We start from the raw sequence: 57,671 nt of genomic DNA on the forward strand, positions 1-57,671 counted from the left end.
AAATTTTACAATAAAAACAGCTACAAAAAGAAAAACGCTTGTAATAGTATCTTAAAGATCCGTAACAAGCGTTTTTTCTAAAAGCAACTCTTTATTGTAATAAGGTATGTTTTTCAGAAGCCTTAAAAACTTACGAGGATTTTTAATACCCTGATTTCAATAAAAATTATTTTGTTGGTCCGTTATCAACCGTTGCTTCAATAGTTGACTGAATTGAAGTAGACAAATTACTCAATAAATCATATCCTGTTGCGGCTTCAATTGCATCTACACTTGTACGGTAGGTTCCCCATGCACCTGTAGTGTTTATATTAGGAGTATTAACTGCAATTACACGAGTGCTTGTAGTTACTCTGCCAACATCATTGGTACCCTGAGTAAGTACAACAAGTATCTTCCAAATATTGCTTGGAACAGTTATATTGCCATTATTAATTGTGTTTGCACTGCCGGCAGAACCTGTTCCACCAACACCATAACATCCCATAATTATATAGATTTCATTACCTTGGCTTACAAGTGTTCTGCCATACGCTTCGAGGTTAGCCCAGGTTTGTCGGTTATTAACAGGTGCCTGAGGAATCATGTTCGTCATTAGGAAGGTCTCAGAGTTATCAGCAACAGAAGAAGTTCTGTCAGCCGAAGGGCATTCATGACCTCTGTCGAAACCGCTACCAGAGTAGCTTGTAGAGCCTACCTGATACCAACTTGAAGGCAAGGTAGTGTCAGCTCTGAAATCATCCTGGCGTGGTGCAGCTCCTGTCCATGACGGATCTAAATGCCAGCTTACCCAGTTAGCAGTTGCTTTCGAACGATTGTATGAAAGTTTATACTGCACTTTCTCCATTAAATAATTATTTTCATTGGTTATATCAGTAGTTGCACCACTAGGGTTACCCATAGCTATGTGGTCTCCATCAACACCACCAGTACCACTTCCTCCTGTACCATTGTAAGCTGTAATCGAAAAATCGTCAATGTTAATACGAATAGCTGTTCCAGTAATTTTACGGATTTCAAAACGAATATTTCCCTGAACAATCATTGGAAAAGTTGCAGTTTGCAATGTAGTAGAAGAAGTAGTAATGCTACTTCCTGTCTGAGTCCAGCTACTGCCGCTATTGTTGGAATACCAAAGTTCCCATGTGCTGGAAGCATCAGTTCCGTATGTAGCATGTTTAATATCTACACTTGAAGCACCGGTTGTAACATCAAACTGCATCGTAATTTTACCGGTGTCGATTATCCTTGCTGATTGAGTACCACTTTTCGCATCGCTTGCAGATGTTCCTATTAATGCATTGTCAAAATACCAGCTCCCTGTAGAAAGCGTTACAGCAGCAGGAGTATAAGAGGTTTTACTTCCTGATTCGTATGTTTCCGGAAAAACACCGCTAATAAGAGCACCATTATCATCAATAGTCATATCATCAATATTGATACGATTTGTACCACCCGATATTTTTCTGATTTCAAAACGAACATTTCCCTTTATCGCCATTGGAAATGTGGCAGTTTGCAATGTGGTTGAAGAGGTCGTAATTGTACTTCCTGTTTTAGTCCAACTACTTCCGTTGTTAATGGAATACCAAAGTTCCCATGAACTTGAAGCATCAGTTCCATACTTTGCATGTAAAACAGAAACACTTGAAGCACCGTTAATACTATTAAACTTCATTGTAACAGTTCCTATATTTCGAATACGAATTGACTTAGCACCGTTTTTTCTGTCGCCAGAAAGGGTACCTATTAACGCATCGTTCAAATTCCAGATACCTGTTGGTAAAGTTACGTCTGCCGCAACATAAGAAGTTTTGCTTCCTGATTCAAATGTTTCAGGAAAGCCGGTGTAAATTTTTGAAAGTTGGTTTGAATTTTTAGTTTCTGGAACGGAATAAACGAGTTCCTCGGTTGCACAAGAATTAGCTATAAGCCCAAAAAGGACAATGCTAAATAATAATTTAATTTTTTTCATAATTTTTTAAGTGGTTTTTATCGGGCCAAAAATATATCAACAGTAACGCAACAGGATTATCTAAACGTTAACTAATCCTTAACGTTTTTAAATTTAACCAAGCTTCTAATTGAACAGGTAAATAAAAAAACATTCCGATAGTTACTATTTTATGCTTGCATTGATTTGAGTAAAACAAATACCATATCAGTAATCTATTTCTTGAACACCTTTTTTAATAAAAATTCGTACTTTTTTTCATTTACATATAAGTGCTTATAATAGTTTTATTAATTTGTCTATAATGTAAAATCAAATAGGACTTATAGTGTATTTAAATGCGTGACTAGTGTGGTCAGACTATTTGCAATAATTTCGCAACATAGCTTTTCTTATATCATTAATCAATTTGATGTTTTTGTAAAATTGTTCTTCATTAAATTCCAGTATTTTTAAAGCTTTAACAATTTTTTTGTGCAGCTCGTGTTCCTGCAGCATTTCATCTACTTTTGAGTTAAAATCTTTTTTAAAATCGTCGATTCGTAAAAAAGGAATTACGGACTCAACCAGAGATTGGTCCCAGAATCTTGCTTTCCATAAACTGTAAGCCAACCAGTATACTGTTTCGGTTGCTCCTTCATTTTGAAATAGTATTACAAAACTATTTGTACAAGGTTCTTTTTGAGGATTACCAATGCGTTAATATTTTTTTTTTAGTATTGGTGAATTCCGCTACGCTCCATTTGCCACTATTCATCCCTTTGTTGAGAATAAAGATTTGGTTAGCTTTATAAACTGCATTTTTTTGTGTGTTTTAATGATGAAATTCGCCGTGGCGTATTGGTTTTAAAGATTCGACCTTAATTTTTTGAAAAGAAAAAAGAGAAAAAAAGAAAGCTATTTAATCAGCAGAAATGACGAACGAAAATGGAGGGAGGAACGACCGACTGAAAGTGAGGAATGGATGCTATGTTTGCTGGATTTTTTTCTTTTTCTTTTCAAAAAATTGCAATATCGTTTTGTTGAGGTTTTTCTGTGGGCGTTATTGTGATTGCTTCGTTTCTCTCGCAAGGCAATCAAACACCCCCAAGCACCGCAGAAAATGATGATTGTAGCGATAGCGGAAATCATTATTTATCGAGGAGCGCAGTGGCGGGGTTGCGGCAATCGAACAGCCACCTGAAGCCGAGAATTGCAGCTGGTGAGGAACGAGACGCAAAATGAAGGAAGAAGAGCGTGAAACGGTGGGGAAAAAATAGAAGACAGCCGCAGGCGTTCCTTGATTTAGGGCGAAGTGACGTTTTTACGGAACGGTGCCAACCCCGATGGCTGTGCGAAGAGCGCCACCGCTGAAAAAATAAAGGGCGACAGACATGATACTGCTGGAATGCAGTGGAACGTAGCCTGCGGAGTGTAACGGAATGAAGCGGTATTGTGGATGTAATAGCCCTGCCGAACGCAGGGTAGAGAACGTGTGAAGATGAGGAACGAACAGCGGAAAAAATAAGGTTGCCTATTTTTTGGCTGCCTTATTTTTTTGTGCTGTGAAGTGTCTGCGGAATGGAGGGAAACCTAACTAATGAATTGAAATAATAATTGCTTATTTCAAAAAAATGTTCTTATAAAACTGTAAGGTTGACCGACTGGAGCTGCCGAACGGAACAAAGAGAACGACCGCAGAGAGACCGCTTGATTGCACGCGATGAAGAACCTATAGTAGAATTAAAAACCTGGCATGTTTTCCAGTAATGTTGTCAATGATGCCTTCATCATTTAACAGCGATTAAATTTGCCTAATAGAGAAATGCAAAGTACTCTATTAGCTCATAATTCAACTATCTGGATTCATTATTACGGTTTAAAACATTCTTTTTTTACGATTGTGTATTACAGACAAAAGTGTATTGACTTCGGTGGTTAGTATGGTGTATATGTTTTTTATTTCTCCGGTTTCTTTATTTACCCAATTGGAATATAATCCTGCAAAGACAAGAAGTACTTCGTTGGGCAAACTTAATTCATATTTTTTATGCTTTACCTTTAGTATTCAGCCATTACTATTTGTAATACCCATTAACACCCAAACATCTTATATCAACTGAATTTTAAAGGGAGGTTTTTCGTTGACCGTTTCTATTTTGGTGTTAAAGGTGAATTTTTAAATTTCTTCATTTTTGGACCGTGATGGTATTAATCCTCAATTGTAATGGGTTATGATCTGCGGCAAATGCTATATTTTTACGGACCAATTCATCTGACAGTTTGATGATATGCATTAAGTATGTTTTAGTATTTTAATTGTTTAACTATTAAAAGTAAAGGGATTCAACTTTAATTAAAAAGTTAAACCCCTTTATTTTAAATTTACACCCATTACTGAATAGTATCCTTTGAAACTATTGTTATTATTATCTCAATCCACCACCCAAATCGTATTCTGCATTCATTTATAATGTCATTTAATAATCAACTTTATAAACTACTTTATGTCATAATCCTCTTTTTGAATGATTTTAAAATTAATTTTTATTTAGAAAACTCTAAACCTTTCAATTTTTGCCAACCCCCACGAGTGAAATCAGGAATCTCAACTGGTGCAGAACTGTTATCCAAGGAAATTTCCGTTAGTGGTCCAAGACAAGACCATTCAGCCAAGTCATAAACGTCCATATCCAATGGAAGTCCATTTTGTAAACAATAAATCAAGCGGTAATCCATGATGAAATCCATTCCACCGTGACCGCCTACTTTTTTTGCTTGCTCTTCAATTTCTTTTACAATAGGATGCTTGTATTTTTCCATTAATGCTTTTTTCACGTCTTCAGGAACAAACTTGTGTGCACTCAAGTTTTCATGATTTGGTGCAATATCTGAACCTATCGCTTTTGAATCCAAAGCATATCCTTCAACAGGGTATTTATTAGCAAACCCTTTTGTTCCGCTAAGTTGGTACATACGGCTGTAAGGGCGTGGTGAAGTTACATCATGTTGAATTTGGATTGTTTTTCCTTTTTCGGTACGAATCATAGTCATTGTGTGATCCCCATTTCTAAAGTCCGTTACTTCTATTCCTGATTTTTCTTTAATATACGCAGGATTACCAACGGCTTTAGTATCCATAGAAACCAAATAGTTCATTTTATCTCCGCGGTGAATGTTCAATGCTTGACAAGCCGGTCCCATTCCATGCGTTGCATAAATATCGCCACGGTGTTTTCTATTATAATCCATACGCCAGTTGTTCCAATACTCACCCCAGAAAGGTTGAAGTCCGTGGATATAAGATCCCTCGGCATGCAGGATTTCTCCAAACAATCCTTGTTGCGCCATATTTAATGTCGTCAATTCGAAGAAATCGTACACACAATTTTCAAGCTGCATACAATGCTTGCGTGTTTTTTCGGAAGTATTAATCAGATCCCAAATTTCTTCCATGGTCATTGCTCCAGGAACTTCAATAGCTACGTTTTTACCATCTTTCATGGCTTGAACGCCAATTTTCGCATGGTTTTTCCAATCGGTTGCTACATATACAAGATCTACATTAGGAAGAGCAGTTACTTTTCTCCAAGCATTTTCATCTCCAAAAAATTCTTTCGCTTTTGGAAGCCCCGCTTTAGTAAGAATTTCATTTGCTTTAGAAGTGTTTTCTTGTGTCATATCACATAAAGCCACAATTTCAACGCCAGGAATATGTGTCATACGTTCTACTGCACCTGGACCACGCATGCCTAAACCTATGAACGCAATACGCACATTAGGAATGGGAGCTGTTGCAAGACGCAAGACATCGGTTTGTCCTTTATCTCGTTTTGGAGCCGGAGTTTTAATCATTTGAGCCGATACATTGGCCCATCCTAGAAAAAGAAAGGAAATAAGTAGCAATTTAAAAATACTAGTTTTCATAATTTAATTTATTTATTAAAAAAAAGGAAGATAATCAAACTGTAGATTACCCATTCTGCACTATTTTACTATTTGTTGTGTTAGCTTAAACCGTGAGTAATCTCTATGGTAATTTACTAAAATCAATAACAGGTTTCTTCTGATGTAACGGTCTTGTAAAAACACTTTGAGCTTTGGTAAAATTATTAAAAAAGCCTCCGTTTTTCAAATAGAATGATTCGTTATTTAGCAAACCACCTGAATAATCCATACGGTACCCTTTAGTACCCGTGTTGTCTGTTGTGAATTTTGCGGAGTTAATCTCTGTCCAATTTCCGGTAGCATCACAATACCATTGATTATTGAACAAGACTTCTCGAGATTTATTTCCTTGTTCCGGAGAAAAATTTTCTAAAAACGAATGAAATCGTTTTAGATAAGTATTGGTTTCGGGACGGTTAAAACTGGCGATTAATTGCCATTTATTTAATTCGGGGGCAAAAAAGTAAGCGGTATAGGTCGTTGAATTATCATTTTGAGGAATTCCACGAAGTAAAAACTTATAGGTGTTCCCTGCGATCCAATTGTATTTCAAATAACTTTGTCCGCCGGAACCCTCATTTCCAAATTCACCCGTCGTTACGTTTTCTCCCTTATTAAGAAGTTTAATTTTTTTGGAATCTGGAATGGTTGCTGGATCATCCGTTACAAATGGACTCCAAACGGAGAACAATACTCTACGCTCTTTATCCGAGTTAACCTGTATACCAAAATATCCTTCTGCAAACCCATTTGCCATATAATAAGACCCTATAATATCTTGTCCTTTTGGTACAGTAACTTCGTTGTAATACCATTCGGCATTTACTTTTTCAGGTACTTGATAATTTAGATGTACAGAAGGACCTCTTCTTCCCCAATGATAAAAACTAGCTTCGTCATTTTGAACAAATGCAATTTTATCTTTCGCAATCGAGCTGTTAATTGTTACTCTTGAAATAGAAGGGAAATGACTTTTATTCTTGCTGATCCCTTTTATTTTTAAAGCAACATAACCCGGTTCCGTAATTTCCCAACGTCCTATTGGGTAAGAATTTTTTTTGGTGTCGTTGAATTCAATACTTTTGGATTCGTCGTTAATGGTGAATTCTAAAGTTGCTTTTCCCAGAACTACCAATGAATCCTTATTTATTGAAAATTCGAACACTCCCGGCTCAGAAATTCGAAAGTAAGCAGTAAAATATTCTTCTGAATTGGTCCAATACTCGATTCCATTTTTTGTAATGGTTTCAACTTCCGCAAAGGGAGTTGAACTAAAAGCATTTCCACCAAGAGGCAGAGAAATTTCGGATATCATTTTAGAATCATCCCCAACAATAGTATCATTTTTTTCATTACCGCTACAAGAAGTAAGTGGAATCAATACTAAGATTACTAATAGGTTTGTAAAGAATTTTTTTTTCATCTATAATTTTTATACTTTTTATGTTCGGTATTTCCCTTTTCTGACCCCTTTTATTCTTAACCAAATGGACGTTTTTACAACCTCATTCTAACCTTTTATTATTGATTTTGGGTCAGCGTTCCAGGATAAGCATTTATTTCTGATTGAGGAATGTACTGTATCACACGCAAACTGGATGCAGGAATATCTTCCATGGCACGATGTGGTCCCGGATAATGACGTGTCATTGTTTGTCCGTTTCTATATACATCATACCCTCTATGTGCTTCGAAAGCTAATTCTAATTGACGTTCTTCATCAATAAATTGAATAGCATTGGCACTCGTTAATGAAGTATATCCAGCACCAGGAATTGATCTTTCTCTTACTATATTTAGGTTAATACGTGCATTTTGATAATCCCCTTTTTTTGCATACGCTTCTGCCATATTCAAATACATTTCAGATAGTCTTGAAATGATTGGCGAATGAAGATGCGAATCGTTATCCTGTAAAGAACATTTAGTGATATAATACATTGGATATACACGGTTCAATAACATCATAAAATCTTTTTCACCAACATATGTTTTTCCTTTATAGTCAATCGAATAACTATTTTCAGCAGCATTAACTACAGTTAGATCGTATTTATCTGTCCCAATATTAATGTAAAATGTACCGTCAGCATTACGCTTAAGCGGTTGTTGCAAATAGTTATACCCTGTTTGTACTGAGCTGGTATTATACGAATCATGGACAAAACGGAAGGCTTCTGTTTTATTGTCTGATGCATCCAGTGCGTATTGTGGTTTAATAAATGCCCAACGAGCATCATTCTTTTGACCAGACTTGCGCAGTAAATCTAAATATTTAGCACTGGCATACATTTCGCCCCAACCTTGTCCTTGAATATTGGCGTACATGCCGCCAATTCCATAATAGTGATCGAATCCGGAGAACTCTGAAGCCACACGTTTAACAGCAAAAATGGTTTCCGTTTGTCCGGCAGCATCAGGAGCAAAGGTATTGTATTTCATAAAATCCGCTCTACTAAGTAAATTGTAATTTCCACTTGCAATTACTTTTGTAGCATATTCTATGGCAAGAGTAGCATATTCTTGATTTGGACTTTGGTACGTTCCGCTCATGTATAAGTATACTCTGGATAGCATTGCTTGCGCTGCCTCTCTGGTTGCATAAGTCGCACTACGTTTTACGGTCATTAGCGTTTCTGCTTTTTTCAAATCATTAATGGCTTGTTGGTAGCTGTCTTTAATTGTGGATCTGTCTGGGAGACGTAAATTATCAATATCGGCAGGCATTCCGTTTACAATGGGTACTCCCAAATTAGAGTCAGGGGATTGTGCATAAGGTCTACCGTAGGTACGAGACAAATAGAAGTAAATCATTCCTCTTAAGTAGTAGGCTTCTCCTAATTGTTGGTCAATTTGCGCATTTTCACCTTCTGAAATAATTTTGATTAAGTCACTTGATTGTGAAATAATTTTATAACTGTTGTTCCAAAAAACAGATAATCTTCCATTATCCGGTATGTGCTGGTACGAAATAAAGGAATAGAAAGCATCCGTAGAAGTTCCTCTTATCATGATATTATCTCCGGGATATTCCCCTACTCTGTGCATAACATCTGACCAACCTTTAAGTTGTGCGTAACACCCATTCAAAAGTACTTCGACAGCCGCTTCCTTATCTGCAAGGATTTTGTCCTCGGTGTAAGCATTAAAAGGTTCTCTCTCCAGTTCACAAGAGTATAAAAAACTAATTGTAATGAATAATATAAATATCTTTTTCATGATTTATTTTTTTTAAAGAGTAAGATTAAGACCTAATACAAATTTGCGTGTCTGAGGATATACTGAGGTGGCAACTCCTGTTATTTGACCATTACTAGGTGGTATCTCAGGATCAACTCCAGAGAAGTGAGAAATTGTAAATAAGTTTTCTGCAGCTACAAATAATCTAAGATTCGAAATATTAAAACGCTCCACATTTAGATTATATCCTAAAGAAAGGCTTCTCATTTTTAGATAGGTTCCAGTTTCTAAGAAACGAGACGAAGCTTTATTTGAGTTACTTTGATTGTTATAACTGGCTTGAGGATGCGTAGCAATATCACCTGGTTTTTCCCATCGGCTCCATCCGCTGTGAAGATTCATTTGGTTGCGATCTGTATAGGCTCCATCTGAATCAAATTCAGCTCTGGCATAATTATAAATTTCGCCTCCTACTGAATAGGTAAATATGGCAGCAAGATCAAAACTCTTATAATTTAAATTCGTTGAAAATCCACCAAAAAATGAAGGCGTATACGCTCCCATAGCAATTGGTGTTTTTGAAGCGGCACTATAACTGAAGGTTTTAACGCGTTCTCCTGCTGCATTGGTTTCAAACCATTGTGGTCTTCCGCTCTCTGGATCTACACCAGCCCATTCTGTAAGGTACCACGTATCTACATCCTTTCCGGGAGTCAATAATTTATTAGCTGAACCGGAAATACCAGATCCATCTCTCACGATGATTTGTTGTCTTTCGCCATAAAGACTCGTTACTTTGTTTTTATTCACACCAATATTAGCATCTACAGCCCATCTCCAATCTTCATTATTAATAATTTCAACATTAAGTGCCGCTTCAAAACCTTTATTGCTTACTGCTCCTACGTTTTTCCAAATACTAGTCACTCCAATAACTCCTGGCAAAGGAACTTGGTACAATAAACCCGAAGTATCTTTATCATAATAATCCAAAGTCAGGTTGAATCGTCTTAAAAACGAAATATCTAAACCCACACCGGCCGTATATGTTTTTTCCCAACTTAAATCAGGATTCGCAATTTGAGAAATTATGGCTCCTGGATTTTCATTGTACCCTGTCGTTAATGAATACAGGGCATAGTGTGGATAAAGACTGTTTGGTCTGTTTCCTACTGATCCATAACTGGCTCTAAGTTTTAAATTTGTGATATAATCCGCTTTAAAAAAAGCTTCTTTATGAATATTCCATCCACCACTTACAGAGTAAAAATTCCCGTATTGTGAATTAACCCCAAAATTTGAAGCTCCGTCACGTCTAATCGAAACTTGTGCTAAGTACTTATTATCATAGGTATAATTTACATTCGATAATAATGATTGTACGGCCCATTGCGCTTTGCTTCCTCTCACTCTTTCAGGAATCGAGGCCACATCACTCACTACAAACCCCGGAGCAAATCCAGTTGCAATTCCTACTGTATTTTTAGAATTAAATTCATTCCATTCATAGCCGGCGATGGCATTAAAATCATGTTTTCCAAATGATTTTTTGAATTTGAACAATTGATTGGTATAGGCTCTATTATACGAACTCATATAATCCTCAATTCTTCCTTTTACTGCTAATCCGCTGGAAGAACGTGGATCTGAATAGGAGGTAGAATTTGAATTTGAAAAGATATAACTGTTTACAGAGGCAAAAGTCAGCCAATCCGTAAGTTTTATGTCAAAATCAAAATTACTTCGAATATCATAGGCTTCAGACTCGCTGTAATTCCATTGTAAATCATACAAATAGTTTGATCCGGTGGTGTTTACCCAAGTAGGATTTGGTTGATTTCCTACCAAAGTTCCATCTGCTAAATACGGGTTATCCCAAGGCATATTACCATACATTGCACCAACTGAATGTTGTTTATTTAAAACATCTCTGCGGGTTGCGTTTATCTGTGGGCGTATGGTTAACCAATTATTTACTTTATAACTAAATTTCAATAGTGCATTATACCGTTTGTAGTCATAGCCTCTTATTGCTGCTGTCTCATCATACACCCCCAGAGAAACATAGCTTTTGAAATCCTCATTACCACCACTTATAGAGAGGTTATGATCGGTTGCTAAACCTGTTCTTGTGGCATTATCCCACCAATCAAAGTTTTTATTTCTCAGTTCCGGAGTCCACCACCATGCCGTTGAAAAGTCCTGTTTGTTCGAAAAAGAATCGTACAAGTCATATAATTCATTTCCATTCATTAAGCTGAAATTACCCGTGTTTAATGTGGTAGCAGCCATCTTCGTCGAGAAATTAATAGTTGCTTTGCCTGATTTTCCACTTTTTGTTGTAACCACAATAACTCCGTTAGCCCCTTGAGAACCGTATACAGCAGTAGAGGCTGCATCTTTTAGAATCGTCATAGTTTCAATATCCATGGGATTAATGCTCCCGGCACTACTTCCTACAATAACTCCATCAACAACCCATAGAGGATCTGTACTTCCGTTTACAGTTGTTTTACCTCTAATAATTATTTTACCAGCTTCACCAGGCTGTCCAGATCCAGAATTTACATAAACTCCAGTAGCTTTCCCTGCTAATAAATTTTCAACAGAGGGAGTTGTAGCATCTGTAAGCTTCTTATTGGTAATTGTTTGTAAGGAACCCGTCAAACTTTCTTTTTTAATCGTACTATAGCCAACAATAACGACTTCATTTAATTTTTGTCCGGTTTCTTTTAAAACAATAGTTAATGGGTCATTGCCAATAGCAATTTCTTGTTCTTCCATTCCAATAAATGAAACAACTAAAGTATTATTATTTCCTACTACATCAATAGCAAAATTACCATCAGCATCAGTTTGAACACCAATAGTAGTACCTTTGATAAGCACATTAGCTCCAGGAAGAGGTGCTCCACTTTCATCGGTAACTTTTCCTTTTACAACTTTCTGAACTAATAATACATTAGTTTCGGATAAAGCGATTGTCTTTATGGTCGAAGCAGTAGAAACTTGAAAAGTTAAAGCTAGAAAAGAAAGAATTGTTAATTTAATTTCTTTGTGTGTCATACTTTTAATCCTTAAGCCCCTTGGTTTTTTTTGGGTTAATAATTTCATACTCTTGAAATGGTTTTAGTTAATAATTGTTTGTTGGTTTATTCAGTATTAAGTGTTGTTTGTATGTTTTTTTGATGGACAAAAATGAACTCTAAAAAATTTGATTTATAATTTCTTAACTGAGCTAATTTTTGTCTAAATCCACCCTCTTTTTTTATGCATATTTCTAAATACAGCCTTTGATATAATCTTCAAAAACATTAAATTTTGACCTAATAAAAGATTGATTATTTTTTAATACATGACGAAACTAGAGATTATATTTTTATTAAACAAGGAAAAACACAAATAATGTGCTCGAACACATATTATTTGTGTTGTCGAGCACACAAAAAATACTCGAAACGTTTTTTTAGTACTAAAATTCTAGTTTTTCAATTATAAAATCCTGTGGGGTTTCATATCATTTATTTCAAGTAAAAAAGGACATACTCATTAAATAACAAGAAATTCGGAATTTTTTAAACTAAAAACTAAAACTTCAACAATGTTACGCACTATAAATTGACCATTTAATCTCAATTTACCATCACTTAATTTTAAATTTAACAGCTAAGAGATGAATGTAAGACTTATAATTAGGCTAAAAAAAGAATAAATAGATTCATTGAAATTTCTTTTAACTATATTTCGAGAATTTCTGTTCAAACACAGTTTCACAGAAATATTAAATACCACATAAAATGATTCCAGAAATGAAAGAATATAATGTCCATTTAATTGAAAACAAAGATCTGACTGTCTCCGGAAAAGGCGATGACATAGCGTGGACTGAAGCCCAGATTTTAACTGATTTTTGTTCCCCGTGGAATACCAAAAAAGTAACTAAAACTACATTTAAAGCACTTTGGAATCGAGACAAATTATTTTTTAATTTTACAGTTTTAGATACTGAAATCCACATAGAAAAGCAAGATGAAAGTTTTGAAAGTATTGGAGTTTCTGATAGAGTTGAACTCTTTTTCAGAACTGATAATGGACTGAATCCTTATTATTGTTTAGAGATCGACACTTCTGGGCGAATAATGGATTTTATTGCGTATCCTAATAAGAATTTCGATTTCAGTTGGAACTGGCCCAAAAATGATTTAGTAGTTAAATCATCTGTACAAGCTAATACTTTTATGGTTGAGGGATCAATTAGTATCGAATCTTTGAAAAGTCTTAATTTAATAAAAAACAACATTATTGAAACCGGTGTTTTTAGGGCTAAATATAGTAAAGCCCAAAATGAATGTTATGAACCTAATTGGATTACTTGGGTAAACCCAAATACGGAAACTCCCAATTTCCACATTGCATCTTCTTTCGGAGTTTTTATTTTAAAAGAATAATTTTTTTTATTCAATATAATACTCCGCATTTTCCGCGTTCACAATATCAATCGGCAAAAAAATCATTTTTGGAATTTCATTCTGAAAGAGAAAATGTTCCACCAAAGAGGTTATTCCGAGATATGCCTGTCTTTTCTGGTTTTGATGAATCATAAAATCGATGACGCCTTGATTCAAATAAGTAACATTTTCATCAATCAAATCATAACCGACCACTCTAATTTTTTTACCTTTAAATTCACTAATTACCTTAGCAATTTGATACGATTTAGAAGTAGTAACAAAAATTCCTGTAACCTCTGGATTTTCATTCAGGAAAGTATTGCAACTAAGCTCAACATTTGGATTTTTTAATTTTAAAGTGGTAATCGTGTATGGAGAATTTTCTTTCTCATCAAAATAATTTCTAAAACCTTTTTCCTTTTCCTGCATGTGAATTGCATTTTTGTAGGTTTCATCAATATGAACAATGGCAATTTGACCGGTACCGGTAATCGAATCTATTAATTTTGCTGCCACTCGTCCACTTCTAAATAAATCCTGACCAACGAAACTTTTTACAAAACTGGACTCGACTTGGTTATTAAAAGTATTTACAATGATGTTTAACGAATTGTATTCTTCGATAACATCTACAGTTTCTTTATGGAATAAAGGCGTTAGCAAAACAGCGTCCGGAGATAATTCCAATACCTCTTTATTCGTTTTTAAAAAGGATTTCTTTTTTTCCGGATTAAAGTAAAAGGTTTCAATAATCAAATTATAGGCTTTGAATTCTTTCACCGCATCATCAATACCACTCAGGCAAGGATGCCAATAAGTATCAATTTTGGGATCAGGAAGAACAATACAAATGCGATAAATTTTATTATTCTTTAAATTCCTAGCAATAAGGTTTGGCTCGTAGTCAATTACTTTTAAAACTTCGTTGACTTTGTCCAAAGCAGCTGGTGACACTTTACCTCTTTTGTGCAAAACTCTGTCAACAGTTCCTTTCGAAACACCGGCTAATTTAGCAATATCCTTTATTGTATATTTTTTATCCATAATGAGCAAATATATAAAAACTTTGGTTTTATTTTTTTTTGTAAGACTGAATTAACGAATGAGTACCTAATTATACGTTTGACATTCTTTCATTGTTAGTAATAATCTTTTTATGATCGTATTTTTTCATACAATTTAAAAATGTGCTCGACAACACGAAATAAGTGTGTTCGAGCACATTTATTGTTTTTTACTTGTTTTATTAGAATTTAATCTATAGTTTCGTAAAGTAAAACTAAATAAACAGTTAGAATTATAAATAAAATTAGCATTAAACACTATTAATACAGCGTTTTTAACATCTCTAAAAAGTGAAAAAAATTATATCATTAGCTCCTGGACGAACGTGTCTCTTTGGAGATCATCAAGACTATTTAGGTTTGCCCGTCATTGCATGTGCAATCAATCTAAATATAAAATTAACTGCAGTTCAAAATGACACTTCAGTTTTCAGACTAAACATGGAGGATATTAATGAAGTTAGGGTCATTGATATTCACGGTATTTTTTCAGAATTAGCACCTCGAGATTATTTTGCCTCTTCCTTAAGAGTTTTGAGAAGACAAGGTTGTATTCCAACTGTAGGATACGATATTACCATAAAAGGAGATATTCCTATCAATTCCGGAACCTCAAGTTCATCGGCTTTATTAATGGCTTGGATTCATTTTTTGGTTACCGCTTTTGGAGTTGATGCCGAAGTTACTCCGGAATTTATTGCAAAAATGGGGTATGCTTCTGAAGTTTTAGAGCACGGAGAACCAGGCGGAATGATGGATCATTACAGCATCGGAGTGGGCAATATTGTACACATCAATACCAAAGATCCTTTTTCTTATACCATTATTGGAACAGAACTAAAAGGATTAATAACCGGTGTTTCCGGGGTACCTAAAGAAACCATTGGTTTGATAGGAGAATTAAAAGGAAATGCCTTGATTGCAATTGACATTATAAAACAAAATTTTAAAGATTTTGATTTAAATACATCCGAAATAGAAGATTTAGATAAATACTATAATTATTTACCAGACCGATTGATTACTTATTTTGAAGCTGCCATCAAGAATTACCATTATACAAAAGAGGCTTTAAAAGAATTTGAAAAACCAACTCCAGATTTAAAGAAGATTGGTGCTTTAATGAATCAACATCACGCTGTTTTAAGAGATTTATTAAAAATAACTGTGCCAAAAATTGATGCCATGATTAATGCTGCATTGAAAGCTGGGGCGTATGGGGCAAAAATAGTTGGTTCAGGTGGAGGCGGTAGTATTGTAGTACTGGCTGAACCGGGAAATGAAGCTCCAGTAGTGGCAGCAATACTGACTGCGGGGGCAATAGAAGCCTATACGGTAACCGTTGATCCTGGCGCGAGAATACTAGAAAACATTAAAATTTTAAAGAATTAATTATGCATGACAATCTAATTATTTTGGCTGGCGGCGCTTCTTCCAGAATGAAAAAACAAGTTACAGTTGATAATTTGAGTGACGAAGAAATTGCGCAAGCGAATGAAAGAAGTAAAGGATTAATTGGTGTTGGCCCAAATGGAAGACCATTATTGGATTATCTTTTATTGAATGCGAAAAAAGCAGGGTATAAAAATATCTATATTATTATTGGTGAGCGGGGTGATCTATTTAAAGAATTTTACGGAAGTGAAAACAAATACAATGATTTTCATGGTTTAACTATCTCTTTTGCTATTCAATATATTCCGGAAGGAAGAGCCAAACCATTAGGTACTGCAGATGCATTATTTCAAGCTGTAGAACAATATCCGGAACTGAATTCATTGGATTACTCGGTTTGCAACAGCGACAACTTGTATTCAGTCGATGCACTTTATGCGCTTAGAGAAACAGATAGTCCTAATGCTTTTATAAGTTATAATAGAGATGCGATGGAATTTCCATCGGAACGAATTTCTCGATTTGCCATTGCCAAACTCGACCATGACAATCAATTATTTGACATTCTTGAAAAACCAACTGCAGCTAATTTAGAGAGTTACAAAGATTCCGAGGGAAAGTTAAGAGTGAGCATGAATGCTTTTAAATTTAAAGGAGATCTTATCTATCCTTATCTAAAAAACTGTCCCGTTCATCCTGAAAGAGACGAAAAGGAATTACCTACCGTACTTTTAAACGCATTAAAAGAACACCCAAATACCACATTTGGCATCCCTTTTTCTGAACACGTACCGGATTTAACGGCAAAAGAAGACATAGCTGAAGTAAAGGCCTATCTAAAAAAACAGTATCCTGTATTAAATTGGAATGACTAATAATTCTGAAAAGATAACTCCTAATATTTAAAAAAAATGAAGAAGTATATAATAACAGGTGGCGCAGGATTTATAGGAAGTCACATTGCTGAATATTTATCCGCTAAAGGACATCATGTAATTGTTTTGGACAGTTTAAGAACGGGATTCGAAAAAAATATTAATGGGCTGAATGTTCAATTTGAAAAAGGAGATATCAGGGATAAAAATCTTGTGGAAGAACTAGTGCAAGGTGCTAATGGTATATTTCACTTAGCGGCTTTGGTAAGCGTCCCGGAATCCCTTTTAAATATAAACGAATGTATTGAAATCAATACATTGGGGACAATAAATATTTTGGAGGCCGCAAAGAAGAATGTAAATTGCAAAGTAGTACTTTCTTCATCTGCGGCTAATTACGGAGACAATCCCATATTGCCTAAAATAGAAACAATGACTCCGGAACCTATGACTCCGTATGCTGTTACAAAATTAGATGGTGAGTTTTATCTGAAAATGTATCAAGATCAATGGGGTCTTCCTACTGCTTCATTACGTTATTTCAATGTTTTTGGTCCTAGACAAAATTTAAAATCAGCCTATGCAGCAGCGGTACCAATTTTCATAAATAATGCACTTCAAAACAAACCGATAACCATTTTTGGAGATGGCTTACAAACTAGAGATTTTATTTATGTAAAAGATGTGGTAAGAGCAAATATTTTGGCATCTCAAAAAGGGAATGAAACCTATAATGTGGCTCTAGGACATAACACGTCAATATTAGAATTAGCGGAAAAAATCATTGAAATAACCAACTCCAAATCAAAAATAAAATTTCTGGATGAAAGATCAGGAGATATTAAACATTCAAAAGCAAATCCTTCAAAATTCACTCAACTAGGATTTAAACCACAGTATTCTATAGATCATGCCTTGAAAGAGACTATTGAATTTTACCATAAAGCATCGTTAATTAACTAATAGAATTAAAAATTCACAGATATGAGTAATAGTATTAAATCAAAAAACAATTTAGTCCCAATACTAATTATAGCAGGCTTATTTTTCATATTTGGTTTTGTGACCTGGATTAATGGTGCACTAATTCCATTTATGAAAACTATCAATGAATTAACCGATGCTCAATCCTATTTGGTAGCATCGGCATCCTATATTTCATTTGTAGTAATGGCTTTACCAGCTTCATATATTTTGAATAAGATAGGTTACAGAAAAGGAATGTCTTTAGGATTAATAATAATGGCGATTGGCGCTTTAGTATTTATTCCAGCGGCTGAGGCAAGAACTTACTGGGTGTTTTTAACAGGTATTTTTATTCAAGGTGTCGGGATGACTTTATTACAAACAGCTGCGAACCCGTATATTACAATTTTGGGACCTATCGATAGTGGTGCCAAACGTATTGCCATTATGGGAATAGCCAATAAGACAGCCGGTGCAATAGGATCTTTGATTTTTGGCACATTATTATTATCAGGAATAGATGAAGTCAAACAAAAATTAGGAAGCGCGTCGATTGAAGAAAAAGCAGTGTTATTAGATACTATGGCAGACAGTGTTTTTATGCCTTACTTAATAATGGCTACAGTATTATTAATTTTAGGATTATTAATTAGAAAAGCACCTCTGCCTCACGTTGAAGCAGCTGAAGTGAATGAGATAAAAGAAGGATCTGAAACAAAAAAAAGTATCTTTCAATTTCCTCATTTATGGTTGGGTGTTTTAACATTATTTGTCTATATAGGGGCAGAAGTTATAGCTGGAGATACTATAATAGCCTATGGTATTTCGTTAGGTTTCCCAGCTGCAGACGCCAAGTTCTTTACAACTTTAACCTTATTAGCAATGGTGTGTACCTATGCTCTAGGAGTTTTTTTAATACCCAAATATTTAAAACAAGGGACTGCACTTATAATTAGTGCTGCATTAGGCCTCATTTTCAGTGTTTGTATATTATTAACCACCGGCTTTACGTCTATTTTATTTGTGGCATCATTAGGCATTGCCAATGCACTGGTTTGGCCAGCAATATGGCCTTTAACTTTAGATGGATTAGGAAAATTCACTAAGACAGCGTCAGCCTTATTAATTATGGCGATTTCAGGTGGAGCAATTATTCCACCATTATATGGTAGAATGGTTGATGCCAATAAACAAGAGCTTATTGCTAAAGGAATAAATGAATCAGATGCTTTGGCAACAGCAGCAACAAGTAGTTATTGGATTTTAATTCCCTGTTATTCCATTATTCTATTTTTTGCTATCTGGGGGCATAATTATAAAAGCTGGTCAAGAAATAATAAATAAAAAAACATTTTGATGAGGCAATATATTTTGAATAAATATTGAGAATATTAGGATAACAGTTTGTCAATATGTTTGAGAAAAAAGTATAAATGGGGGATTATTGGATGCGGAAATGTAACAGAACTCAGAAGCGGTCCTGCCTATCAAAAAGTAGAATGTTTTGAGTTACATGCAGTCATGCAGCGCAATATTTCAAAAGCCGAAGATTATGCAATTAAGGACAGTGTTCTTAAGTTTTATGGAGATGTGGATGATTTAATAAATGATCCTGAAGTCGACTCTTTATGTATAGCAACTCCGCCAGATTCTCATTGCTATTATGCTCTAAAAGTTGTTGCATCAGGCAAAATTTGTTGTATTTCGAAAACAATGAAATCAACGTATGAAGAATATTTACTTGTAAATAATGTCTTTGAAGAAATGAAAACACCATTATTTGTTACTTATTATAGACGATCACTCCCTAGAATTAAGTTGGAACAAGGTTCATTTAAAGAAAGCTTGATAATAAAACAACCTGAAAACATTAAATTTTTTCATGTTCAAAATATAAAAAATCATTTAGTCAAGAATTCTATACATCCTGAGTGTTAGATAATATTTTGGGAAATATCAATAAAATTAAAAATAAATTATAAAAATTAAGCCATGTTAAATAGTAATATTGATAAAGCCACAGGTTTCGAAAAGCGGTTTGAGAATATAGGAACCGTAGTTTATGAAAATTCAGTAGCTGCCTCTAAAGCTGTAGCTAAAGAAATATCAGATTTGATAAAAGTTAAACAAGCCCAAAAACAGCCTTGTATATTGGGGTTGGCCACAGGTTCTTCCCCGAAAGGATTGTATTCAGAACTAGTGCGCTTACACAAAGAAGAAGGATTAAGTTTTAAAAATGTAGTGTCATTCAATTTAGATGAATATTATCCTATGGAGCGAGATTCCATAAATAGCTATGTGCGATTTATGAAAGAATTGTTATTTAATCAAGTTGATATTTTACCGGAAAACATCCATGTTCCGGATGGAACATTGTCAAAAGAAGAAATAGCGAATTATTGTGCCACATATGAAGCCAAAATTGAAGCTCTTGGAGGAATAGATTTACAAATTTTAGGAATTGGAGGAAACGGTCATATAGGGTTTAATGAATCAGGATCTTTACAAAATTCTAAAACACGATTAGTAGCTTTAGATCATATTACAAGAGTAGCTGCAAGTAGTGACTTTTCTGGCTTAGATCATACTCCTAGAACAGCTATTACATTGGGAGTTAAAAAGATTATGGAAGCAAATAGATTGATTCTTATGGCTTGGGGAGAAGGAAAAGCGAATATTATAAAAGCATCGGTAGAAGGTACAGTTACAAATTTAGTACCGGCTTCATTTTTGCAAGAACATACAAACGCCACCTTTGTTTTAGATAGGAAAGCCTCCTCAAAATTAACCCGAATTAATACGCCTTGGTTAGTCGAAAAAATAGTATGGACAGATAAACTTATAAGGAAAGCGACATTGGGTTTAGCCCTTCATTTGAAAAAACCTATTTTAATGCTTACAGATGCTGATTATATTGAAAATGGCATGAGTGATTTATTAGCCGATTCAGGACCAGCTTACGACATTAATATAAAAATGTTCAACAAGCTTCAAAATACTATAACAGGATGGCCAGGAGGTAAACCCAATGCCGATGACAGCAAACGACCAGAACGTGCAGAGCCTGCCAAAAAGCGTGTGCTTATTTTTAGTCCACATCCAGATGATGATATTATTAGTATGGGTGGCACATTCAAGAGATTGCATGAACAAGGACATGAAGTACATATTGGTTATCAAACCTCCGGTAATATAGCAGTAGCTGATGATGAAGCGCTACGATTTGCAAGCTTTGTTTGTGATTATAATGATAAGTTCGGTATCAAAAGCCCTGAGGCAGAAAATATTTATAAAAAAGCAATAACATTCCTAAAGAACAAAAAAGCGAGTGAGGTTGATATCGCCGAAGTAAGATACATCAAAGGTTTAATTCGAAAAGGTGAGGCACGATCAACCAGTTTTTATGTTGGTATTCCAGAAGAGCAGATTCATTTCATGGAACTTCCGTTTTATGAAACAGGAACTATTGAGAAAAACCCAATAGGAGAATCAGATATTCAAATCACGATGGATCTCATCGAGAAAATTAAACCACATCAAATTTATGCAGCAGGTGATTTGGCAGACCCACACGGAACCCATAAAGTATGTTTAGATGCTATTTTTGAAGCTATAAAACGTTTAAAACCTAAAAAGTACATGAATGATTGTTGGGTTTGGTTATACAGAGGGGCTTGGCAAGAATGGGGAATTGACGAGATCGAAATGGCTGTACCGATGGGGCCAGACCAAGTGTTGGAAAAACGAAAAGGGATATTTAAGCATCAATCCCAAAAAGATGGTGTCGTGTTTCAAGGAGCAGACAGCAGAGAGTTTTGGCAAAGAGCCGAGGATAGAAATAAAGAAACTGCCAATTTGTATGATGAATTAGGATTGTCACATTATGCAGCAATGGAAGCATTTGTTAGATGGGAATTTTAAGTAAATGATAAAATGGCATCAATAAAATCGATTTCAGGAATTACAGGAACTATTGGAGGCATAGTTAATGATAATTTGACTCCAATAAATGCTATAAAATTTGCAGCAGCTTATGGTATCTAGTTAAAGCAGCAAAATATTAAAAAAAATTTCACTAATTATTGGAAGAGATGCCAGAATTTGTGAAGATACGATTAGTACAGAACCTATTATTCGAATTTATACCGAAAGTATTTCCGAAGATGAGGCAGACGAACTGGCAATAAAATTTATCAACGAAATTAAAAAATGTATTTAAAAAATGAATATTTCTTTTGAGGCACCATTTCATACTTTTACCAGATATGCAAAGGTAGAAAAAACTGAATTTTATGATCAATTTATCAATTGGTTAAAAGGGGAATTCGATCTGTATTTAATGGAAGAAACGGATGGCTTGAGAGTATATTATCCAAATGGAATGTTTACCGTTAAGCTTGTTTCGAAAAGAGAAAATGATTTTTCTATAGAAATAAAAATTAAAAGCAAAAATTTAAAAGCGGCTAATCAAATCAGTAAAAAAATTGAAACTATTCATAGTCATCTAAAAACAGTACTAAATAAAACAATTTATGATAAATAATAAAATGAATCAAGCCTTTTTAGGTTTCGTTCTAGCATGGTGAATTTTGTAACTTTTCAAAATAAATAAGTGAATTTATTATTCAAATTTGATTCAAAGAAACAATAAATTTGTCTCTTAATTATAAACTATTTTAGATAAAAATATGGATTACAACAGATGCGGAAAAAGTGGTTTATTATTACCGCAAATATCTTTAGGATTATGGCATAATTTTGGGTCGGTAGATAGTTTCGAAAATGCAGAAGGCATTGCTAAGGCTGCTTTTGATAAAGGAATTACACATTTTGATTTAGCCAATAATTACGGTCCGGATCCGGGCTCTGCTGAGATTACTTTTGGTAAAATTTTAAAGAAGAATTTTCATGGAAATCTTCGTGACGAAATTGTAGTTTCGACCAAAGCCGGTTATACTATGTGGAAGGGTCCTTATGGCGATTGGGGTTCCCGTAAGTATTTATTGTCCAGTTTGAATCAGAGTTTGAAGCGGATGAATTTGGAGTATGTAGATGTTTTCTATTCTCATCGTTATGATCCTGAAACACCATTGGAAGAAACCATGATGGCTTTGGATTATGCTGTTCGAAGCGGAAAAGCTATGTATGCTGGGATATCTAATTATAATCCGGAACAGACCAGAGACGCTGTCGATATTCTAAAGCAATTGGGAACACCTTGTCTGATTCATCAAGTCAAATATTCAATGTTTGAGCGAAATCCGGAAATCGGATTATTAAACATTCTGGAAGAAAAAGGAGTTGGTTGTATTGCTTTTTCACCTTTAGCCCAAGGACTTTTAACTGATAAATATATAAAAGGGATTCCGAAAAACTCTCGTGCCTCTAATCCTAATGGTCATTTAAAAACTGAAGAAGTTTCGGAGGAAAAAATTTTGAGAATTATTCAATTGACTTTAATTGCGCAAGAAAGAAACCAATCTTTAGCACAAATGGCTTTGGCTTGGTTGTTAAAAGATAATCGTATTACCTCAGTATTAATTGGAGCTAGTTCAATTGCACAACTCAATTACAATATTGACAGTCTGCAGAATCTTACTTTCTCCAAAGATGAATTAGATGAGATTGATACGATTTTACAATAGTAAAAAAAGAGCAAATATTAAACAGACCATCAAAAAACATCAGCTATTTTGACTTAAAGTCGATTTTTGATCTGTTTATGACTGAGTGATATCGCTAGAATTTTTCGAGACAATACCGTGGACAAGCCCTGAAATTTGGTAGAGATGACTAATGACGTAGCACTTCAGCAACTCCTTTTGGAAATATCGTAATAAGAAATTACCAGTTCAAAAGACTGCATGCGATTGTAATAGGAAGTGAAATGATGGCCGGAGTTCGAAATATGTATGTTGATTACTGTAAAGCGAGTGGATATTTAAAAAGAGATAATTTAAATTAAAACAAATAGAGATCGAGCGCGCTATTTTAAATATATATTTTTGTCCAATATTTCTTTTAGGACATGGAAGACTGCATTTACATCACTGCCAATAACATGGAGTAGGAAGCGGATTATTTCCGTCTAAATTCGGATATTCCTTTAATATCAGTTGCACTGAAGCCACCAACACGGGAATTGTAATAGAAGGATACCCCGATAAAAAGTAGAAAACGTTAATTTGAACCGTTTTATAATACAATGAGCTAAAAACGGATTGAGCCTTACTACTACTAAAAATGTAACTTTTAATGAAGTTGTAATTGGTGAGAGAGGTACAATTCTTACTGCTGCAAAGTAATATATTAAAAAAAAATAATTTTTATGAAACCTATTATTACTTTGACGTTGTTAATTTCCTTAAACAGACTGTCTCAAAAAACTACAATTTATACTATTGGTGATTCTACGATGGCTGATAAAATAAAACCGGAAGAAAACCCAGAAACCGGTTGGGGACAGGTATTGCGTCTGTTTTTTAATTCGAATGTAATTATAAAGAATCGAGCGGTAAATGGCGGAAGTACACGCAGTTTTATTGATGAGAAAAAATGGGAAGCAGTTTTTAAGGTTTTAAAACCGGGAGATTATGTTTTTATACAATTTGGGCATAATGATGAAAAATTAACCGATTTTACTCGGTATACAAATCCACATACAACGTATCGACATAACATCATTCGGTTTGTAAATGAAAGCAGAAAAAAAGGGGCAATTCCAATTTTGTTTTCATCAATTGCCAGAAGAAATTTTAATGAAAATGGAGTATTAGTCGGAACGCATGGTGATTATCCGTTTGAAACTCGTTTGGTAGCCCTAGAGTACAATGTGCCTTTTGTGGATTTAGAATATTATTCAGAATTACTTGAAACCTCTTATGGTCCCGAAAAATCGAAAGCGCTACATTTGCATTTTAAACCCGGTGAGAATTCCTATTATCCAGAGGGAAAGTCTGATGACACACATTTAAGTAGAAAAGGAGCTTTGGCTATAGCCCGTTTGGTTGTTGATCAAATTAAGCTAATGAATAATCCTTTCTTTAAAAAATTAAAAAAACAATTACTGTAAAATGAACAGTTAAATAAGGAAGATCTTCGTTTCTAATACTATTAAGTAAGTCGAAAGTTTAAAAGTCGTAAAGTCAAAAGAATTAACTTTAAGTAAAACAGCTTTAAATCAGATTTTTACATGATTTTATCCTGATTTTAAAATACGACATTATACCATGGTTATTACTTATGTCCCATAAAAACCTTTTTGTAAGGTTAAATATTTAACAATGATATCTCAGGTGTAAGCGATCTTCTCCGCTGTCTTCAACATAGAAAAAAACTTATTAGCTGTCAGCTATTTTTCGCAGGTTTTTGGCTTCTGGAGCTGGAGGGGATTTTGACAATCGCTACAGTCAACGAGGCGTGCAATAGGCGGTGAAGCAAGTCGCCAAAGCAGCAGGTGTTAAAAAATTTCTTAAATTTAAAAAAACATCCACTTCTATTATTTCACATGAGACTAATGAATTTAAGAATAATTTTGATTTTTCATCTTCTACTTTAAACTTGAACCCGTTATTTTCAGTCTTAATTCTAAGTAATTAAAGAGGGAGCATTTTAGTTTCTTTGATTAATTCTTCAGAATTTTCTAAATTAAAATACTGATACAAACTTATTTCTAGATATTCAGAATCTTCCTCAGCTTGTAAAAAATCAATTAGTAAATCAAAACGTTTTATTGTTGAAAGAATCAATTTTGCTAACTCAATATCGCTTTCGCAAATGCTCTTAAATCAGAAGTTGAAAAGGATGATGTTATTACTATTTTTACAATTTTATCAATATCAAAAAAACAAAAAATATACACAAATAAAGACACCTCATCAGCATCTTTCTTATCCCTCCCCCCTCTTAATTATAACCTGTTCTTAAACTCAAAAACCTTCTATATCTCGTAAAGACCTAATAAACAAACTACAATAATTCCTATTATTCCATACCTCAACTATAGAACGCATCGAGAATTACTCTTTGATTATGAAATTAAAAATCATTTCGTCAATCACTTCTCACTATTCCCTGTCATCCTGAGCTTGTCGAAGGACACCACTCACTTTTCTCTAAAAAACACCTATTCAATTCCCGAATTGCACACTATACTTCTTGATTTAGAGAATTGTATTATATAATTTTGTCTCCACTTCCCCACTCCATTCCGACAAATCTTCACTAATACAACACAATGGATACGCAACAAAACCAACAACGGATTAAGGTGATTTACCAAATGCTTTTTGAAATGGCAACCGGCAACCTCTCATTCAGAATTATCAAAACAGACCAAAACGACGAAGTTGATAAACTCTCTGAAATGCTTAACACTCTTGCTGGACAGATGCATGATATTATACTCCGATCAGGTTCTGTTAACCCGCATTACAGTTATCAAAACTTAGTACAAACTACATTTATTTTAGACGATAACTTTATTATCCGCAATTTTAATACACACGCTCTACAAGCACTATACTACGAATCCGAAGAATTATTTCAAGTTGACTTTGGAAAGCTTATTGCGCCACAGTCCTTCAGTATTTGGAATAAAAAAAAGATAGAAGCCTCACTTGATGATAATTACCACAGCACCGTTCCGCTAATTTTTATAACGGGTAATAATAAATTACTTCCAACTTTTTGCACCATATCACGGCTACACTACAGTGACAAAATAATCGTAAACTCAATTACTACCATCTTGCAAGAACTGTCGTCAGACGCAACGTTTGTAATAAAAACAAATCCAAAAAAACAATCCGAAGCTGTGGTAATGCAAAGTATTTATGATTACATCTTAAATCACTTGGAAGAGCCCCTTCCTACCCTAAAAAAATTGGCTGCTATGTTTGCGTCTGAAGAGCACAAGCTAAAGATAGGTTTCCGTAAGTATTTCAATACTAGCGTCTACAATTTTTATCATTTGGAACGCCTTAAGAAATCCCATCTACTCATTCAGAAGACTGAAATCCCTTTGAAGGAAATTGCCTTTATATGTGGTTTTAGCGCCTACTTAAACTTTTATAAGGCTTTCAAAAAGCATTATGGCTATGCTCCTAGCGACCTCAACCGTCCATCTGAGTAAAGAGAACCCTGTTTTTATGGAAGTTTCCTTTTAGTATAACGAAAAGCCTGATTTGCATAAGTCAACCAAAATAACAGTTGCAACTTTACAATATCAAAATTACTAAAATGAGCAAGATCCAAAACTTTAAAAGCAATTTCGTTCTCATTATTAGCTTCTTTACAGCGCTTCTTTTCATGTACGCTGCAAGCAGCAAACTAATCGATTTTGAGAACTTCCGAATCCAACTTGGACAGTCGCCACTACTAAGTGCATTTGCAGCTTGGATTGCAATTCTGGTACCTGTGATTGAAATCCTAATTGCAATTGTACTGTTCACTCCTAAATTTAGATTTTTTGGACTGCTGTCTGCTTTTGCATTAATGATGATGTTTACAACCTATATCTACATAATTTTAAATTTCAGTGCCTACATTCCATGCTCTTGCGGTGGCATCATTGAAAAAATGACATGGAACCAACATCTGGTTTTTAATTTAATATTCGTCGCACTATTGGCTGTAGCGGTTATTTACGAACCTACAAACTGCAAAAACAGAGGGATCAGCCCGACAATAAACACTAAAAGAAAAATTTGGGTATTGATAATAACTGCTGCTGCAGGAAGCACTATAATAGTGATACTATTCCTGCTGTCAGAAAACATCATCCAATATCACAATAATTTCACCCGTCGCTTTCCGCAACATGCCGCACAGGAAAGATATAAAATAGATCTTTTATACAACTCCTACTATTTTGCCGGAACAGGAAACGGAAAAATATATTTAGGCAATCGTACTGCCCCACTTCTAATTACAATATTCGACTTAAAAACCAAAACTACAACCTCTCACAAAATCATTTTAAACCAAACTGACATGCCTTTTCGAGTTCCGAAAATCCGTGTTTTCAATCAAAGCTTCTTTGTGTTTGAGGGAGCAGTTCCTTATGTATTTAAAGGAAGTATTTCTAATTGGATCGCGACACTAAAGATTAATTCCGGTGTTCGTTTCTCACAGGCAGAACCCACAGATTCTATAAATCTAACGGTTCGATATAAATCGCCTCAATCAGGAGAAAACCTACTTGGCATTCTTAACACATCAGATAGTTTGGCAGTTAGATATGCCCCAGATATTCTGCAGAAACAAATCGATGGTGTTTTTGATACTGATGGCAGCCTCCATTTTAATACCAATCTGGATAAAATAGTATATGTTTATCGATATCGGAATCAATATAGTGTTGCAGACAGAAATCTGGTATTGCAATATCGTGGCAATACCATAGATACCATTTCAAGAGCTCAATTAGAAATTGCCGAAGTCGGAAAAAGCAAGGTCACTAAATTAGCAAAACGGGCACTTGTTGTAAATAAAAGTAGTACCGTCAGTGGCAATTACCTGTATGTCAACTCGCTTCTACCCGGACAATATGATGCTCAAAGTGTTTGGAAAAACGCAAGTATAATAGATATATACGACCTGATAAAGAAAAGCTACCAATCTAGTTTTTACGTGTATCATATCAAAAACAAAAAAATGAGAAGTTTCATTGTTGTCGACAATCATTTATTTGCATTAATTAATAATCATTTGGTATGCTATGAATTTCTAGATCACCTCATTCCTAAAAATTAAACAACAATATATACTGGCCGGTGTTCAGGGGTAAGATTGAAAACCTGTAAAAGAGTAAATCATAACCATTAAATATTTTTATTATGAGAACAATTTTTTTAAAAAAAATGATGATGCCTTTGGCAGTAATCGTTCTGGGTGTTGGTGGTGCATTTACTACAACATCAATGAGCAGCACAGAAGCCCTTTCACAAGTAACTGGGTACAAATTTATTTCCGCGCAAACAAAATGTCAGACAAGCACATTATGTGACACTGATGACACGGGAACGATCTGTACGAATGGAGGTGCTCAACTATGGGGTAAAGTAAACCCGTCGGACGCAGATTGTCCGGTGGAACTGTACCGCATTGAAGAATAGTTAAAATGAAATGCAGTTCCTCTTGGAACTGCATTTCTAATTTAAAGTAAATTGTTAAGGGTTCAGCCAATCAGGCTTTCTTCCATTTCCTTTTAGATAATAATCAAACCACTCAACTAATTTATTGGAAAGATCTTCTTGATTCTTCTTATCCTGCAATACATGTCCCTCTCCGGGATATAACAGCATTACCTGCAACTTATTCAGTTTTCGTAATGCAAAGTAAAACGCCATAGTCTGGTCTTTATTTACTTGTGCGTCTATTTCGCCTGCCCATGAAAGCAAAGGGGTCTTTACCTGCTCTGCAAATGTTATAGGGGAGTTATTCCTATACCCTTCCCAATCTTCAAATAGCGATTTTTTCATTCGGAATTGGTCATTTTCAAACCGCCAAGCATCATGCCTTTTATAACTTACTCCATAAGAAAGATAACTGCTTACAAAATCAGATATGCCCGCTCCCGCTATTGCTGTTTTAAACATATTGGTCTGCGTAATAATAAAGTTAGTTTCGTAGCCTCCAAAAGAATGTCCTGTCAGCCCAATATTTTCTTTATCAATAAATCCGGATGCAATTGCAGCTTTTGTTGCGGATATCACGCAATCTAGTGCTGAAAAGCCGGGATTCCCCATTTCATAGACAATATCAGGATAGAGTACAAAATAACCATTACTGGTCAGGTTTGTTTTATTAAATCCACTTCCGTTATGAAGCCCGGGATTGGTATAAGCATGCAGCAGTTGGCTTTGTTTTTGGTAGACCTGCACCACCATCGGATACTTTTTAGCAACATCAAAATCAAAAGGATAAAACAAGATGCCTTTAAGTGCTTTGCCCTTCTCATTTTGATACGATATCAGCTCAGATTTACCCCAATTATACTGATAGTGCTGCTTATTGCTCTTAAATATACTACTTGTCTTCCCGCTTCCCTCCATTCCTATTATTTCTAAGGGGCTGTTGTAATCTTCCTGTATAAAAGTGTAATAATCGTAATACTTTGCTTTTATAAGATGCTTCAACCGCTTTGAAACAGTGGTCATAGTATGAATTTTGAAATTATTCAGTTTATAATAGCCCGAAGTACTGAAATCAGAAGCAATTCCCTCCACTAGCATGCTGTTGCTATTAACAATAGGAATCTGTGGCATCATCCACGATTTTATCGCAATGGTGGCACTGTAAATACCAGACAGTCTGTACACAATTTCAGTAGTGCGTCCTTTGGTAAGTTTTTTTGCGGCTGAGCCATCGCTATTTATTTCCCAAACATCATACTTGTCATAAAGTAGCAATGTCTTATCCCCCATGGTAACACCTCCAATGCCGTACGGTGGTGGTGCGCCCGGTTCATCATAGTCCTCTTCAGAGAATTGCGTTCTTATATTTTTGGTAAGATTCAGATGTGTCCCTTCCCTAATATCATACACCCACCAGTGACCATGCCTAAAATAAACAATAAAAGTATTGCCGGGTGACATATAGAAATAATCAGATTCTCCTGGTTGCTGATTCAAAAAGGGATGTTCCTGTCCTGTTTCAAAATCAGTAAACGTATAATCGCTGTCTGGATAGTATTTTATCGAAGGCTGTGATTTAGAAAATGATTTTGCAAGCATAAACTTTTGTGCCCCGCCTACCATTGCAATCGCTTTATCGGCATTACCGGTTACTATCATTCGATGATCAGCAGGCCACCATATTCCCAAATGCTGTGGAGACTTCCTGCTCACTTTAGTATAAGGATATAATGTTTCATCATCACCATTCCATACCTGCACTTCTGATACTGCTACTTTTTCACTGCTAACTAACTTCTCTTTCAGGATAAACAAAACACGTTCCCCGTCATCCGATACATGAATCCCGGAGAGGTCAGTAGATGCAATTTCAAAATTTTCAGTCCAGCTTCCCTCTGCTCTGGTAACACTTTGCAATGCTTCCTTTTCACTGTAATGATACATTATGGCATCGCCCAGATTTAATGCACCCGTGGGATTACTGATAAAGGCAAACGAATCTTTAGTCCCGCTCCACGTCAAACTAGTAAAGGAATGGGTAGTGCTTTCGACCACTAACTTTTTTTCCGTTCCCGTATCCAAATTAATAACATAGACCGCATTTTTAGTGTCGGAACTCGTAGTGAATGCCACCGATTTTCGATCATGGCTTATGGCATAACTGGTAACATCCCTGTAAGCCTGAAGTACTTTAAGATTAAAATCAGTTAAAGTCAAAGTTCCATTAGTTTCTGCTAAATCACTAATTAAAAGAATATTACCACTAACATACTCAAATGCTGTGGTATTGCTTTTTGTAAGTATAACACCATTGCTAAGGTTCAAAAGATGAAAAGTTTTGCTATTATCCAAACAACCAAATGCATTATTTCCTATAAAGCTATCGCTATACCCTTTCGGAAAAGTGTACCTCTTGGAACTTTTAGTATGCTTCACAAAAAGAGTATCGGGCAAACCGTCATAGTCTAGTTTATAACTCAGCCAATTTCCATTGTCTGAAAGTTGATGTTGTCGCAGTGTATGCCACTAAGGATAATCTGCGACAGTCAGTGGGTGGTTTTTTGAGACCTGTCCGAAACTCGATACGGTTACAAAAAACCAAAATAAACAAAAGCAAATTAAAAAATTATGTTGGAGTATAGTCTTCATTAGTAACCAGGATTTTGAGGCGCAAGAGTACCGTTAAGATCAATTTCCGTCTCGGGAATGGGAAACAAAACATCGGTGGAATCCCAACCGCTTTTACTGGCAGACAACACGGGATTGATTTGGTTAAATCGCTTAAGATCAAAAAAGCGATGCCCAAATTCGGTAAACAGTTCCACTCTTCGCTCCTGTAAAATGGCCGTTAAAAGTTCTTCCTGTGTTAACGCTGTTGTATTTCCAAGACCTGCAGTAGTACGGATAACATTTAAATCCCCTTTTGCTCCTATAAGTTCTCCGGCTCGTGCCCTTGCTTCTGCACGAATAAGATACAATTCACCAACCCTAAAAATGATGCTGTTTTCAACAGTTCCTGTATTTGTTTTCTTTTTATACTTGAACGGATGATACCATCTTGATCCCCCATTGGTTATGATCTTCACCCATTTGACAGCTCGTTGGTCTCCAGCCTCGAAAGCCAAAACCAAATCTTTGTTCATGGCAGACAATGCTGGAGGTGTGCTGGTAAAGATAAACGTGGCGGCTTCATTAGTGTTGCCAGTCGGTGATTTTGGGCTTAACTGCCAAATCGTGCTAGTGCTTTCCTTTAGGAAAATTTTATTAAGATCGGTTTCAAAAGGATAGAGTACCGTATTGTTAAGTACCGCCGAGGCAGCATTTGAAGATTCTTCCCACGCACCTGCGTAAAGACAAACTCTTGCAAGCAAGGCATACGCTGCAAATTTATTGGGACGAGTGCGTCCTGCGCCATTATAGGTGTTCGGTAATAAAGCTATTGCGGCATTCAGATCAGCCTTTGCCAAATCATAAACGGCGTTCACGGAGGTTCTTGACACCTTTCTGTTCTGCTCGTAGTCTGTGGTGGTTATATAGGGAATCCCCCCATAAATGTTCGTGAGATAAAAATGTAGCAGCGCGCGAACAAACAAAGCTTCTCCTTTTAATGCGTCTTTGTCAGACTGCGGCAGTTTGACCGCTCCTGCAACGCCTGCAATAACTGAATTAGCAGCATAAATTTGGTTATAACTCAAATTCCAGATGTTCCTGATTTCAATACTAGAGGCAACTAGTGTATTAGTATAAAATGCAGTATTCCCGTTTTGTGCAGTACCATAAAACACTAGTTCATCGGCATAAAGTCCTAAGGTATGCGATAATCCCATCTGTGTTCCGGTAAGCAGACCAAAATCCCTAATTTTCGAATAGATATCAGTCATGGCAGCATTGGCGGTTGCCTTTTCCTCAAAAACACCACTGGCAATAAGTTGATTCTTGGGCACATCGACCGCAACAAACTCATCGCAAGCCTGAAAAGTTATCGCTAGGATTATCATGTAAATAGCCGAATAAAAACGACCGCGCAAGGTGCTTTTAGGGCACCAAATATATATCGTACTTCTGGTATTGTATTTCATAGTCATAGTATTAAAATGTAAATTGTAGTCCGGCAGTAAGAATTCGAAGTGGTGGTAAATAACCAACTGACTTAAATTCAGGGTCAGCTCCTTGGTATTTTGTAAAAGTCAGTACATTCTGTCCTTCCATAAAAATCCTGCATCGCATATTCTTTAGGGTCTTTTCCGGCAGGTCATACGCAATCGAAATATTCTTAAGTCTGATATAAGAGGCATCCGAAATCACAGCATCACTAGCTAGATATCGATCATAAGCTACTACAGCAGCGGCATTGCTTCCATCAGTATAAATTTGGTGCGAGGCAATGTCGCCCGGTTGTTGCCAGTGGTCTAATGCGCTGACGGGCTGGTTAAACATGCTCCCCGGCAAGGTATACGCCGCGTCACCATTATAGTTCAACTGTTTTACAAATTGGAAAAGAAAATCAAGTTGCCAGTGCTTATACTTTACAGTATTTTGTAATCCGCCATAAAATTCAGGATTAAAGTCCCGAACTTCGGTTTTATCGTCTTTTGTAGTATAAAGACCGTCACCGTTCTTGTCCTCAAAAGTGTAGATGCCAGTTTGCGGATCAACTCCCGTAAAATGATACACTTTCTTGATGTTAAGTGGTTCACCAATTACGTAGGTGTTTCGGAATGTAGAAGTATCCAAATCTGGATACTCCAATAAAGTATTTTTTTCAAACGTCAGATTCAAATTTGTAGACCAAGTAAGTACGCTATTCTCGAGGTTAACCGTACGCAAGGTAAACTCTGTCCCTTTATTTTCTACTTCTGCATCAAGGTTCGACTGCAATACGGTAAATCCGGTGGTTCCCGGCAATGGCATTCCGGTAAGTTGATTCGAAGAACGGTTGTTGTACCATCCTGCCGTTAAAAAGAACCTATCTTTAAAAAAACCGACTTCAAGTGCAACCTCAAACTTTTTATTGGTCTCCCACCCAAAGGCGGGGTTATAAAGGCGTGTGGGCTGCAGGCCTATCGTTCCTCCATAGTTAACTCCGGTAGAACCATAAGTGTCAAGAAACTGGTAATCCCCTATTTGGTCATTTCCAGTTACACCATAACTAGCCCTGATTTTTCCGAAGCTTAGTATAGGAAACAACCCCATAAAATGTTCTTTTGAAAAGAGCCATGCCGCACCAACAGCACCAAAGTTGGCATATTGCTTTCCAGCGCCAAAACGACTTGATCCATCTCGCCTACCCGTAAGATTCACAATATACCTTTCCTTCCAGTTTAGGTTGAGCCTGCCGAATAGTGCTTGATATTTATATTGCGTTTCATCATTAGCAAAAATGGTTATAGTGGTTGCTGATGCAATGTTATACAGGAGACTATTGCTTGAAAACCCTTGTCCGAATTGCACCAGCTGTGCACTAGTTTGGGACTGGAATGTGCTTCCTACCAGTACATCCACCCCAATGTTTTTGAACTGCCTTTTCCAGTTGATCTGTGGTTCTGCAATCCATGTTTTTCTTGTGTTACGACCCACTATCAAAGTCGAAAATTCCGGTCCCGTTTCCGATGCAGGATCAAACATAGTTGAAGGCAGACCGTTCACCTCGTCGTTGTAAATGGTCGAATATCCAAAATTAGATCTGATTTCAAAAGCTTCGCTAATCCTGTAAGACAATAGTGAACTTGCCAAAAGGTCATGGGTCTTGGCGTTGTAACCTCCAACAAAATTAGCAAGCGGATTATTAAAGGTGCTGTTTTCCCAATTCAGTTCGCCGTTTTCGCCATAAAGTGCCGGAGCATTGGGAGCAAGTTGTAAGGCAGTTGTGTTCAGGTCTATCCGAGATTGGTGGTTATCCTGCAAAGTATAACCTGCGGTAAAACTAGTATGGAATTTTTTATCTTCTGATTCATGGTTAATATTCAAATGCACATTGGCTTTCTTGTAGACAAAGTCTCCAGGATAGATGGTAGTTTGTTTATTAAAATTGCCACTCATCAAAAATTGTGTTTGGGCACTACCACCGGAAACGGAAGATTGCAGTTCACTAATCAGTGATGTTCCGCCAAGCAATGCTTTCTGCCAGTTGGTATAACGTGTTTGGTTCCATGTCCCATTGATATCGTAGGCCGCTGCTGGATATTGGGTAATCCCGTCATTAACGAATGCTTCCTTACGCATGGCAATGTATTGTTCGGTATTGACAAGGTCTATAAAACGGGTAACGGATCCGGCACCTGTAGATAGGTTGGTAGTAAATTTCGTTTTACCCTGCTTGCCTTTTTTGGTGGTGATCAGCACAACGCCGTTTGCACCTCTTGAACCGTAAATCGCAGTAGCATCCGCATCTTTTAATACTTCAATACTGTCTATTTGGTCTGGATTGATACTATTCAACGGACTAAGCCTGCTCGGGAAACCGGTAGCATTTTGTCCACTACCAATAGCATCAGTGGAATACGGTATGCCGTCTATAATGTACAGTGGGTTATTCCCAGCTGCACGAACACTGTTCAATCCCCTGATCTGTACCGAAAACCCTCCTCCTGGAGTTCCTGTTGTCTGGGTAATATTCACCCCTGCCATCCTCCCCTGCATCGCTGCGAGTACATTCGTTACAGGCTGATTTTCAATGTCCTTTGATGTTATTTTAGCGATACTCCCCGTTCGTTCGCTTTCTTTAACACTGTAATAACCCGCATTAATTTTCACTTCCTGCAGTTGGGTCGCATCTTCTTGTAATTGTATGTTGATTGTTTTTCGTCCGTTTATAGACTCTGTAATGGTTAAAAAACCCATAAAACTAAAGACTACTATATCGTCTGCTGATGCAGTTAGCGTATAGTTACCGTTAAAGTCCGAAATAGTTCCAGCTGTAGCTTTTCCTTTTACGGAAATGGTCACACCGGCTAAAGGGTTTGTACCATCAGTGATAGTACCACTGACTTGCACTTGCTGTTGAGGTATAATTTTTTTTGTTACCGTCGCAAAAGCGGAAGGGTTGATTGTTGCGGCATGGGCAGGAAAATCGCATAAGCAAATCCCTAAAATCAAAGGAATCGCCGGCCATCCCTTGTAAAATGAAAATATATTCATAATTTTGGTTTAGTTAAATGAAACGTTAGTTTTGTTAGCATTGGTCCTCTATGCAGTTGTCCAGACGGTTGGAGGGCCTTTTTTGTCATTGCGAGGCGTTGCGAGGCACGAAGCAAAGCAATCTCATTTCGAGGTTCGACGCACCCGAGAGAAGCAAAGCAATCTCAATATTATTATTCTATCATAGGCATAATTTTTAATTAGATTTATATTCTAGGTTCTTGTCTCTATATTCTACGTTCTAAATTCTTTAACCCAATTCAAAATTTAAAATAATTAATAACCTCTATTCACCTGACGATGTGAATTTTAACATCAGTTCAGTTCACGCTATTATAACCATAAAACCACATGAACATCGTTGCTATAAAAAGTATAATTATTCCTATTTGTATTTGTTTGTAGTATTTCATAGTAAAAATTTAGATGTTGTAAATCCAGTTGTATTGCTAGGGTAATTTGGTGTAAGAATTATATAAAGGAAGATTGATATTTTGCATTATTGTCATCACTCTTCATCACAATTCAAAATTTAAAACAATAATAACTTCTTTGCTCCTTTATCTGAATCAAAAAAAGAACCTGCACTGAAACACTAACTCAAAATAAAGAAACAGCACAGGCATTAAATAAATAGTATTTTTTTTTATTTCATAGTTATGGTTTTTTTAGCGCTTAAAACTGCTGCGAGACTATGAAAAAGGATGAAGCGGTGCTGAGAAAATTAAGCTTAAGTAGTGCCTATTGAAAATAAAAAAGGCATGGAACTCAGCATAAACGTCTCTGGTACTTGGCATACCTACCACGAATAAGTGAGCCCACGCCTATAGACGTGAGCATCTTACTTATCATCTCGTGGTTTTAAACTGCCAAGTTTCGAGCCGAGATTCAAAGCGAATGCTTCAAATATTTTATATGAAGAGTCGCAAAAATACATTACATATTCGTAATGATAAAACAAATATAACAAAATACTTTGAAACGCGTACTAAAGTACGCGCTATTTTTTATTGATTGACTTTTCTTTGTTATTAATGACAGAGACTAGCAACATTATTTGTAACTATATTTTCAGTAACTGGATTCAACCTTATAAATCTCAGAGGTCATTTGCATTGGATCATAATATTGAAGAAAGCATCGTTAGAAAAATTAAAAACACTTCGCTTAATATCGAAGGATCAAATTATAATATTCCTGTTAATACTCTTAAAAAAATTTGCGAATCAAGAAATATCAAGTTGTCGGAATTTTTTAAATTATTAGAATTATAGAAAATAATAAGATTATATAAAAACGATGCTCAGAGAGGCATCTTTTTTGTTTACCGTGCTTTCATACGTCACTTGACCAAACTATTGCTTTTTATCCCAAATCTAATTTAGAATTTCACTCTATGATTGTAAATAAGAAACTAAAAATAAATTTGTTGATTACACTCCGCATTCTATGACTTTGCTTTTTTAAATATTTCTTAAAAGACCTAAAGTCAATAAAAATATCGTAACTCAATGAACTCTTTAAGAATTATATGTGTTTCAAGAATTATAAAAACTACGAAGTGACTAACCCATTATTTTGTAGTTTTTTTTCTATATTTGAATTGTAGGTAAATAAAGAATGATGAGTTTAAATACATTTCAAGATGAGCAAAAATATTGTAAATAAAAAAGCCCGGTATGAAAACCGAGCTTATTTCTTCAGGGAGAATTGGACTGATAACTCCTAACGGATATTGTTTTCAGACGCTATCTCCCGTCTTCTATTATTATTTCAAAAAGAAAAATCAAATTTTATAGTACAAACATAAATAAGTTATTTTAAATAAATGAACATTTTAACAAAATATTTTTTTAGCAGATGCTTCGAATTACTTAATAAAAAGTCATTTGACACATATAGAGTCAGTCTTCATAACCCTTATACAATTTTTGAAGAATTATTGATAAGTCTCAGCAACTACGACAAAAAAAGAATAAAAAACTACGACCCAACAATAACTTCTATTGGAAAAGAGATAAAAATATTTTTAGATATTGATATTTTAACTGAAGTGTTTGAGTTTAATACTTATACAAAACAACAAGTAAAAGATAATATCGAAAACAAATGTATAAAAGGAAAAGAAGGAGAAAACAACAGAACAATTTCTTTAATGTGCAAAACATTGCTAGAAGAAAATAAAAGTTTTACCCAAAAATTATTTATCCGAATTACTGAATTGCTTTTAGAAAACGTAGAAAATAATTATCACAAAGTAGACAGATTTGCTTGTTGGTTAATCTCACAATTATTGTATAAAGGATATTCACGAAAATTCATTAGTAATAGTGTAAGGAAAGCAAATGATCTAATTAACAGCGGAGAAACAACCGAAAAAACAATTGAAAAATTATCTCAAATTTTTGAGAAAGAACCAGAAAAATATGGTGTCATCTTCAAAATAAAATCTGAAAACATTTTGAACTTTAAATTTGCATCACAAGAATTAATTAAAATAGAAGAGCTTCCTCAAGAATTTAAAGGAGCAAAATTAATTAATTCTAAATTTAAAATTTTAGATGAAGATGAAGTTTACCTCAAGATTGAAGTTAACACTCATGACTTTTGGTCAGCATTAAAACTAGCGCATAAAATCATATGTGAAACAATTGAAATAAATATTTTACACCAGACAGATAACAAAATTACACTTGAAAATCAAGCACTTGTATTTCATGATAGTACAAAGAGATGTCGAATGGAAAAATTAGAAGATTCATTAGACGGCTATTATGATTATAATGAAGATGAGTTCTCAAGATTTATTTTTAATTATAAAAATATTGAATCTACCACAGCAAGGGAAAAATTAAGATCAGCTATTCGTTTTTATAAACTCGGAAATGATTCTATAGAAATGGAACATAAAATTTTAAACTACTGGATTGGTTTCGAACAATTATTTTCTGCAATAAATAGTAATGAAGACTCTATAAAAAGAATTAAAAATTTTTATGTTGCATTAAGTTGCTGTTATTATTTGCAAAGAAGAGTAAATTATCTTTTAGTTTTAGCTGATAGTAAAAAATATACTAAAGAAGATACTAAAATTGAATTACAAGATCTTAAAATTGGTTTAATGGAAAAAATTAAATTTGAACATCAAGATCCATTATTAGAAAAACGACTAAGTCGATATATTAATGACTTTAATTCAAATCATAAGATTAAGGAAAACATTGAGCTTCATCAAAAAAGATTAGATCTACACTTAACAAGAATATATAAAATAAGAAACGAATTAGTTCATGAAGGCAAAACAAGTGTTGATCTAAATCAATTAGCGAGTCATCTGAGACATTATCTTTTATTTTCGATAGAGCAAATTACAAACGAATTAAATGAGAATATTATCCTAAATCAATTAGATGATGTATTTATTTATTTCGAAAATTTAAATAATAGAATAATTAATGCTAAAAATATTGAAGAAATTTTCGAAATCAAAGAATTCAAAGGCTATATGGAATAACTTTTCACTTTTATAAATAACCATCCTCTCCTGGCTTGAGCATTAAGTAAAACCGGCTCTAGTGCGATGCGTCCCGCTCGTGTTTATGAAGTATCAGTCGATGAAAAACTTACAACCTTACAAAATATAAGAATATTTTTTTACAAAGTCCGAAGCATTGATTTTTCATCACTAAAATTTAAGTGTTCAATTCGCGAATCACATACTATACTTTTTGTTGCTGCCATTATAAAACTATAGGTTTGAGGTCTTAATCAAATTTATAATCACAATGCAGTGGTACGAAATTTTAATAGCAATACCAGTTATAATTGCCGGTGCTTACATCCGGGGTAAAATCTACGAAAGAACTAGTTTAAAAACGATAGTTGGAGAAACATAAGGAAGAGAAGTTAAAAAAATTCGGTTTGCATATCAAGAAACTTCGCACTGACTTAAATTTGAGTCAAGATAATATTGCCTTAAATAGTGATAAACTTATTAAAGCCACAATAAGTGATATTGAAAATGGCAAAAGAAATTTATCTTTTACAACACTTTTAGATTTAGCAAAAGGACTTGGAAAACACCCAAGAGAATTATTAGATTTTGATTAAGATAACTAACATTTTAAAGAGTTAAAAAAGGATGCTATTATGCATTTTTTTTTAACTCTTTAAATTCTCCCAAATTGCATATTGAATTTTCCAAATTGCATAGCATTCTAAAATACAAAATCATTTATTGCATTCTTTTAATTTAAGAATACAGCAAATGAAGTGGTATGAAATTATAGGAGTGATTGTGATATGGATTTTAGGTCTTTATGTTACAGGGAAGTTTTATGAGCATTTGAGGGATAAGCATTATAGTGATAGTTGGAAGGATAGACGAAAGAAATAATGAAAGATGCTGTAAGGTGTCTTTTTTTTGTTTATACATTATTGTATCTGAAATAAACTTTGTATTATGTTTTTAATTTAGATCAAATATCACTAAATGTGGGTATTGTAACAATAGTTAAAAATGACTTTATTTACGAACTAGAATATATAGCGTGAAATACGGTAAAACTTTAAAAAAAGCGTTACTTGTTGATGTTATATACAAGTTAGCAGAAACCATCAACCAAATTCACTATGACCTTTTTTAATCAATATTCACTGACCGTTACTGGAATTATGTTCGAAATTTTCGGAACATTTACACTCACACTTGAGGCTTATGGATCCAAATGGTTGGAAAAACCAATAAAAAAATTTGTACAATTTTCCAATTGGACTGGTAGCAGTTTTATTGCAAGTGTGGTGATCTCATTAATCACAATTAGTCCATTCATTGCAGCAGGACTTTTGGGTAATAAAACTTCCCAAACATTATTGTTACCTGCGTTTATTTTAGGCCTAATAATTCCAACTGTTTTCGACGATGCGGAAAAACTTGAAAAATGGGCTTCAATAACTTTTAACAACAAAAAAATTGGCCCAAAAGGGTTTCTTTTACTTTTAATAGGCAACATACTTCAGCTAATTAGTACGATTATTCAAATCAAATAATGGCTTCTGCTAACAGCAAGAATTTCGTTCCGTCCATAGAACGAAAAATGAAATTCCTGTTGAATGAATCGTTCACTGGCAGGTACTATGGAGTTTTCGTAAAGTTTTGAGAGAGAATGTTAAGAGGATTTAGTGTCCTCTTTTTTTTGGAGTGGTTCTAAGCTTGGTTTTTGAATGTTTTCCTTCACTTTTGGGCATAAGTTCCCTTACCTATAAAATTAGCTTACTATTATATTCTTTAATTTAAGTCAAAATATCACTAAATGTGGGTATTGTAACAATAGTTAAAAAAGACTTTATTTACGAACTAGAATATATAGCTTGAAATATGGCATTGATTAAAAATTGCCAAATGGATTGGCAGTAGATTTTAATTTGGTACAATAAATACGATGGCATTACCCATAAACATAGATGAATTACTGCACGGCAATACGGTCGAATGGGATCGAATTGAGTTAAAAAAAGGATGGAATCCGGAGGATATTATTCATTCTTTATGCGCCTATGCCAATGATATTAACAATTGGGATGGCGGGTATCTCATTATTGGAGTAGAAGAAGACAATGGAAAAGCCAAGTTACCACCCATTGGTTTACAAGTTCAAGAATTGGATGCCATCCAGAAAAAATTGATTGAGCTGGCTCATAAGTTAAGCCCTGTTTATATCCCTGTTTTTCAACCTTATTTAATTAATGAAATCCATATTCTAGTTGTTTTTGCTCCCGCTGGAGATAACAGACCCTACAAAGCTCCAATTAGTTTAAGTGAAAAAAGGACGGAAAGAGCAATGTATATTAAACGTGGCTCGAAAACGGTAAAAGTTAAAGATGGTTCTGATGACGAGAGAAGACTCATTGAACTCACGGCACGCATCCCATTTGATGACCGAATCAACCAAACAGCCAAATTAAATGATTTGAATTTACGTTTGATTCAAAACTATTTAAAAGAAGTGATGAGCTCCTTGTATGAAGAAAGTACAAAGATTCCATTCTCCGAATTATGCAGACATCTAATGATAGCCAAAGGTTCTGAGGAACTGTTGAGACCTACAAATGCCGGTTTGCTTTTGTTTAATGAAAACCCAGACAAATTCTTTTCAGGAGCGAAAATCGATTTGATTATCCATAAAAATGAGGTTGGAAAAGACTATACCGAAAAAATATTCACTGGCTCTATTGTACAGCAGATTAGGGATGTTTTGCAGTATTTTAAAACCAATATTGTAGAAGAATTGGTGGTTAAATCGGCTAGGCAAGCGGAATCAATACGCTTTTTCAACTATCCTTTTCAGGCCATAGAAGAAGCCGTAGTCAATGCGGTTTATCATAAAAGTTATGAACGAGAAAATCCCGTGGAGATTCAAATACATAAAGATAAAATTGAAATATTGAGTTTCCCTGGACCTATGCCACCTATTACCCAAGCTATGCTAAATAAACAAAGGGTAGTAGCACGAGATTATAGAAACCGCAAAATGGGTGGATTTTTAAAGGAATTGAAACTCACGGAAGGCAGAGGAACTGGATTGCCTATTATTCACAAAAGTTTAGAAGAAAACGGTTCGCCTCCGCCCATTTTTGAGACGGATGAAAACAATGCTTATTTTTTGTGTATTATTTCCATTCATCCACTTGCAAATTCCATCTTAGTCTCCCAAGATGAGCTAAGAAGAGACGAAGATAAAACTCTTAAAATCAATGAAATAAAAGATATAAATCGCTATCTTAGTCTCTCTGTCTCTGAATTGGGAGACAAAGACAGAGAAGCCATAAGAGCAAGGATTAATAATACAATTAAAAAGGTTTTACACTTTTGTACAGAGCCAAAATCAAATGATGAAATATTTGAGAAAATCGAGCTTTACAAAAACACCAAAAATCATAATCATCATATAAAACCACTCCTAGAAATTGGTTGGTTGAAACAAACGATACCTGATAAACCCAGAAGCAAAAACCAAAAATATTACACCACTGATTTAGGTAAAAAATTACTCGCAATAATTGCAATAGATAGCAATTCCGGAATTAAAAGAATTCCAGTAGCGTCTTCAAATATTGCCTCGGTAGGATATGACGCAGAAAACAATATTTTGGAGATTGAATTTCACCACGGAGCAGTTTATCAGTATTTTGATGTGCAGGAAGATGTGTATGAAGAGTTGATGAATGTGCCTTCGCAAGGGGTATATTTTACACACGAAATCAAGGAAAAATATAGTTATAACAAAATCAAGTAATATGAAAAGACTGTCAGTAAAATCCTCAAACTTGGCATCCATTGGTTATGATGCAGAAAATGAAATCCTGGAAGTGCAATTCAAACACGGTGGTGTTTATCAATATTTTGATGTTCCTGAAAATGTTTATGAGGAATTGATGAATGCAGATTCACACGGAGTTTATTTTTCAGCCAACATTAGGAATGATTATGAATATCAAAAAATGTAGTTATGGAAAGATACTTAAATAGAAGTGGAAATTCACCTATAAGCCACTACCAAATCAATACCGACAGTATTACTGTTTGGTTCAAGGGCAATCCAAAAGCATATACTTATCCAGAATATTTAACTGGTAGCTATCATATGAATCAACTTAAATCAAATGCTCAAAGAGGGAAAGGTTTGAGTGCTTATATAACCCAAAATGTAAGGGATAAATTTATTTAATATGGAAACAGCAAATTTTAGAAAAATCCTAATCGATATTGCTCAAAATGATTCTGCTGAAAGAGTGATTTCGAGAGTTATAGCTTATTATTATCCTCGACTTGATTTGAAAGACAAAAGCACTTTTTTTGATAGCTTAATGAATTTACTTTCTATTTCGGAAATACAAAACTTCGATTTTAGTAAACTAATTGAAGAAATTGAGAATAACACAAATATTGTTAATCCAGAGATATTTAAAAACAAAGACTATAGAATAAAAAACATCGAGATATCAAACCTTAGAGGAATCCCCTCAATTCAAGACAGTGATAATATACCATATGGCATTAACTTAATTGAAGATGAAATCTGTCATAATGCAATTGTTTTAGCTAATAATGGAACTGGTAAATCTTCAATTTTTGCTGGGCTGGAAATGATATATGGTAATGAAATTGGCGAGAAAAAACTAAGAAGTTCAGGTATTCCAAATGATGTGGAATATCTAAAATACTTAAGAAGATTTCCTTTGTTTGGTAATCCAAAATGTAATATTGAAACTTTCGATGGCAAGTATTCAATAGAAAACAAAATTTTCTCTAATGAATATATTAAGCTCTTTAATACAAATAGTCACTTTATTACAGAGTATGATATTATTGAAAATGGTAGAATTGATTATGAAACATCTGATCAAAAATTATCTCATTCATTTCATAACATAATTGCCAAAGCATTAGGTTTAAATGAGTTTTTGGATCTATTGGCAATAACAGAACAGATACCAACTTATTCAAGACGTAAAGAATTAAATCAACAAAGTAAATTAGTCTCTGAGATAAAATTAAATGAGGATACTATAAAAAATAGGCTTGCCTTAATACAGTCAAGGCAAATTGAACTAGATGAATTAAAAAAGGGGATAAATATAGATTCAAGTACTCTAAATAAAATAGAGATAATAAATGAACTCAGAAAAGCCATAGAAGAAACACATACTATAAATTCAGATTCAACCAAACTAAAGAATGATATTGAAGAATTTCAAATATCATATCAAGAATATATTTCAGTTTCAGGGATTCAAGAGGTTTCTGTTGAAAAAGGATTCTTAGAACAAGGGTTAAATTTGCTTGAGAACAAAGATAATTGTCCATTTTGCCAAGACTCTAAAAAGTCAATTGAGGAAATACAAAAAAATGTTAGTTATAGAATAAAAAATCTGAAAAAGTATGAAGAAACAGAAAGAAGAATAAAACTTGCATACAGAATTCTGTCAAATAATATGATTGATTCATTGGAGTCTTTAAAAATTATAAGAGAAAGACTCTTTAATCAACGTTCAATTTTATCTAAACAAACCAGTTTAGATAGTTTAATAAATAAAGAGGGAGAGTTGATGATATTATTGACTCCACATTTACTCGATGATGAATTATTTAATTTTATAAAACAATTATCTAATAAACAGTTTCCAACAGATACTGAATTTAGCAGTCTATCAAATTTGTTGATTGAAAACAAAGAACTTCTTTGTGAATTTATACCATCTAAAATTAGTGAAATCAATATTTTTATTAAAGAAAGGAGTCAGCAAATTCAAAATTTTATTAAAACTTTAAGTGATAGTGCTGAATTGACTTCAAATGACAAAATTAAGGCTATAGAAAAAGAAATAAATGATAATAAAACCTCAATTCCAATAATAGAAAAAACAATAATAGATTTTGAATTACAATTAAAAGCGGCTGATATTCAAGTTGGAAAATTAAAAAAAATAAAGGATGAAATTAAGTTTTTCAATTTAAAGCTTAATGAAGAAAAGGACAGAATCGTAACTAGTTATTTTAAATCTATTAAAGAAGTTGTAGAAAAAATAATGAATGATTTCATTGACGAAAAAGAATCCATAAATTTAGAACTAAGTTTAGAAAAAATTGATAGAAATGTTGATGGTGAAATATTTCAAACAGAAGTAATAATGGCAAAAATTGTTCAAAAAGATGGTAAATCTACAACTCCGGATATTTATTTCAACACCTTTCGATACAAAGTTTTTTGTTTAATGATTAGCCTGAGTATTGCTCTATCAACACGAATGAGATATAAAGTAAATTTACCATTAGTAATGGATGACTTGTTTTTTGCGAGTGATTTTATTAGTAAAAATTCATTTTCCGTTTTCTTTCAAAAAATTATTGAACTTTTTTATAAATACACTCCAGATATGCCTCTTCAATTTATATTGTTTACTCACGATGATTTAATTTTTAGAAGTGCATTAGACGCAATTGATGATTTTACAAAGAAAGATTTTTTAAACCTTCATAACGAAAATAAAATAAGCTTAAGCGAGAATACTTTTATTGCGAGAATGTTTGATATTAATGATAAGGATAGTCCAACAACTTCAAATGACGGCAATAAATATTGGGAACTATTTTACAAACTACCAAAGAAAATTTCAATTCATTAATTATGAGCGCTACTAAAATCAAGGCAAACTATACAAATATTCTATTAGTATTTTTTTCAATACTGGTTATTGGATTATTTTTAGTTTATTGGGTTAAAACGAACAGCAATATTGAAAGTTTTAAAGCTCAGTATAATGGAAAATATCAACGTCTATCAAATGTTAAAACTAACTTAATTGATGTTGATAAACTTAATCATAAGGATTCTATTATCTTAATAAAGAGAAATGATTTAATTGAAATTAATAAGAATATTAATTCATTAGCAGAAGAGGTTTTTAATGAACGAAACAGAGCAGAAACCATTATTGATAAGGACATTGAAAGATTAAACCTATATATGGCAATTGGTATTGGCTTTATGGCTTTAATTGGAATTTTTCTGCCATTACTAGTAAATCTTATTTCTGTACAAGATATAAAAGAAAAACAAAAAAATCTTGAAAAACGGATAGATGATACAAATATTGATGAAGCAAAAAAGAAAATTTCAAGTATTGAATCAGATTTAAATGTTCATTTGCCATCAATTTCAACTTTATATATACAGAACTCTTTAAATAGATACTTTAATATAAGTCCAATTTTACTTACTAACTTAATACGACAAAAAGACAAAACTTACTTCATTGAAATTTTAGAAAATATAAAAACAGGGTTTGCAAAATGTAAAGAAGATAAAAGACATATAATTAAAAATGATAAATTCTTAATTTCTACACTTAATGATTTTGTTTATTTTTTAGAGAAGCCAAGCAGTCATTCATCCTTTTTTAACAAAGAGATTCAAATTGCTTATGAGAATTTGAGAGGACATCTTATAAATTTTATCAATAGTGATAAAGAGGATGAAGAGACTTTTTATTCTGGGGTAAATGAAAAAATTGCTCGAATAATTAATTTAATTGAAACTAAAAATGCTTAAAATAAACCAACAACTCAAACGTATTGAAATCAAGGAATTTGAAATCGAAAATCAAATTGTTTTCAATTACTTTGACAATCTTCCTGCAAGTGAAAGAGATGATAAATTGCTGCGAGCTATTTACATTGGCGTGTTGGCACTTATGGAAGACCGTATTTCCTCTTTTCTTTCAAAAACATCCAATGAGTTGGGAACAGAACTCGAAAGTTTGAAAATGATTTTTGAAATGAAAAAAGAACTGTTCTATAAATCAACCATCAAAGGCGTTTTGGCAGAAGATGAAATCGCAGAATTTTTAAATCAATATTTTCTAGATAAGCGATTAAAAGACCGTGCATTTTTAACGGGTAACACAGCGGGTATTCTTCCAAAAAACAAAACGGGCGATATCATCTGTGAAGTAAACGGCACACCAGATTTGAAAATTGCCATCGAATGTAAATTTGACAAAAGCGTTCGTTTAGGCGACATTGAAAGCAAAGATATTTTTACTCGAAAGTCTGATACGGCTTGGAGTCAGTTGATAGAAGCGCAGGCCAACAGGGACAGCAAAGTAAGTTTGATTGTATTTGATATTTCCTTGGTAGAAAATTCCATTCTAAAGAATTTCGAGAATGTAGGTTACATTCCAGGAGTTGGTTTTATTGCCATTATCAATTCACAAAAAGGAGATTACAGCAATTTAGCCATTGCGTATATGTTGGCTCGGGACATTGCCTTAAATGCAAGAGAAGTAGAACTCGACAAAGATATTTTGGCAATGATGGTAAACCGTATCATCAAAGACATTAACGAAGTATTGACGATAAAATCACTGGTTCAAAACAACATTGACAACAACAAAGCAATTTTAAAGCAATTGGAAAAATCAATTTTACTTATGGAATTCAACCAAGCATATTTGAAACGCTTTTTGGGTCAAGGAACATTAACCAAGAAAGACTTATTAGACTTTTATTCAGGCGAAGACGTAAAAGACAAGTATCGTTTAATTGAAAAGGAAATTAATGAATTATAGATAAGATTTTTTTTTGCGTAACACTACACAATGTGTAGTGTTGCGCAAACAAAATAATGTTTTTACCGTCCAGCCATTTTATCTATTCAGTAGTTATTTTAGATTGAGGCATACCTTGTTTGTTTTGTCGTAAACAAAAAATAGGCGGTGATTATTTTCATTTATTTCTGCATTAATACAAAAAACAAAGTATGCAATTCGGGAATTTCACTATTCAATTCGGGAATCGAACACCACACCATTTGCAACCCAAGCAACCATCAAATAGATTTACAGCCCAATTCAATTACCAAATAAGTCAATTTGTAAATCTTAAACCGCTTCAATGAAATTATTTTCTGAATCCTTGATGTCTCAATTAGAACAGCAATTAAAAGTAATCCATCTGCAAACAGAAAATCCAATTCAATCGGCTGAATTGGCCATTAAAAGTAGCGTTACTGCCTTAGAGAGACTAAAATCCTCTTTCATAAAATACAAATCGTTGAACAAGAAAGAAGAAATAGAATTCTTTCGCGATATCAAACCAAAGTTTGCGGCTAAACTGATTTACTATAGCGAAATCTATACTATAGAAACCAACAAGCCATTGGGTTCCCATAAAACAATAGCTAAATATTATAACTCCGAACTTCTTAAATTAAAAGTTTTCTTCAAACAAAACCAGGAATTTTATCGTTACTGTCGCACGGCTAACAACTGTCTCGATAGCAAATATTATATACGCGAAAAATACGACCTGCTCTTCGAGGTCTCCTGACCTCGAATTATACTAGAAGTTGTCCTAAAGCTAATCACGTCGAATTGCATTCGCCTTTGAGATCGCCGTATCAATAGATTTTTAGAACTGTTTTGCTACTATAACTCAGGCGACCTTCCCAGCTCTTCGATGTCTCTCAACCTCGAACCAGTATCTTTTATCTCAACCCGAAAATTAGAGATTCAAAACTGACAATTTAGCTACGAAACAGAATTACTGCAGTAATGCGAATGTATAATCTTCAAAAAGTTATTAAAATACTAAAGAACAAACGGTTAAATAGTAATCAACTTATACGATGTACTCCTACCACTTCCTTCTTGCTCAATAATACCTTTACCCATTAAATCTTGAATATCTCTAAGAGAAGTATCAGTAGAAACTTTAGTGATTTTGGCATATTTAGAAACAGTAAGCTTGCCAAAAAAATCATCAAGAAGCAGTTGAAGTATTTTTTGTTGACGGGAATTAAAGTTGGTAGCACGATGAGTTTCCCAGAATTGAGTACGCTTTAAGATTGCAGCAATAGTTTCATCGGTCTGTGCCATAGAACGCAACAAACAATCAAGAAACCATTCCAACCAGTCAGTAATATCTAAATTACCTTTTTGTGTACTTTCCAATATAGCATAATACGTATCACGTTCAGCTTGGATTTGAGCCGACATCAAATAAAATCGTTGTTTACTTTGGTCGGCGCGAGCCAGTTGCATATCAGTTATAGCTCTTGTGATGCGTCCGTTACCGTCTTCAAATGGATGTATGGTAACAAACCACAAATGGGCAAAAGCGGCCTTCAATACAGGATCAATATCTTGTTTGAAATACACTAGTTTCGGAACTCATTTATAAAAATTAAAATTGATTATTACAAAAATTTTGATTAACCGCTTTATGGGTATACTCATTTATTTTCCTGAATTATTAATGTTCTGGATTTGTCATCTAAAAATGTTGAAGTGCAAAAAAAAGTATTTTTCCTTTCTCATTAATTACTATTTCACTCAGATTTGATTCCATTTTAGAATTATTATTTCAGCTAATATAGAACTCTTTTTACTACTAATTACATGTATCTAGTATTCTATAAATCATATTTCTTTAGCAAATTTCACATAAGTCTTGACTGATTCTTTGTAAAAAAGCCCTCGTTAGAGAGCTTTCCATTTTTTTTCATAAAAAAAAATATTTTCACAATGAGTTCAGATTTATTTTTTTGATTATTATACTTCTACTAAATTACGGTAATCATATTTTTCGTATTCTTTTGTATTAGCTTTTTCTTTGTTTAACTCAATCATCTCATTTTTTAGTTGAACTTTATACCATTGTTCTGGTTTAGTATGAGAAAATGTACTAAGTTTCAATGCTACTTGTGCATTTAATTTTCTTTCCCCTGAAAGATATTTATGAAGATTACTATCTCTCATTTCAAAATAAGTTGCTAATCTTTTTTTAGAAAGATTAAGGACTTTTAAATACATCTTAACAAAATCAAGAATTTTTAAAACCTCTGTATCATCACTTTCATTTCGAATATAATCTTCTAATTTATACTGAATAGAAAGTAACCGATTGCTTAATATTCGTTCTCTGGATTGAGTAGTAGAATGGGATAATATAGCTTTTTTTAATTCCCCTTTCTTTTTATCATTCCAAATATCTTCAATTTGAATTTCTTTAGTTTTCATATTCATTCATTTAAAAATTCATCAATTAATTTTTGCCCACCTTCAGGTGGAATAATCATAGAGGTATCACCAACCTTAAAAGCATTGTATTTTTTTGAATATACTGCCATTAGTTTTATTTCCTCTTCTTTATGTTCTTCAAAAACATCAAATGCTAAATAGCCTTCAAAGTCACCTTCTCCTTTTACGAAACTTAACCGACAAGCATATGCAATTAAACAACCTGCAACATTATCATATTCTTTTATCGTTCCTTTGTTATGAGGAGCAATTTCAACATAAGCCATATAGGGTTCAATCTTTTCCTTCATTTCAAAAATTAAACAACCTTCAATTTTTTCAGAAGTTTCTTCAGACACCAAAATATATGTTTCAAAACCTTTCTTTTTCGAGTGTTTATTAAAATTAAATCTCCATCCATCTGCCACTGACGGAAGATTTACTTTTAATAATTTTGAATCTGAAATTTTAGCATTTACTAAAACATTTCCATCGATTTTTAATATTTTTACATCCATTTAAGCAAAATTTCATTAGACAAATATACATAAAAATTATACATATTGTATAATTTATTGCAGTTAATTTTATTGGTTTAGATACTTGAAAAATGGCGATTAATCAATTCCCGTTGCTGGGAACTATCCACTTTAATATATTTCCCCTGGCGCGGGCATCTCGCTCGTGTACATGAAGTATCAGTCGATGAAAAACTCATAACCGTACAAAATATAAGAATATCTCTTTCATTAAATAATTTACTGAAGCACCTGGAAACTAAAGGTTATTATTTATTTGGCGAGAAAAAATTAGAAAACTGGAAATTCGGCAACCATAAAGACCAGTTAGAAGTTGCAACTTTAGTAATACGAAAAATAGATAGTAAAGATGTTATAAAAGTAGATTTGAAAGATGCCAGCACCTAACTGCTTTGAGCTAGCTGAAATTTAGTGGAATTACCGTTTCGCATCAAGTTTTAGTTAAACGGAAAATTGAGCGGTTACGAACTTCCAGCAAACTCAAGGCGGTATAACGTTAGCAACAACCTTAAAAAAAACCGAAAATTATTAATATTTATTTGATGAAAAAATGTTCTCGATGCAATAGCCAAAAAACGATTATTTATTCTACACATAAATTTCATAATATCTTGCAATGTGTAGATTGCAATAATTTAATTCTTACAACTCTTGGCGAATGTTGTAATGATCCTTTTTTTAATGTTACTATTGATAATAGAAATCCTGAAAGGTTGAGGCTTCATAGACAATGTCAAAATTGTGGAGGTTGCGTGGATAGAAATAAACCGTTAAGTCAAAACAATATTCAAAAGAAATTAGATTTAAATTTAGTTATCCGAACTATAATAATTGGGCAAATGAACGTAAAGAAAATTCAACGCAATTGTGGGAGTTTGTAAAGCCATTAAATTATAGCACTTCAAGATTTGCAAAATATACCGAATACTTGAGTTCTAATGCTTGGGCATTAAAAAGAAAAGAAGTTTTAATTCGGGATGAAAATTTATGTCAAGTCTGTAAAGAGAAACCTGCTGAACAAGTTCACCACAAAACTTATGAAAGATTATATGATGAAGCGTTGGAAGATTTAATTTCTGTCTGCAAAAATTGTCACGACGAAATCCATAGAGAAATTGATGAAAAGCGACGCGCTGAAATAAGACAAATGATCGATGAAGGCAATTACTAATCGAGTAGACGGCTCCGCCAGAAACTGACTGAGTGTGCCTCACACACCACCGTACGTACGGGTCTCGTATACGGCGGTTCGCAAAGTGATGGATTGAATTCAATGTAGGTTTCCAGCATAGACCGATACCCTTTCTTCTTGAGCCGTAGTAGGGTAATTGTAGAAGTTAGAATCGGACTTTGGGCAATGCGCCAGCCTCCTTTTCTGGTTCTGCTCCAAGCATAGGCGTGGTCTTTGTCAATCCCTAGTCGCATCAGGTTTTTCCTTTTACGTTCGGCTTTTTCCAGTCCGTACAAATGCATTTTAAGCTTGGTTTTTGAGTGTTTTCCTTCACTTTTGGGCATAAGTTCCCTTACCTATAAAATTAGCTTTCTAGTGTATATTCAATTTAAGTTAAAATATCACTAAATGTGGGTATTGTAACAATACTTATAAAAGTCTTTATTTACGAACTAGAATAAATAGCTTGACATATGGTAAAACTTTAAAAAAGCGTTATTTGTTGATGTTATTTACAAGTTACAAGCAAGCAGACCCTATGACACTTAAAACCAATAACAGAATATGACACCAGAACATAAACAAAGTATTTTACCTCAAATTGAAGAGTTTTGGAAACTCGATATAGATAAGAGAGTAGCGGAAACATATAAAGACTTTCAAGACTTAACAACTGTTTACATTGGTTATTATTCTGTGACTGAATTTACTGAATTCTCTAAAAAAGCAATCGGTGCAGTTAGGTCAAATTTTGCAATCAAAATTATTTAGTATTTTACCTTTTCAATATCAATTTCAAAATGATTTTGGAGCAGGGAATTTACGTGATGATTTAAGTAGTTTTTTAGCACATTGTGCTGGAAATGATTTCAATTCAGCTGTTGGATTTCTTTATAGATTAGTATATTATCAAGTTCAAAATGGAGTTTGGGATAAAGAGCAACCTATAGACAAAAAAAAGAAAATGGAAATTGTTGACGAGTTAGAAAGCCGTTTGCTATTGATATCAGAGAAATTAAACCAAAATATTGAATTAAATAACAAGCTAATTTCAGAACTTGAAACTAAAAAAAATAACATTACTCAATTAATATCTACAAAAAACACTTGAATGAAAATTAGCAGACCTGCGATAACGAAATTATCCGAAATGATATGTGGGAACGAAGCTTTTAACCATTTCTCTTATCGTTCTTCATCTCAACTGACAAAATTTTTCATAGACAATGACCTAGACTTTGTTCACGACGGTTCAACCCGACATTCTTGGGTTCAAGACGTTTTAAATAAACTTAATGAGCAATCAAGCGAAATCGAAAATTTGCCAAATCGAGATTTAATCAAAGTAATAATATCGTTAGTAAATCCAGATTATTATCTCTTTGATGAAAAATTAGACCATAAAAAAGCTGTTGAAGATGTAAATAAGGCTTTAAAATCATCAAAAATAATACTTAAAGAAAAAGCTGACGGACAATATCTACTAACACACACCACCGAACCCTTCGGCTTCGCTCAGGATAAACCAAGCGGGTCACGTATACGGCGGTTAGCAAAAAGATGAGTTCAATTCGATTCTTCAGATAAGAATAATCTTCTTTTTGTAACGGTGTTTGGTTATATTTGAGGGTAATGTGACGGAGGTTATTTTATAGACTGGCGTTATCGGCTATCTTAAAAGACTGCTAAGTATTACTGGTAATAACAACTCGATCTCGATAGATTCTGTGTTGATTTACAATTAAAATATTGATTTATTTTTGTTTTTCAAAAAAAGACACTTCTGTAAAAAGTGTGTAAGTTTAAAAATATAGGGGTTTGACTTTTTAATTAAAGTTGAACTCTTTTTTCAAATATAGTTTAGAACTGGGTGAAGATTAATCCCCAGTTTTGAATTTTAGCGGTGACAATAAATTGCCGTCAACCAGGAAACTTCCTTAGTCTTCGTTTCTTAGAAAGATATATCCTAAAGCCAGTGATATACAATGTAAGGGGAATAAGTCCAGCGATAAAAACAAGAATCCTACCAAATAGTCCTGCAATTTCACCTGTGTGTACAGGGTAAAATTGTGCTGCCAAACGGTTGCTAGTAGCATCATTCCTATAATCTGTTAAAGAGATTGTTTTTAGGTTTGTGCTAACCGTCAGTTCTTTGGTTTTTCTAAGTCCTTGCGTTTTAAATCTACTCTCAATATATCTAAACCGATAGTTGTCATTTGCATCTTTAAGATAGTAAATGGCACGCAAGTCATAACTTTTATCGGAATCTAATAAAATCGTTGCAAAGGATGGGGGATTCTTATTTTGTGTTTCTTGTTTAAGAATTGTTCTACTATCTAGCACTGATAGCGCCTTTTTATAATAGGAATTATACGTAAAATAGGCACCTGTAAAGGAAATTGTCAAAAGTGGGATAAAAAAGCTAACCCCCAATACCTTATGAAGATCAAAATTAAATTTCTTTTTCTTACTCTTCCATTTAATTTTAAACCCGTTTTTAAGGGTAGAACTATAGGTTTTGTACCAAATGTAAATTCCCGAAAGCAATATTAATAAAAGAAAAACAATAGTACTTGTGCCAGTCACATACTTGCCTATTTTTGGAATGAAAAGGGTACGGTGAAATTTTAATAAATCTTCAAAAAACACAATTGAAGCTGACTTCTCTCCTAAAAACTGCCCATTTTCTGAATTATAATAATTGGTTTTCCCGTTTTTAAATTCAATAGAAATTGTTTGCTGCTCTCTATATGGTAGAAACATTTTGCTAATACTATCCGAGTGCGTCGTTGCTAAAGAGGATGCCGTTTTTAAAAAAACGTCATCCTCTAAACTATCTATGTTTTTCATCTTTAATAGCTCAGGGTTAAGTGCCGCGCTGAATTCTGGTTGCCATACATACATAGCACCAGAAAGGCCAGAAATCGAAGCAACTAAACCACATGTAATACCTACCCAAAAATGAATTTTACGCACTATATTCCCTAAAGCCATCAAACAGAAATTAAAAATTATATTGTAAACTTACTTTAGCGTTAGCCCCTTCGCCAGCTCCTGTAAATGTTTTTAATGGGGATGCCCATTGCGATCTTGCAGGAAGATAATACTCGTTTAACAAGTTATTTACCGCTAAGGACACAGACAAGTTAGGTTCTAATTGGTAAGCCAAAGAAAGATTAACTAAGGTATAACCACTTACTGGAAATTCAGTATGTCTATATTCATATTTGTTAGTGTTTACATTTAAAAAAGGATCAAATCTTTCTCTGTCTCCCGAATTGGTAACTCTAATAGAAGTACTTACTTTTGGTATCGGTCTCCAATTTGCATACACAGTCAATTTTGGTGCGGAGATAACATCACCTCCTAAATAGCTTAAGTTATTTTCATCTCCTATATTATATTTTGTACCTTCAACATACGAATAAGAGGTTCCAAATTGCCATTTATCGTTTGACGTAAAATAATCTACAGCAACCTCTCCGCCATAAATGCGTTGTGGTTGTTTTGAAGGTTGAAATGTATTTAGCTCATCAACAAAAACAATTCCCGTACCCAAACTTGAGGTACTGTAATACCCAACAGCCTCAAACTTCAGGTTATTAAATTTAGATAAAAAACCAAATTCATAGTTTTTAGTCACTGCAGCTTCTAACTGAATATCATTAATATTACTTGCTGTTGCAGAACGTAATACAGAACCTAAATCTGCAATTGAAAAACCTTGTGAGTAACTTACATATGGTATAAATTCTTGATGCTCAATATAACGTACACCAAAATTAAAGGCGAGATTATTAAAGTTTAGTTTACCACCCTGTACCTCTACAGACGGGCTAAAGTTACCATCACTTTTACCGGAATACGGCAAAGTACTATAATCAACAATGTCCATATTAATATCATCATAACGCAAACCCGTTTTGACAACCCATTTTTCATTAAATTTAAGGGTGGATTGTGCGTAAGGCGCCCAGCTAATCATTTCGATATTAGGCACCCATAACCTACCATCTAATAATCCTTGATTGGTTTTATCTCTAAGTAAATCTACACCATAAGTAAGTGTAATATCTGCCGCCTTGTTGTCTGATAACTTCGTGATAAAATTTGGTCTTAATCCATATTTTTCTGCATTTATTACAGATTGGCCTCCGTTTTCAAACTTATCAGAATAAAAGAAAATGTTCTCTGTGTTTTGGTAATATAAATCAGTTTGAAAGTCTGTATTTTCAGAAAATATATTGTTTAAATTATAGGTCAATTGTGCATTACCAAGGATCGAACCATTAGCTTTTTCTCCCACAATAGTCCCTTTTTCACCATATCCAGCTGTTATGGCATAATCTCCTTCTTTATTAAAAACGTCAACTATGGCAGCTACAGGAATAAATGGAGAGTTTTGTGTCGATTTATAAAAATTCCCTCCTAGCGTTATTTTTTGATTTGCAGATAATTGATACTCAATCTTTCCTAACGTACTGTATATTTTAGAATTATCAAATCCATAGGTCGGTAAAAGCGGAATGCCTTTAGCATCATATTTATTGCCCGTTTCTTCATAACTCCCGCTAATATAATACCTGAATTTATCTAAATTCCCTTTAAAGGATTGATAAACCCCAAATCCTAATGCGTCTTTTGTTTCTGCTACATTAGATGTACCCCAAACATTGGTGGAGCCTTCAAATTTTTTGATAGAATTAGGTTTTTTAGTAATGTAATTAATAAAACCGCCGTTACCACCGTTACCAAAAATAGAAGTAGCTCCTTTTATAACCTCCACGCGACTAATATCATTAGGAGTAATTGATTTTATTCCTAATTGTCCGTTTCTTAAAGGTGAAGATTGCGGAATACCATCAACCATAACTAGTAAAGATCGCCCACGTAATGTTTGTCCCCAGTTAGAAAAAGTACCTGAAGACATCGCTAAACCTGGCACTGTAAATTCTAGTATTTCACTAATATTTGAAGTAGATTTAGCAAACTCTTGCAGTGTAGCTTGTCCAATAACTGTAACCGAAGCCGGTATTTCTGATAAATATTCTGAGTGCCTGCTGGCAGAAATTACAACTTCATCTAAACGGCTTATATCATCTGATAAAGTAACATTGTATACTACTGAACTAGTACCATCAAACTTAAAGCTTTTGACTCTAGTTTGGTAACCAAGCATTTCAATCCTAACTGAATAAGTTCCCTCTTTTATGTTAGACAACAAATAATCTCCAGAAACATCTGTAATCGTATTATTTCCTAATTCTTTAATATGCACAGTAGCTCCTATGACT

Annotated in this window: 43 protein-coding genes and 2 pseudogenes (1 of these 45 cut by a window edge); 28 read left to right on the forward strand and 17 right to left on the reverse strand. The window is 34.0% G+C overall.

Annotation, left to right across the window (positions count from 1 at the left end; translation table 11 throughout):
• Nucleotides 1–166 precede the first annotated feature (166 nt).
• The 7 genes from EKL99_RS01920 to EKL99_RS01950 form a co-directional block, all read right to left on the reverse strand.
• Nucleotides 167–1,975: a DNA/RNA non-specific endonuclease gene (locus EKL99_RS01920; RefSeq protein WP_197037194.1), complete on the reverse strand. Its 1,809-nt coding sequence runs from the start codon at nt 1,973–1,975 to the stop codon at nt 167–169.
• A gap of 339 nt (nt 1,976–2,314) precedes the next feature.
• Nucleotides 2,315–2,566: a hypothetical protein gene (locus tag EKL99_RS14580; RefSeq protein ID WP_231507351.1), complete on the reverse strand. Its 252-nt coding sequence runs from the start codon at nt 2,564–2,566 to the stop codon at nt 2,315–2,317.
• 1,246 nt (nt 2,567–3,812) lie between these two features.
• Entirely contained in the window at nt 3,813–4,001 is a 189-nt protein-coding gene (locus tag EKL99_RS14835) for an SOS response-associated peptidase family protein (protein WP_126569112.1), read from the reverse strand.
• A gap of 479 nt (nt 4,002–4,480) precedes the next feature.
• Nucleotides 4,481–5,860, reverse strand: a complete 1,380-nt coding sequence (locus tag EKL99_RS01935) for a Gfo/Idh/MocA family protein (protein WP_126455247.1) — start codon at nt 5,858–5,860, stop codon at nt 4,481–4,483.
• Between the two features lie 103 nt (nt 5,861–5,963).
• Nucleotides 5,964–7,304, reverse strand: coding sequence for a DUF3472 domain-containing protein (locus EKL99_RS01940; protein ID WP_231507352.1), 1,341 nt, complete (start codon nt 7,302–7,304; stop codon nt 5,964–5,966).
• A gap of 98 nt (nt 7,305–7,402) precedes the next feature.
• Entirely contained in the window at nt 7,403–9,100 is a 1,698-nt protein-coding gene (locus EKL99_RS01945) for a RagB/SusD family nutrient uptake outer membrane protein (protein WP_126455249.1), read from the reverse strand.
• A gap of 12 nt (nt 9,101–9,112) precedes the next feature.
• Nucleotides 9,113–12,127 (reverse strand): TonB-dependent receptor, encoded by a 3,015-nt coding sequence (locus EKL99_RS01950; RefSeq protein ID WP_231507353.1) that lies wholly within the window; start codon nt 12,125–12,127, stop codon nt 9,113–9,115.
• A gap of 731 nt (nt 12,128–12,858) precedes the next feature.
• Here EKL99_RS01950 and EKL99_RS01955 point away from each other — a divergent pair.
• A complete protein-coding gene (locus EKL99_RS01955; protein ID WP_231507354.1) occupies nt 12,859–13,509 on the forward strand; it encodes a sugar-binding protein in 651 nt (216 codons plus the stop codon).
• 6 nt (nt 13,510–13,515) lie between these two features.
• Here the strand turns inward: EKL99_RS01955 and EKL99_RS01960 are convergent, their stop codons facing one another.
• The gene (locus tag EKL99_RS01960; protein ID WP_126515706.1) at nt 13,516–14,556 is read right to left on the reverse strand and encodes a LacI family DNA-binding transcriptional regulator; all 1,041 of its coding nucleotides are present in this window, start codon (nt 14,554–14,556) and stop codon (nt 13,516–13,518) included.
• A 311-nt stretch (nt 14,557–14,867) separates the two neighbouring features.
• On the opposite strand from EKL99_RS01960, the gene EKL99_RS01965 reads away from it, so the two are divergent.
• From EKL99_RS01965 to EKL99_RS02020, 13 genes and pseudogenes are all read left to right on the forward strand, one after another.
• Nucleotides 14,868–15,968 carry a galactokinase family protein gene (locus EKL99_RS01965; RefSeq protein WP_126515707.1) on the forward strand — a complete coding sequence of 367 codons (1,101 nt, stop codon included), beginning with the start codon at nt 14,868–14,870 and terminating at the stop codon, nt 15,966–15,968.
• 2 nt (nt 15,969–15,970) lie between these two features.
• Nucleotides 15,971–16,846 (forward strand): sugar phosphate nucleotidyltransferase, encoded by an 876-nt coding sequence (locus EKL99_RS01970; protein ID WP_126515708.1) that lies wholly within the window; start codon nt 15,971–15,973, stop codon nt 16,844–16,846.
• 36 nt (nt 16,847–16,882) lie between these two features.
• Nucleotides 16,883–17,809 (forward strand): NAD-dependent epimerase/dehydratase family protein, encoded by a 927-nt coding sequence (locus EKL99_RS01975; protein WP_126455259.1) that lies wholly within the window; start codon nt 16,883–16,885, stop codon nt 17,807–17,809.
• Nucleotides 17,810–17,830: 21 nt separating this feature from the next.
• Nucleotides 17,831–19,156: a sugar MFS transporter gene (locus EKL99_RS01980; protein ID WP_126515710.1), complete on the forward strand. Its 1,326-nt coding sequence runs from the start codon at nt 17,831–17,833 to the stop codon at nt 19,154–19,156.
• A gap of 72 nt (nt 19,157–19,228) precedes the next feature.
• A complete protein-coding gene (locus EKL99_RS01985; RefSeq protein WP_231507355.1) occupies nt 19,229–19,750 on the forward strand; it encodes a Gfo/Idh/MocA family protein in 522 nt (173 codons plus the stop codon).
• 54 nt (nt 19,751–19,804) lie between these two features.
• Nucleotides 19,805–21,733, forward strand: coding sequence for a glucosamine-6-phosphate deaminase (gene nagB, locus EKL99_RS01990; protein ID WP_126576294.1), 1,929 nt, complete (start codon nt 19,805–19,807; stop codon nt 21,731–21,733).
• Nucleotides 21,734–21,745: 12 nt separating this feature from the next.
• A pseudogene (locus EKL99_RS14585) lies at nt 21,746–21,929 on the forward strand (phosphoglucosamine mutase); the annotation flags it as partial.
• A 105-nt stretch (nt 21,930–22,034) separates the two neighbouring features.
• The gene (locus EKL99_RS01995; RefSeq protein ID WP_126455265.1) at nt 22,035–22,355 is read left to right on the forward strand and encodes a hypothetical protein; all 321 of its coding nucleotides are present in this window, start codon (nt 22,035–22,037) and stop codon (nt 22,353–22,355) included.
• A 145-nt stretch (nt 22,356–22,500) separates the two neighbouring features.
• Nucleotides 22,501–23,457, forward strand: a complete 957-nt coding sequence (locus tag EKL99_RS02000) for an aldo/keto reductase (RefSeq protein ID WP_126576295.1) — start codon at nt 22,501–22,503, stop codon at nt 23,455–23,457.
• Between the two features lie 683 nt (nt 23,458–24,140).
• On the forward strand, nt 24,141–24,884 hold the full coding sequence (locus EKL99_RS02005; protein WP_126576296.1) for a rhamnogalacturonan acetylesterase: 744 nt from the start codon (nt 24,141–24,143) through the stop codon (nt 24,882–24,884).
• A gap of 1,164 nt (nt 24,885–26,048) precedes the next feature.
• Nucleotides 26,049–26,945, forward strand: coding sequence for a helix-turn-helix domain-containing protein (locus tag EKL99_RS02010; protein ID WP_126569097.1), 897 nt, complete (start codon nt 26,049–26,051; stop codon nt 26,943–26,945).
• Nucleotides 26,946–27,052: 107 nt separating this feature from the next.
• On the forward strand, nt 27,053–28,567 hold the full coding sequence (locus tag EKL99_RS02015) for a MauE/DoxX family redox-associated membrane protein (RefSeq protein ID WP_126576297.1): 1,515 nt from the start codon (nt 27,053–27,055) through the stop codon (nt 28,565–28,567).
• Nucleotides 28,568–28,650: 83 nt separating this feature from the next.
• Nucleotides 28,651–28,929: a DUF6520 family protein gene (locus EKL99_RS02020; RefSeq protein ID WP_126576298.1), complete on the forward strand. Its 279-nt coding sequence runs from the start codon at nt 28,651–28,653 to the stop codon at nt 28,927–28,929.
• A gap of 54 nt (nt 28,930–28,983) precedes the next feature.
• Here the strand turns inward: EKL99_RS02020 and EKL99_RS02025 are convergent, their stop codons facing one another.
• From EKL99_RS02025 to EKL99_RS02035, 3 genes are all read right to left on the reverse strand, one after another.
• A complete protein-coding gene (locus tag EKL99_RS02025; protein WP_148106055.1) occupies nt 28,984–31,275 on the reverse strand; it encodes an LpqB family beta-propeller domain-containing protein in 2,292 nt (763 codons plus the stop codon).
• A 323-nt stretch (nt 31,276–31,598) separates the two neighbouring features.
• On the reverse strand, nt 31,599–33,029 hold the full coding sequence (locus EKL99_RS02030; protein ID WP_231507356.1) for a RagB/SusD family nutrient uptake outer membrane protein: 1,431 nt from the start codon (nt 33,027–33,029) through the stop codon (nt 31,599–31,601).
• A gap of 10 nt (nt 33,030–33,039) precedes the next feature.
• Nucleotides 33,040–36,087, reverse strand: a complete 3,048-nt coding sequence (locus EKL99_RS02035) for a SusC/RagA family TonB-linked outer membrane protein (protein WP_126576300.1) — start codon at nt 36,085–36,087, stop codon at nt 33,040–33,042.
• A 1,828-nt stretch (nt 36,088–37,915) separates the two neighbouring features.
• Between EKL99_RS02035 and EKL99_RS02045 the strand changes: the two genes are divergently transcribed.
• From EKL99_RS02045 to EKL99_RS02090, 10 genes are all read left to right on the forward strand, one after another.
• The gene (locus EKL99_RS02045; protein WP_126576302.1) at nt 37,916–39,601 is read left to right on the forward strand and encodes a hypothetical protein; all 1,686 of its coding nucleotides are present in this window, start codon (nt 37,916–37,918) and stop codon (nt 39,599–39,601) included.
• A gap of 368 nt (nt 39,602–39,969) precedes the next feature.
• Complete coding sequence (locus EKL99_RS02050) at nt 39,970–40,197, forward strand: helix-turn-helix domain-containing protein (protein ID WP_126576303.1); 228 nt, start codon at nt 39,970–39,972, stop codon at nt 40,195–40,197.
• A 522-nt stretch (nt 40,198–40,719) separates the two neighbouring features.
• Complete coding sequence (locus tag EKL99_RS02055; protein ID WP_126576304.1) at nt 40,720–41,136, forward strand: hypothetical protein; 417 nt, start codon at nt 40,720–40,722, stop codon at nt 41,134–41,136.
• Between the two features lie 392 nt (nt 41,137–41,528).
• Nucleotides 41,529–43,382 (forward strand): KTSC domain-containing protein, encoded by a 1,854-nt coding sequence (locus EKL99_RS02060; RefSeq protein WP_197037195.1) that lies wholly within the window; start codon nt 41,529–41,531, stop codon nt 43,380–43,382.
• 1 nt (nt 43,383) lies between these two features.
• Nucleotides 43,384–43,593, forward strand: a complete 210-nt coding sequence (locus EKL99_RS02065) for a KTSC domain-containing protein (RefSeq protein ID WP_126576305.1) — start codon at nt 43,384–43,386, stop codon at nt 43,591–43,593.
• Between the two features lie 2 nt (nt 43,594–43,595).
• Nucleotides 43,596–43,814 (forward strand): hypothetical protein, encoded by a 219-nt coding sequence (locus EKL99_RS02070; RefSeq protein WP_126576306.1) that lies wholly within the window; start codon nt 43,596–43,598, stop codon nt 43,812–43,814.
• 1 nt (nt 43,815) lies between these two features.
• Entirely contained in the window at nt 43,816–46,272 is a 2,457-nt protein-coding gene (locus tag EKL99_RS02075; RefSeq protein WP_126576307.1) for a hypothetical protein, read from the forward strand.
• A gap of 2 nt (nt 46,273–46,274) precedes the next feature.
• Nucleotides 46,275–47,198 (forward strand): hypothetical protein, encoded by a 924-nt coding sequence (locus tag EKL99_RS02080; RefSeq protein ID WP_126576308.1) that lies wholly within the window; start codon nt 46,275–46,277, stop codon nt 47,196–47,198.
• On the forward strand, nt 47,191–48,216 hold the full coding sequence (locus EKL99_RS02085; RefSeq protein WP_126576309.1) for a hypothetical protein: 1,026 nt from the start codon (nt 47,191–47,193) through the stop codon (nt 48,214–48,216). Before EKL99_RS02080 ends, EKL99_RS02085 begins: the two co-directional genes overlap by 8 nt.
• A 325-nt stretch (nt 48,217–48,541) precedes the next feature.
• Entirely contained in the window at nt 48,542–48,976 is a 435-nt protein-coding gene (locus EKL99_RS02090; protein WP_231507357.1) for an RteC domain-containing protein, read from the forward strand.
• A 275-nt stretch (nt 48,977–49,251) separates the two neighbouring features.
• Here the strand turns inward: EKL99_RS02090 and EKL99_RS14590 are convergent, their stop codons facing one another.
• The 3 genes from EKL99_RS14590 to EKL99_RS02105 form a co-directional block, all read right to left on the reverse strand.
• Nucleotides 49,252–49,806, reverse strand: a complete 555-nt coding sequence (locus tag EKL99_RS14590; RefSeq protein ID WP_126576310.1) for a Fic family protein — start codon at nt 49,804–49,806, stop codon at nt 49,252–49,254.
• A 393-nt stretch (nt 49,807–50,199) separates the two neighbouring features.
• Nucleotides 50,200–50,667: a transcriptional regulator gene (locus EKL99_RS02100; protein WP_231507358.1), complete on the reverse strand. Its 468-nt coding sequence runs from the start codon at nt 50,665–50,667 to the stop codon at nt 50,200–50,202.
• Between the two features lie 2 nt (nt 50,668–50,669).
• On the reverse strand, nt 50,670–51,185 hold the full coding sequence (locus EKL99_RS02105) for a hypothetical protein (RefSeq protein WP_126463460.1): 516 nt from the start codon (nt 51,183–51,185) through the stop codon (nt 50,670–50,672).
• 886 nt (nt 51,186–52,071) lie between these two features.
• On the opposite strand from EKL99_RS02105, the gene EKL99_RS02110 reads away from it, so the two are divergent.
• Entirely contained in the window at nt 52,072–52,377 is a 306-nt protein-coding gene (locus EKL99_RS02110; protein ID WP_126455293.1) for an HNH endonuclease, read from the forward strand.
• A gap of 65 nt (nt 52,378–52,442) precedes the next feature.
• Here the strand turns inward: EKL99_RS02110 and EKL99_RS14840 are convergent.
• Nucleotides 52,443–52,678, reverse strand: a pseudogene (locus tag EKL99_RS14840) (group II intron reverse transcriptase/maturase); the annotation flags it as partial.
• Nucleotides 52,679–52,941: 263 nt separating this feature from the next.
• Between EKL99_RS14840 and EKL99_RS02120 the strand changes: the two are divergent.
• Genes EKL99_RS02120 through EKL99_RS02130 form a run of 3 tightly spaced genes read left to right on the forward strand, consistent with a single transcriptional unit; the run spans nt 52,942 to nt 53,941 of the window.
• Nucleotides 52,942–53,148, forward strand: coding sequence for a hypothetical protein (locus tag EKL99_RS02120; protein ID WP_126463458.1), 207 nt, complete (start codon nt 52,942–52,944; stop codon nt 53,146–53,148).
• Nucleotides 53,129–53,488 carry a hypothetical protein gene (locus EKL99_RS02125; protein ID WP_126576311.1) on the forward strand — a complete coding sequence of 120 codons (360 nt, stop codon included), beginning with the start codon at nt 53,129–53,131 and terminating at the stop codon, nt 53,486–53,488. Before EKL99_RS02120 ends, EKL99_RS02125 begins: the two co-directional genes overlap by 20 nt.
• Nucleotides 53,489–53,941, forward strand: coding sequence for a hypothetical protein (locus EKL99_RS02130; protein ID WP_126463454.1), 453 nt, complete (start codon nt 53,489–53,491; stop codon nt 53,939–53,941).
• 356 nt (nt 53,942–54,297) lie between these two features.
• Here EKL99_RS02130 and EKL99_RS02135 read toward each other — a convergent pair whose 3' ends face one another.
• Together EKL99_RS02135 and EKL99_RS02140 are read right to left on the reverse strand one after the other, a co-directional pair.
• Nucleotides 54,298–55,371 carry a PepSY domain-containing protein gene (locus EKL99_RS02135; RefSeq protein WP_126463452.1) on the reverse strand — a complete coding sequence of 358 codons (1,074 nt, stop codon included), beginning with the start codon at nt 55,369–55,371 and terminating at the stop codon, nt 54,298–54,300.
• Between the two features lie 10 nt (nt 55,372–55,381).
• Nucleotides 55,382–57,671: the 3' portion of a TonB-dependent receptor gene (locus EKL99_RS02140; RefSeq protein WP_126562951.1), read on the reverse strand. Its footprint extends 98 nt past the window's final position; 2,290 of the gene's 2,388 nt are visible here — the last part of the coding sequence; the start codon falls outside the window, past its right edge; its stop codon occupies nt 55,382–55,384.

It is taken from the genome of Flavobacterium sp. ZB4P23 (assembly GCF_003970375.1).
Classification (GTDB): Bacteria; Bacteroidota; Bacteroidia; order Flavobacteriales; family Flavobacteriaceae; genus Flavobacterium.

What these genes read in the sequence shown, in the direction of transcription:
- EKL99_RS01920 (WP_197037194.1), bottom strand. Translation starts at nt 1,975, where the DNA reads ATGAAAAAAATTAAATTATTATTTAGCATTGTCCTTTTTGGGCTTATA.
- EKL99_RS01935 (WP_126455247.1), bottom strand. Translation starts at nt 5,860, where the DNA reads ATGAAAACTAGTATTTTTAAATTGCTACTTATTTCCTTTCTTTTTCTA.
- EKL99_RS01940 (WP_231507352.1), bottom strand. Translation starts at nt 7,304, where the DNA reads ATGAAAAAAAAATTCTTTACAAACCTATTAGTAATCTTAGTATTGATT.
- EKL99_RS01945 (WP_126455249.1), bottom strand. Translation starts at nt 9,100, where the DNA reads ATGAAAAAGATATTTATATTATTCATTACAATTAGTTTTTTATACTCT.
- EKL99_RS01950 (WP_231507353.1), bottom strand. Translation starts at nt 12,127, where the DNA reads ATGACACACAAAGAAATTAAATTAACAATTCTTTCTTTTCTAGCTTTA.
- EKL99_RS01955 (WP_231507354.1), top strand. Translation starts at nt 12,859, where the DNA reads ATGATTCCAGAAATGAAAGAATATAATGTCCATTTAATTGAAAACAAA.
- EKL99_RS01960 (WP_126515706.1), bottom strand. Translation starts at nt 14,556, where the DNA reads ATGGATAAAAAATATACAATAAAGGATATTGCTAAATTAGCCGGTGTT.
- EKL99_RS01970 (WP_126515708.1), top strand. Translation starts at nt 15,971, where the DNA reads ATGCATGACAATCTAATTATTTTGGCTGGCGGCGCTTCTTCCAGAATG.
- EKL99_RS01975 (WP_126455259.1), top strand. Translation starts at nt 16,883, where the DNA reads ATGAAGAAGTATATAATAACAGGTGGCGCAGGATTTATAGGAAGTCAC.
- EKL99_RS01980 (WP_126515710.1), top strand. Translation starts at nt 17,831, where the DNA reads ATGAGTAATAGTATTAAATCAAAAAACAATTTAGTCCCAATACTAATT.
- nagB (WP_126576294.1), top strand. Translation starts at nt 19,805, where the DNA reads ATGTTAAATAGTAATATTGATAAAGCCACAGGTTTCGAAAAGCGGTTT.
- EKL99_RS01995 (WP_126455265.1), top strand. Translation starts at nt 22,035, where the DNA reads ATGAATATTTCTTTTGAGGCACCATTTCATACTTTTACCAGATATGCA.
- EKL99_RS02000 (WP_126576295.1), top strand. Translation starts at nt 22,501, where the DNA reads ATGGATTACAACAGATGCGGAAAAAGTGGTTTATTATTACCGCAAATA.
- EKL99_RS02005 (WP_126576296.1), top strand. Translation starts at nt 24,141, where the DNA reads ATGAAACCTATTATTACTTTGACGTTGTTAATTTCCTTAAACAGACTG.
- EKL99_RS02010 (WP_126569097.1), top strand. Translation starts at nt 26,049, where the DNA reads ATGGATACGCAACAAAACCAACAACGGATTAAGGTGATTTACCAAATG.
- EKL99_RS02015 (WP_126576297.1), top strand. Translation starts at nt 27,053, where the DNA reads ATGAGCAAGATCCAAAACTTTAAAAGCAATTTCGTTCTCATTATTAGC.
- EKL99_RS02020 (WP_126576298.1), top strand. Translation starts at nt 28,651, where the DNA reads ATGAGAACAATTTTTTTAAAAAAAATGATGATGCCTTTGGCAGTAATC.
- EKL99_RS02030 (WP_231507356.1), bottom strand. Translation starts at nt 33,029, where the DNA reads ATGAAATACAATACCAGAAGTACGATATATATTTGGTGCCCTAAAAGC.
- EKL99_RS02035 (WP_126576300.1), bottom strand. Translation starts at nt 36,087, where the DNA reads ATGAATATATTTTCATTTTACAAGGGATGGCCGGCGATTCCTTTGATT.
- EKL99_RS02045 (WP_126576302.1), top strand. Translation starts at nt 37,916, where the DNA reads ATGAACATTTTAACAAAATATTTTTTTAGCAGATGCTTCGAATTACTT.
- EKL99_RS02055 (WP_126576304.1), top strand. Translation starts at nt 40,720, where the DNA reads ATGACCTTTTTTAATCAATATTCACTGACCGTTACTGGAATTATGTTC.
- EKL99_RS02060 (WP_197037195.1), top strand. Translation starts at nt 41,529, where the DNA reads ATGGCATTACCCATAAACATAGATGAATTACTGCACGGCAATACGGTC.
- EKL99_RS02065 (WP_126576305.1), top strand. Translation starts at nt 43,384, where the DNA reads ATGAAAAGACTGTCAGTAAAATCCTCAAACTTGGCATCCATTGGTTAT.
- EKL99_RS02070 (WP_126576306.1), top strand. Translation starts at nt 43,596, where the DNA reads ATGGAAAGATACTTAAATAGAAGTGGAAATTCACCTATAAGCCACTAC.
- EKL99_RS02075 (WP_126576307.1), top strand. Translation starts at nt 43,816, where the DNA reads ATGGAAACAGCAAATTTTAGAAAAATCCTAATCGATATTGCTCAAAAT.
- EKL99_RS02080 (WP_126576308.1), top strand. Translation starts at nt 46,275, where the DNA reads ATGAGCGCTACTAAAATCAAGGCAAACTATACAAATATTCTATTAGTA.
- EKL99_RS02085 (WP_126576309.1), top strand. Translation starts at nt 47,191, where the DNA reads ATGCTTAAAATAAACCAACAACTCAAACGTATTGAAATCAAGGAATTT.
- EKL99_RS02090 (WP_231507357.1), top strand. Translation starts at nt 48,542, where the DNA reads ATGAAATTATTTTCTGAATCCTTGATGTCTCAATTAGAACAGCAATTA.
- EKL99_RS02100 (WP_231507358.1), bottom strand. Translation starts at nt 50,667, where the DNA reads ATGAAAACTAAAGAAATTCAAATTGAAGATATTTGGAATGATAAAAAG.
- EKL99_RS02105 (WP_126463460.1), bottom strand. Translation starts at nt 51,185, where the DNA reads ATGGATGTAAAAATATTAAAAATCGATGGAAATGTTTTAGTAAATGCT.
- EKL99_RS02120 (WP_126463458.1), top strand. Translation starts at nt 52,942, where the DNA reads ATGACACCAGAACATAAACAAAGTATTTTACCTCAAATTGAAGAGTTT.
- EKL99_RS02130 (WP_126463454.1), top strand. Translation starts at nt 53,489, where the DNA reads ATGAAAATTAGCAGACCTGCGATAACGAAATTATCCGAAATGATATGT.
- EKL99_RS02135 (WP_126463452.1), bottom strand. Translation starts at nt 55,371, where the DNA reads ATGGCTTTAGGGAATATAGTGCGTAAAATTCATTTTTGGGTAGGTATT.